The organism is Desulfobotulus pelophilus, from assembly GCF_026155325.1.
Lineage (GTDB): Bacteria > Desulfobacterota > Desulfobacteria > Desulfobacterales > ASO4-4 > Desulfobotulus > Desulfobotulus pelophilus.
The window spans coordinates 57,672-115,342 of record NZ_JAPFPW010000012.1 but is presented as its reverse complement, the minus strand read 5'-3'; the positions used below and the strand labels follow the sequence as shown (position 1 = coordinate 115,342).

The 57,671-nt window shown below is 51.5% G+C and carries 51 protein-coding genes and 1 pseudogene (2 of these 52 cut by a window edge); 12 read left to right on the top strand and 40 right to left on the bottom strand.

Annotated elements, in window-relative coordinates:
- The 5 genes from OOT00_RS11150 to OOT00_RS11130 form a co-directional block, all read right to left on the bottom strand.
- Window positions 1-83, bottom strand: partial view of a 4-(cytidine 5'-diphospho)-2-C-methyl-D-erythritol kinase gene (locus OOT00_RS11150; protein WP_265425457.1) — the 5' end (the start) only. Its footprint begins 814 nt before the window's first position; only the first 83 of its 897 coding nucleotides appear in the window; the start codon lies at window positions 81-83; the stop codon falls past the left edge of the window.
- Window positions 61-1,512, bottom strand: a complete 1,452-nt coding sequence (locus tag OOT00_RS11145) for a DegQ family serine endoprotease (RefSeq protein WP_265425456.1) — start codon at window positions 1,510-1,512, stop codon at window positions 61-63. The genes OOT00_RS11150 and OOT00_RS11145 overlap by 23 nt, the downstream gene beginning before the upstream one ends.
- Before the next feature lie 65 nt (window positions 1,513-1,577).
- Entirely contained in the window at window positions 1,578-1,859 is a 282-nt protein-coding gene (locus tag OOT00_RS11140; RefSeq protein WP_265425455.1) for a DUF1844 domain-containing protein, read from the bottom strand.
- Between the two features lie 297 nt (window positions 1,860-2,156).
- On the bottom strand, window positions 2,157-3,053 hold the full coding sequence (locus OOT00_RS11135) for a CoB--CoM heterodisulfide reductase iron-sulfur subunit B family protein (protein WP_265425454.1): 897 nt from the start codon (window positions 3,051-3,053) through the stop codon (window positions 2,157-2,159).
- Window positions 3,040-3,576, bottom strand: a complete 537-nt coding sequence (locus OOT00_RS11130) for a 4Fe-4S dicluster domain-containing protein (protein ID WP_265425453.1) — start codon at window positions 3,574-3,576, stop codon at window positions 3,040-3,042. The genes OOT00_RS11135 and OOT00_RS11130 overlap by 14 nt, the downstream gene beginning before the upstream one ends.
- Window positions 3,577-4,622: 1,046 nt before the next feature.
- On the opposite strand from OOT00_RS11130, the gene pta reads away from it, so the two are divergent.
- Together pta and OOT00_RS11120 are read left to right on the top strand one after the other, a co-directional pair.
- Window positions 4,623-5,615, top strand: coding sequence for a phosphate acetyltransferase (gene pta, locus OOT00_RS11125; RefSeq protein ID WP_265425452.1), 993 nt, complete (start codon window positions 4,623-4,625; stop codon window positions 5,613-5,615).
- 28 nt (window positions 5,616-5,643) lie between these two features.
- Window positions 5,644-6,894 (top strand): acetate kinase, encoded by a 1,251-nt coding sequence (locus OOT00_RS11120; protein WP_265425451.1) that lies wholly within the window; start codon window positions 5,644-5,646, stop codon window positions 6,892-6,894.
- Between the two features lie 190 nt (window positions 6,895-7,084).
- Here the strand turns inward: OOT00_RS11120 and rsmI are convergent, their stop codons facing one another.
- The 10 genes from rsmI to ffh form a co-directional block, all read right to left on the bottom strand.
- Window positions 7,085-8,002 (bottom strand): 16S rRNA (cytidine(1402)-2'-O)-methyltransferase, encoded by a 918-nt coding sequence (gene rsmI, locus OOT00_RS11115; RefSeq protein ID WP_265425450.1) that lies wholly within the window; start codon window positions 8,000-8,002, stop codon window positions 7,085-7,087.
- Window positions 7,947-8,318, bottom strand: a complete 372-nt coding sequence (locus OOT00_RS11110) for a YraN family protein (protein WP_265425449.1) — start codon at window positions 8,316-8,318, stop codon at window positions 7,947-7,949. Before OOT00_RS11110 ends, rsmI begins: the two co-directional genes overlap by 56 nt.
- Window positions 8,315-8,914: a ribonuclease HII gene (rnhB, locus tag OOT00_RS11105; RefSeq protein ID WP_265425448.1), complete on the bottom strand. Its 600-nt coding sequence runs from the start codon at window positions 8,912-8,914 to the stop codon at window positions 8,315-8,317. The genes OOT00_RS11110 and rnhB overlap by 4 nt, the downstream gene beginning before the upstream one ends.
- Window positions 8,915-8,975: 61 nt before the next feature.
- Window positions 8,976-9,326, bottom strand: coding sequence for a 50S ribosomal protein L19 (rplS, locus tag OOT00_RS11100; protein WP_265425447.1), 351 nt, complete (start codon window positions 9,324-9,326; stop codon window positions 8,976-8,978).
- A gap of 46 nt (window positions 9,327-9,372) precedes the next feature.
- On the bottom strand, window positions 9,373-9,957 hold the full coding sequence (locus tag OOT00_RS11095) for an RNA methyltransferase (protein ID WP_265425446.1): 585 nt from the start codon (window positions 9,955-9,957) through the stop codon (window positions 9,373-9,375).
- A complete protein-coding gene (trmD, locus tag OOT00_RS11090) occupies window positions 9,935-10,702 on the bottom strand; it encodes a tRNA (guanosine(37)-N1)-methyltransferase TrmD (RefSeq protein ID WP_265425445.1) in 768 nt (255 codons plus the stop codon). The genes OOT00_RS11095 and trmD overlap by 23 nt, the downstream gene beginning before the upstream one ends.
- Window positions 10,699-11,217, bottom strand: coding sequence for a ribosome maturation factor RimM (gene rimM, locus OOT00_RS11085; protein WP_265425444.1), 519 nt, complete (start codon window positions 11,215-11,217; stop codon window positions 10,699-10,701). Before rimM ends, trmD begins: the two co-directional genes overlap by 4 nt.
- Before the next feature lie 59 nt (window positions 11,218-11,276).
- Window positions 11,277-11,507, bottom strand: coding sequence for a KH domain-containing protein (locus OOT00_RS11080; RefSeq protein WP_265425443.1), 231 nt, complete (start codon window positions 11,505-11,507; stop codon window positions 11,277-11,279).
- A gap of 61 nt (window positions 11,508-11,568) precedes the next feature.
- Window positions 11,569-11,826, bottom strand: a complete 258-nt coding sequence (gene rpsP / locus OOT00_RS11075) for a 30S ribosomal protein S16 (RefSeq protein ID WP_265425442.1) — start codon at window positions 11,824-11,826, stop codon at window positions 11,569-11,571.
- Between the two features lie 28 nt (window positions 11,827-11,854).
- Window positions 11,855-13,189 carry a signal recognition particle protein gene (gene ffh / locus OOT00_RS11070; protein WP_265425441.1) on the bottom strand — a complete coding sequence of 445 codons (1,335 nt, stop codon included), beginning with the start codon at window positions 13,187-13,189 and terminating at the stop codon, window positions 11,855-11,857.
- A 118-nt stretch (window positions 13,190-13,307) separates the two neighbouring features.
- Between ffh and rlmN (OOT00_RS11065) the strand changes: the two genes are divergently transcribed.
- Entirely contained in the window at window positions 13,308-14,420 is a 1,113-nt protein-coding gene (gene rlmN / locus OOT00_RS11065; RefSeq protein ID WP_265425440.1) for a dual-specificity RNA methyltransferase RlmN, read from the top strand.
- Here rlmN (OOT00_RS11065) and OOT00_RS11060 read toward each other — a convergent pair.
- Window positions 14,379-15,362 carry a tRNA 4-thiouridine(8) synthase ThiI gene (locus OOT00_RS11060; protein WP_265425439.1) on the bottom strand — a complete coding sequence of 328 codons (984 nt, stop codon included), beginning with the start codon at window positions 15,360-15,362 and terminating at the stop codon, window positions 14,379-14,381. The two genes, rlmN (OOT00_RS11065) and OOT00_RS11060, sit on opposite strands and share 42 nt — an antisense overlap.
- 384 nt (window positions 15,363-15,746) lie before the next feature.
- Between OOT00_RS11060 and OOT00_RS11055 the strand changes: the two genes are divergently transcribed.
- The 3 genes from OOT00_RS11055 to OOT00_RS11045 all read left to right on the top strand — a co-directional run bounded on the left by OOT00_RS11055 (window position 15,747) and on the right by OOT00_RS11045 (window position 19,352).
- Window positions 15,747-16,586, top strand: coding sequence for an MBL fold metallo-hydrolase (locus tag OOT00_RS11055; RefSeq protein ID WP_265425438.1), 840 nt, complete (start codon window positions 15,747-15,749; stop codon window positions 16,584-16,586).
- 38 nt (window positions 16,587-16,624) lie between these two features.
- The gene (locus tag OOT00_RS11050) at window positions 16,625-17,359 is read left to right on the top strand and encodes an SIR2 family NAD-dependent protein deacylase (RefSeq protein WP_265425437.1); all 735 of its coding nucleotides are present in this window, start codon (window positions 16,625-16,627) and stop codon (window positions 17,357-17,359) included.
- A gap of 109 nt (window positions 17,360-17,468) precedes the next feature.
- Window positions 17,469-19,352: a response regulator gene (locus tag OOT00_RS11045; protein ID WP_265425436.1), complete on the top strand. Its 1,884-nt coding sequence runs from the start codon at window positions 17,469-17,471 to the stop codon at window positions 19,350-19,352.
- Between the two features lie 34 nt (window positions 19,353-19,386).
- On the opposite strand, the gene OOT00_RS11040 is transcribed toward OOT00_RS11045, so the two are convergent.
- Genes OOT00_RS11040 through OOT00_RS11025 form a run of 4 tightly spaced genes read right to left on the bottom strand, consistent with a single transcriptional unit; the run spans window position 19,387 to window position 23,781 of the window.
- Window positions 19,387-21,120, bottom strand: a complete 1,734-nt coding sequence (locus OOT00_RS11040) for a DUF6178 family protein (protein ID WP_265425435.1) — start codon at window positions 21,118-21,120, stop codon at window positions 19,387-19,389.
- Between the two features lie 30 nt (window positions 21,121-21,150).
- Complete coding sequence (locus OOT00_RS11035) at window positions 21,151-22,521, bottom strand: AmpG family muropeptide MFS transporter (protein WP_265425434.1); 1,371 nt, start codon at window positions 22,519-22,521, stop codon at window positions 21,151-21,153.
- Between the two features lie 25 nt (window positions 22,522-22,546).
- A complete protein-coding gene (locus OOT00_RS11030) occupies window positions 22,547-23,116 on the bottom strand; it encodes a nitroreductase family protein (protein ID WP_265425433.1) in 570 nt (189 codons plus the stop codon).
- Window positions 23,110-23,781 carry an XTP/dITP diphosphatase gene (locus OOT00_RS11025; protein WP_265425432.1) on the bottom strand — a complete coding sequence of 224 codons (672 nt, stop codon included), beginning with the start codon at window positions 23,779-23,781 and terminating at the stop codon, window positions 23,110-23,112. Before OOT00_RS11025 ends, OOT00_RS11030 begins: the two co-directional genes overlap by 7 nt.
- A gap of 307 nt (window positions 23,782-24,088) precedes the next feature.
- On the opposite strand from OOT00_RS11025, the gene iorA reads away from it, so the two are divergent.
- The 5 genes from iorA to OOT00_RS11000 all read left to right on the top strand — a co-directional run bounded on the left by iorA (window position 24,089) and on the right by OOT00_RS11000 (window position 29,208).
- Window positions 24,089-25,945 (top strand): indolepyruvate ferredoxin oxidoreductase subunit alpha, encoded by a 1,857-nt coding sequence (iorA, locus tag OOT00_RS11020; protein ID WP_265425431.1) that lies wholly within the window; start codon window positions 24,089-24,091, stop codon window positions 25,943-25,945.
- A gap of 54 nt (window positions 25,946-25,999) precedes the next feature.
- Window positions 26,000-26,587 (top strand): indolepyruvate oxidoreductase subunit beta, encoded by a 588-nt coding sequence (locus OOT00_RS11015; RefSeq protein WP_265425430.1) that lies wholly within the window; start codon window positions 26,000-26,002, stop codon window positions 26,585-26,587.
- A 323-nt stretch (window positions 26,588-26,910) separates the two neighbouring features.
- Window positions 26,911-27,873 (top strand): GGDEF domain-containing response regulator, encoded by a 963-nt coding sequence (locus OOT00_RS11010; protein ID WP_265425429.1) that lies wholly within the window; start codon window positions 26,911-26,913, stop codon window positions 27,871-27,873.
- A complete protein-coding gene (locus OOT00_RS11005) occupies window positions 27,837-28,271 on the top strand; it encodes a GNAT family N-acetyltransferase (RefSeq protein ID WP_265425428.1) in 435 nt (144 codons plus the stop codon). The genes OOT00_RS11010 and OOT00_RS11005 overlap by 37 nt, the downstream gene beginning before the upstream one ends.
- Window positions 28,272-28,290: 19 nt before the next feature.
- The gene (locus OOT00_RS11000; RefSeq protein ID WP_265425427.1) at window positions 28,291-29,208 is read left to right on the top strand and encodes a DUF2156 domain-containing protein; all 918 of its coding nucleotides are present in this window, start codon (window positions 28,291-28,293) and stop codon (window positions 29,206-29,208) included.
- Window positions 29,209-29,318: 110 nt separating this feature from the next.
- Here the strand turns inward: OOT00_RS11000 and OOT00_RS10995 are convergent, their stop codons facing one another.
- From OOT00_RS10995 to OOT00_RS10935, 13 genes are all read right to left on the bottom strand, one after another.
- Window positions 29,319-32,210, bottom strand: a complete 2,892-nt coding sequence (locus tag OOT00_RS10995) for a sensor domain-containing protein (protein WP_265425426.1) — start codon at window positions 32,208-32,210, stop codon at window positions 29,319-29,321.
- Window positions 32,211-32,765: 555 nt separating this feature from the next.
- Window positions 32,766-33,884, bottom strand: coding sequence for a lipocalin-like domain-containing protein (locus tag OOT00_RS10990; protein ID WP_265425425.1), 1,119 nt, complete (start codon window positions 33,882-33,884; stop codon window positions 32,766-32,768).
- Window positions 33,881-36,475: an FtsX-like permease family protein gene (locus OOT00_RS10985; RefSeq protein ID WP_265425424.1), complete on the bottom strand. Its 2,595-nt coding sequence runs from the start codon at window positions 36,473-36,475 to the stop codon at window positions 33,881-33,883. Before OOT00_RS10985 ends, OOT00_RS10990 begins: the two co-directional genes overlap by 4 nt.
- Window positions 36,472-37,287, bottom strand: coding sequence for an ABC transporter ATP-binding protein (locus tag OOT00_RS10980; protein ID WP_265425423.1), 816 nt, complete (start codon window positions 37,285-37,287; stop codon window positions 36,472-36,474). The genes OOT00_RS10985 and OOT00_RS10980 overlap by 4 nt, the downstream gene beginning before the upstream one ends.
- A 559-nt stretch (window positions 37,288-37,846) precedes the next feature.
- Entirely contained in the window at window positions 37,847-39,388 is a 1,542-nt protein-coding gene (locus OOT00_RS10975) for an SDR family oxidoreductase (RefSeq protein ID WP_265425422.1), read from the bottom strand.
- 104 nt (window positions 39,389-39,492) lie between these two features.
- Window positions 39,493-39,804, bottom strand: coding sequence for a hypothetical protein (locus OOT00_RS10970; RefSeq protein WP_265425419.1), 312 nt, complete (start codon window positions 39,802-39,804; stop codon window positions 39,493-39,495).
- 214 nt (window positions 39,805-40,018) lie between these two features.
- A complete protein-coding gene (locus tag OOT00_RS10965; RefSeq protein ID WP_265425421.1) occupies window positions 40,019-42,385 on the bottom strand; it encodes a hypothetical protein in 2,367 nt (788 codons plus the stop codon).
- 12 nt (window positions 42,386-42,397) lie between these two features.
- On the bottom strand, window positions 42,398-43,258 hold the full coding sequence (locus OOT00_RS10960) for a hypothetical protein (protein WP_265425420.1): 861 nt from the start codon (window positions 43,256-43,258) through the stop codon (window positions 42,398-42,400).
- A 532-nt stretch (window positions 43,259-43,790) separates the two neighbouring features.
- On the bottom strand, window positions 43,791-44,102 hold the full coding sequence (locus OOT00_RS10955; RefSeq protein WP_265425419.1) for a hypothetical protein: 312 nt from the start codon (window positions 44,100-44,102) through the stop codon (window positions 43,791-43,793).
- A 226-nt stretch (window positions 44,103-44,328) separates the two neighbouring features.
- Window positions 44,329-46,260 carry a hypothetical protein gene (locus tag OOT00_RS10950; RefSeq protein ID WP_265425418.1) on the bottom strand — a complete coding sequence of 644 codons (1,932 nt, stop codon included), beginning with the start codon at window positions 46,258-46,260 and terminating at the stop codon, window positions 44,329-44,331.
- 666 nt (window positions 46,261-46,926) lie between these two features.
- Window positions 46,927-47,598 (bottom strand): arylesterase, encoded by a 672-nt coding sequence (locus OOT00_RS10945; RefSeq protein ID WP_265425417.1) that lies wholly within the window; start codon window positions 47,596-47,598, stop codon window positions 46,927-46,929.
- 31 nt (window positions 47,599-47,629) lie between these two features.
- Window positions 47,630-50,128 (bottom strand): ABC transporter permease, encoded by a 2,499-nt coding sequence (locus OOT00_RS10940; RefSeq protein ID WP_265425416.1) that lies wholly within the window; start codon window positions 50,126-50,128, stop codon window positions 47,630-47,632.
- Window positions 50,112-50,783, bottom strand: coding sequence for an ABC transporter ATP-binding protein (locus OOT00_RS10935; protein ID WP_265425415.1), 672 nt, complete (start codon window positions 50,781-50,783; stop codon window positions 50,112-50,114). Before OOT00_RS10935 ends, OOT00_RS10940 begins: the two co-directional genes overlap by 17 nt.
- 114 nt (window positions 50,784-50,897) lie before the next feature.
- Between OOT00_RS10935 and OOT00_RS10930 the strand changes: the two genes are divergently transcribed.
- On the top strand, window positions 50,898-51,350 hold the full coding sequence (locus tag OOT00_RS10930) for an NUDIX hydrolase (protein ID WP_265425414.1): 453 nt from the start codon (window positions 50,898-50,900) through the stop codon (window positions 51,348-51,350).
- Window positions 51,351-51,418: 68 nt separating this feature from the next.
- Here OOT00_RS10930 and OOT00_RS10925 read toward each other — a convergent pair whose 3' ends face one another.
- From OOT00_RS10925 to OOT00_RS10895, 7 genes and pseudogenes are all read right to left on the bottom strand, one after another.
- Complete coding sequence (locus OOT00_RS10925; protein ID WP_265425413.1) at window positions 51,419-52,936, bottom strand: alanine/glycine:cation symporter family protein; 1,518 nt, start codon at window positions 52,934-52,936, stop codon at window positions 51,419-51,421.
- 124 nt (window positions 52,937-53,060) lie between these two features.
- On the bottom strand, window positions 53,061-53,912 hold the full coding sequence (locus tag OOT00_RS10920) for a rhomboid family intramembrane serine protease (RefSeq protein ID WP_265425412.1): 852 nt from the start codon (window positions 53,910-53,912) through the stop codon (window positions 53,061-53,063).
- A 29-nt stretch (window positions 53,913-53,941) separates the two neighbouring features.
- Window positions 53,942-54,253: pseudogene (locus OOT00_RS10915) on the bottom strand (HepT-like ribonuclease domain-containing protein).
- 37 nt (window positions 54,254-54,290) lie between these two features.
- Entirely contained in the window at window positions 54,291-54,590 is a 300-nt protein-coding gene (locus tag OOT00_RS10910) for a nucleotidyltransferase family protein (protein WP_265425411.1), read from the bottom strand.
- Window positions 54,587-55,687 (bottom strand): 23S rRNA (adenine(2503)-C(2))-methyltransferase RlmN, encoded by a 1,101-nt coding sequence (gene rlmN, locus OOT00_RS10905; RefSeq protein WP_265425410.1) that lies wholly within the window; start codon window positions 55,685-55,687, stop codon window positions 54,587-54,589. The genes OOT00_RS10910 and rlmN (OOT00_RS10905) overlap by 4 nt, the downstream gene beginning before the upstream one ends.
- Before the next feature lie 450 nt (window positions 55,688-56,137).
- The gene (locus OOT00_RS10900; protein WP_144685411.1) at window positions 56,138-56,464 is read right to left on the bottom strand and encodes a hypothetical protein; all 327 of its coding nucleotides are present in this window, start codon (window positions 56,462-56,464) and stop codon (window positions 56,138-56,140) included.
- 556 nt (window positions 56,465-57,020) lie between these two features.
- A protein-coding gene (locus tag OOT00_RS10895) for a UbiD family decarboxylase (protein ID WP_265425409.1) crosses the window boundary here: on the bottom strand, window positions 57,021-57,671 show its 3' end. Its footprint extends 1,173 nt past the window's final position; only the last 651 of its 1,824 coding nucleotides appear in the window; its start codon lies off the right edge, out of view; its stop codon occupies window positions 57,021-57,023.

Sequence of the window (57,671 nt, the reverse complement as noted above, 5' to 3'; positions counted from 1 at the left end):
AAAAGATTCACTTTTGCCGGTGCTTTCAGATAAAGAGGAAAGAAAGCATCCGGCAGGGACCTAGCGATCGATGACAATGACAAGAAACTGCCCCCTTCTCTGCACCAGAAACTGTAAGGACTCCCCTTTTTTCGAGCGTTTCAGCATGGACTCATAGCTTTTGATGGAATCCATCCGGCGGTGATTGATCTCCCTTATGAGATCCCCCCGCCGGAACCCTGCTTTGTGGGCCGGGCTGTCCGCAGCCACATCAGCGACAAGCAGACCGGCATCCCTCTCAACCCCCATGCGCGCCGCCAGGGTATCGTCCAGCTCCTGGAGGGAAAGCCCCAGCCCATCCGGCAACCGTTCGTCACCCTGAACAGGTTCCGACTGACTAACCTGATCGTCCTTCCTCTGCGCCACAGTCACCCGGAAGTCTTTCTTTTTACCGGAACGCATCACAGTTACTTTCAGTATATCCCCCACTGCAGCATCGGCAACACGGACAATCAGATCCTTTGTATCTTCGACTTCTCTGTCATTAATATGGGTGATGACATCCCCTCCCCGCATGCCCGCCGCATGGGCTGGGTCCCCCTCCATGACCCTCGCCACAAAAACCCCCCTTGCATTCTTTAATCCATGATAGGCTGCCATGGATGGCTCCAGAGGCTGTATCTCGACACCGAGCCACCCGCGGGTGACAGAACCACTGGCCTTGAGCTGAGTAACTATCCCCTTGGCAAGATTAGCCGGAATGGCAAATCCGATTCCCTGACCGGACGATACAATCGCGGTGTTAATCCCCACCACGTCTCCATCCAGATTGATAAGAGGACCTCCCGAATTACCAGGGTTGATGGAAGCATCGGTCTGTATAAAATCTTCAAAGGGGCCAGGACCGATCACCCTTCCCTTTGCTGAAACAATGCCTGCGGTCACCGTCTGCTCCAGCCCAAAGGGGCTACCAATGGCGAGTACCCATTCCCCGACCTTGAGGGCATCAGAATCCCCCATGCTTATAAAAGGAAAGGTCCTTTCAGCATGGATGCGAATCAGCGCAAGATCGGTTTTAGGATCCCTGCCAATAATTTCCGCATCATATTCCTCACCATCCTTAAGCTTAACCTGTACCTTGTCTGCACCTTCAATCACATGGTTATTAGTCACAATATAGCCGTCTTCACTGATCAGAAAACCTGAACCGAGGCTTTGTCTCCGATGCTCCCGCTGGGCCCCGTCATCACCGTGAAACCGACGGAAAAATTCTTCAAAAGGGTCCTGATCAGCAAACGGACTTTGAAAAAAATGACGAAAAACCCGATCCTGAGACTGGGTAATTTTTTCCGTTCGTATATTCACAACGGCCCCACCCGCCTTTTCCGCAAGCAGGGAGAAACTGTCCGGTCGCAGTAAGGCATGGGCATCCGTAATAAAAAACAAACAAATTACCGCCAGCATCCATTTCGGAAAGATCTTCTTCCGCACGCCCCCTGCAATCATCGCAACGCTGTTACCATCAGGATACATATGACCTCCTCCTTGTTTCCGCACCAATGTCTTACGACACAAGCCATACCGCCAGCACACAAAGGCTATTCACTGCGAACATAACGCAAGCGCAGATCCTGCAGAAGGTGCAGAAACAGACGTTCCTCATCTTCCTTCAGATTCCCCTTGGTTTTTTCCTCAAGGACCCCAAGAATGTCTATGGTTTGCTTTGCAAGAGCAAGATTCCGGCAACGCTGACCCGTGCCCGGATCCTCCACCACCCCCAGATGCACCAGAGCCGACGCATTCAGGGAAAGAATAAAGGTTGTAAAATCAATTTTAGGGAAGACGTCTTCCCGAACCGTTTCCCCGCCACCTTTTGTCATGAAAACTCTCCTTCGCTATAAAAAAACCGGACATGCAGCATTTGTCAGACTTAATTTTTATAGCAAAATCCAGCAAACAACTCAACGAACACCTCATCACAGAGGCAGGGGACCATTCACAAAAAAATCACAGCCCCCCAACGCACGAAGGGCTCACAAAACCATCCGAACACTACCAGCGGCTTATCATTATCCGGACGGAGAAAAAACCAACAAAAAAACCCTTTCTGAACCCGCAGGGAATCAAAAAGGGCCGGGTTGTTTAGGCAACCCAAAGGGATAACTCAAAACCATCCGCTACAACAGGTTGTGCTCTGCAAGAAGCTTTCTTGGATCCACAAGGTGCTTACGAATCCACTTTTCCGTCCGTGGAAGGCGGCAGGCCATTCCAATCAGCTCTGAAACATAAAAAACGGGAAGAGGCTCGGAATTTTTTCCTCTCAACTCCATATTGACCTGACAAAGGGGACAAAACGAAATCATGCAGTTTGCCCCAACCCTGCGGGCATGATCCCGGATACGATCCACCAGGGAGTCAACATGATCCGGCTTGGTTAAAGCAAGATGAGCCCCACAGCACTGTTTACCATACCCCCAGTCCAGGGTTTCAACCCCCATAGACTCCACAAAGCTTCGCAGCTCATCCTCGTAAGGCAAAACATCAAAGCCCGTAATCCACTCCGGACGTGTCAGAAGACAGCCAAAATACAGAACCCCCTTTAAGCCCTTCAGAGGATTCACCACTGCCTGACGAAAAACATTCATCTGGCTGGCACTGCCAACTTCAAGAAAAAACCGCAGGCGTACGGAGCCCTGATACCTCTTACCCACAGCTTCTTCCAGCAGAGCATTCTTATCTTCGTCTGCCATCAGAGTTTTAGCCGCTGTCCGCAAACGGACAAAGCAGCTGGGGCATATCACAAAAAGATCTTTTATGCCCTGCCGTTCAGCCAGCACAAGATTCCGTCCGGCCAGCAGAATCGCATAGTTCTGGTTCACGCTGTGGGCCGGTGATGCTCCACAGCAATTCCAGTCTTTGAGTTCTTCAAGCCACGAGCCGACCAGTCGTGCCATCTGGAACAAGGACTCTCCCAGGTCCCTGGCCGTGGACATCAGGGAACAACCCGGATAATAATAAACCCTCGGGTGCGGGACATAACCTTCCGGCACCGGAGCGTTCTCATTTTTTTCCATAGCACACCTCCCTGATTTTCCGGATTTCCTGAAGCTTTTTCACCCGATGGGGCAGAAGTTCCAGTCGGCCGTTAAAAAGCATTTTCATACCCGACCCCATATCGTTGAAAAGGCTTAGGGTGGCAAGCTTATAACGTGCCATAAACTCCAGCTCGTATACACGCCCCCTCTTATCCACCTGTTTGAGAAATTCTCTGTGAAAAGTCCAGATATCCGGCTCACCGATTTTCACACCTTCCTCCAGAGCCAGTTCACGGAGGGCATCCATCATATAAGGAATATGTACCCGGTTGGGGCACTGGGATACACAACTGTAGCACCCCACACAGACCCATATGGCACGACTCTCGAGAACCTCCCTGCGCATACCCAGCTGCATCATTCGGACAATCTGATTGGGCAGATAATCCATTATATCGGATACGGGACAGCCACCGGAACAGGCCATGCAATGAAAACAGGCTCCAAACCGCTGGCCGCTCCGCTCTTCCACTTCCCGGATGAATGAGCGGTCAACTTGCATAATACTCACCATTGTATAAGGATTCCTACGGGAGTATGAATCCGGATTGGCACAACCCCCAACGTATATACCCCTGTTCAAACAAGGGTAAAACACCAGACAATCATGCTGTGTTAGCCTGCCAAAAACAATGGCCGACCAGACGGTACAGGCATCAGCCTGTCTCTCCCTGACACGATACAGGGCCACACCCTAAACGAAAGCCCCTTTACTGTCAATGAAAACTGTATCAGACTTCTTCGATACACCCACACCAAACATACAAACTTTCCTTTAAAAAAACCATATCCTGATAGCTTTTAGTTATAGAAATATGGTTTTACCCAAGCTTGTTACGAACAACAGACCCGCTTAATATGCAATATTTTTTATGCACTCCGAGTCCACAGCAGAACGTCCATCATTATTTTAAGAGAAAATTGCCAGCAAGGGCAATCTGGCTCCTGTCAAAAAACTTCGCACACAAAAAACAACATCCCTCTTCCGCGTACCGTTATTGGCATCTTTGACAGGGACTCCCAACGGTCCTGCATCTCAAAAATTATCAAATCCTGTAAAAGAAGGCTTGACGGACCGGTCATCTTTTGAAAGAGAGAATTCCTGTATTGATTCATACTGACAGGCCACATTCGCTTCAGAAAATTTTCCTGTTGCGCTCTGCCGTGAATCCTTTTATATTTTTGCCCTTGATTTTGGATGCACTGCAACATAATGTCTACATATAAAATGCCAGACAATAAAATGACAGTTTTTTATGTAAGGGCATCAAGAAAAACAGAAATCATCGGTTTCCGTTTCACATAAAAGCCTGGGTGCTTTTACTCCAGATGATTCAGAACCCGGAAGGTAAAAAGGAGCAGGTCCAACGGTTTATACGTATTCCTGAAAAAGGACATACGCAAAAATAATGTCAACTCAACGCCATATTCTTACAATGAGTTGTTTAGAAAACTCACAGCGCGGGGGGCGAAGCTGGCCAGGCAAAGAACAGCAGCCCAACGTCAGAGTTTCCACCGCTCCCAGACTCAGCACGAAGGAGACGAATTATGTCACTGATGGAAAAATTCTGGACCATTGCCAGGGAAAAACAAAAGACCATTGTTCTTCCCGAAGGAGACGATGAACGCACCATTGATGCCGCCCATGCCATCATGGAAAATGGTCTTGTAAAAGAACTCGTCATTCTCGGGGACGAAAAGGTCCTTGAAAAGGCCTTTGCAGCAAAAGGGTATCCCCTGCGCTCCCGTTTCATCGATCCTGCATCCAGCGAACTCAGGGGCAAATTTGCGGCTGAATTTTTTGAAATGCGCAAAGCCAAGGGAATGACACTGGAAAAAGCCGACGAAATCATGAAGGATCCACTCTTTTTCGCTGCCATGATGGTGCGGCTCAGCCTTGCGGATGGTGCTGTAGCAGGAGCGAAAAATACGACAGGAGACGTACTCCGGGCGGCCATCCAGGTAATCGGTACCAAGCCGGGTATGAAAACCGTTTCCAGCTGTTTCATAATGGTAACTCCCCACAAAAACTTCGGCGTGGACGGCACCCTGATCTTTGCAGACTGTGCCGTGAATATTGACCCCGATGCCACCAAGCTTGCCGAGATTGCCAGCGCATCCGCTGACTCCTGCCAGGCTTTCCTTGAGACCGAACCCAAAGTAGCCATGCTGTCCTTTTCTACCAAGGGAAGTGCCAAGCACGACTATGTGGATAAGGTAACCCAGGCTGTTGAAATTCTGAAAAACCAGCGGCCAGACCTCAAAGCCGACGGAGAGCTGCAGGCTGATGCGGCCCTTCTGGCATCCGTAGGAGCCAAAAAAGCACCGGAAAGCCCCATCCCAGGCGAAGCCAACGTACTCATTTTCCCTGATATTCAGTCCGGAAACATTGGCTACAAACTCGTTGAACGTCTCGGCGGAGCCGAAGCCATCGGCCCCATCATCCAGGGGCTGGCAAAACCCGTCAACGACCTCTCAAGGGGTTGCAAATATATGGATATTGTCAACGTAACGGCCATCACAGCTGTTCAGGCCAGCTAACCCAAAACGGAAGAAAGAGATTGTTCCCATGAAAATTCTTGCATTAAACTGCGGAAGCTCCTCGCTTAAATATCAACTTTTTGACTGGACCAATAAAGATGTCATTGCCAATGGTGTTGTTGAACGCATTGGCATTGGAGATTCTTTTATTGATCACAAAGTTCCTGCAAAGGACTTCAAGAAAAAAATTAAATATGCCATCGATAATCACGAAACAGCCATTCAATGGATTATCAATGCCCTGACAACCGGAGAAGGCAAAGTCATTGAAAACATGGAGGAAATATCTGCAGTTGGCCACCGGGTCGTTCACGGTGGCGAACACTTCAAGCAGAGCGTTCTCATTACCGATGACGTAATCAATCACATTGCTGCCGTCACACACCTTGCCCCTCTGCACAATCCCGCCAACCTTGTAGGTATCCGTGCAGGCCGTGCAGCCATGCCAAAAATTCCCCATGTGGCTATCTTTGACACAGCATTCCATCAGAGCATGCCGGAGCATGCCTATCTCTATCCCCTTCCTTATGAATGGTATAAAGATTTTGCCGTACGCCGGTATGGTTTTCATGGTACCAGCCACCTTTATGTATCCAAAAGGGCTGCGTCACTTCTTGGAAAAAGCGCCGCTGAATGCAACATTATCACCCTGCACATCGGAAATGGTGTTTCCTGTGCCGCCATAAAAAAAGGCCTCTCCATTGACACCACCATGGGCTTTACCCCCCTTGCAGGCGCCGTCATGGGAACCCGTTGTGGCGACATCGATCCTGCCATTCCCATGTTCATGATGCAACGGCTTGATGTTGGCCCCCGCTACATGGACAATCTGCTCAACAAAAAATCCGGCATTCTTGGCATTACCGGAAAATTTACGGACCGCAGAGATGTTGAGGATGCCGCCAATGAAGGCGATGCCCGGTGTAAGCTGGCCATTGAAATGGAAGCTTACAAACTGCGCAAGTGCGCTGGCGAATATGCTTTTGCCCTTGGCCAGGTTGATGCCATTGTCTTTACCGCAGGTGTGGGAGAAAACTCAGGACTCATCCGCCAGAAAACCCTTGAAGGCCTTGAATTCTTCGGCATCAAAATTGACAAAGAAAAGAACATGGGCACCTTCAGCAAGCATGGTGAGACAGAAATCTCCACACCTGACTCCAAGGTCAAAGTATTCATGATCCCCACCAATGAAGAACTTGTGTTTGTTGAAGACGTGGTGGCCATCATCCAGGATAAATATGAAGACCACACAAAATATCCCTACTCCTTTTTAAAATAAATCTTTACAGATAAAAAATGACCGGCATCCCTTCATACTACCGGGATGCCGGTCTTCTCTTCCAAAGAAAAAAACACCAATAAGATCGAAATGCTCTCAAGAAACCTATTATTTTTTCAGGCCTGCCCTAAAAAACAAAGCTCATGAACTGACTCCTGGCTGCATTACGCTGACAGACAAACACAAGAGATCAGCCATCCTCCCCTTTGACAGACAGAATTCTCGCATAAAGATACTGCCGGTCCATTCCCAGTTCACGGGAAAGCCTTTTGGCAAGTGCGGAAGGTTTGACCTGGCTTTCAGCCAGATTTTTGGTAATCGCCCTATCCACATCCTCTGCTTTGATTTCCCCAGAAATTTCGCCTGACAAGCAACCTTCTTCTGCACCTGCCACCATCAAAGAACATTCCCCACGGATGCGGTCCCTTTCAGAAAGACGGTCTTCCAGCTCTGACAGGGACCCCCGCAAAAACTCTTCAAACATCTTCGTCATTTCCCGGCCCAGAACGGCCTGGCGGTCTCCGAGAACATCCCGCAGCTCGCCAAGAAAACCCGTAATGCTGTGAGGGGAAACATAAAAAATCAAAGGAGAAACAGAACCGGCAAAACCCTCAATCCATCTGCGTCTGCGCCCAGCTTTCTTTGGAGGAAATCCGCAGAAGGTAAAGGTATCCGTTGGAAGACCTGCAACGGACATCAGAGCCATGGCAGCCGATGCGCCGGGAATGGGCACAAGGGGAAGACCCTCGGATATCACCCTGCGAGCCAGAACAAACCCAGGATCCGAAAGTGTTGGCGTTCCCGCATCGGAAACAAGAGCCAGAGACTCTCCCTGCCTCAGGGCCTGCACAATGCTTTCCAGCCTGCGACTTTCATTATGTTCATGAAGTGAAATCAGAGGTTTATGAATACCAAAATGGGCAAGGAGCCTTGCCGTAGTCCGGGTATCCTCCGCTGCCACCCGATCCACACTTCCGAGGATCTGAAGGGCCCTCAAAGTAATATCACCAAGGTTACCGATGGGTGTGGCCACCACATACAGATAACCGGGTTTAACAATCTCCGTCATCGGGACCGAAGGCATCACATAAACGGGAACATTTTCCATTGGCATCCACGGCAATCACGTCAAAACGAATATAAAGATCATCCAGATCGCTTCGGCTGAGAAATAAAAGGGCAGTGCGGATAATTTTTTGCTGTTTGCTCCGGTTAACCGCCTCAAAAGCCGAGCCCATACAGAATACGCCACGGGTCTTCACCTCTGTAAAGACAAGGGTATCTCCTTCCTGAGCAATGATATCAATTTCACCGAAACGACTCCGGAAGTTTCTGGCAAGAATACGCAGCCCAAGCTGTTCAAGGAAAACACAGGCACAGGATTCTGCAGAACGCCCCCTAAAAAGGGAAAGACGACCGCTCATGAAACAAACTCCTTCACACCCCTGAACGAACGCCGGTGGATGGACAGGACACCCAGACGTTCAATAGCTTCCTTGTGATACGGGGTAGGGTACCCCTTATGGAACTCAAACCCATAGCCGGGATACTGCTGACCGAGCTTCTCCATCATGGCATCCCTTGTAACTTTAGCAATGACAGACGCAGCAGCTATGCTTGCAGATTTCCCATCACCACCTACAACAGCCTGCTGATCCACAGGCAGGAGCAGGGTGAATTTTCCGTCAATCAGCAAAAAATCAGGCTCAAAAGCCAGCTTTTTCACCGCCAGCACCATGGACTCAAGGGAAGCCTGATGAATATTAATCTCATCAATCCGATCCGGCCCAACAATCCCCACCCCAATGCCCAGACTCTGGTTCCGGATACATGCATACAGTTTTCTCCGCCGTGATTCACTGAGCTTTTTCGAGTCATTCAGCCCTGGGAGAACAAAGTCCGGTTTCAGGACAACAGCTGCTGAAACAACGGGGCCGGCCAGGGGACCCCTGCCGGCCTCATCCACGCCTGCGATGCATGAATAACCTTTTTGTCTGTATAAGGTTTCAAAAGTAACCATATGTCTTTCTATCCCCCCCTGCCGATTTTTGCGGGAACGAACCGGCAGGGGAAGGGGAAGATCAGTACGCCCCTTTTTCCTTGATACGGGCAGCTTTACCCCGAAGATTCCGCAGATAGTAAATCTTTGCGCGGCGAACACGACCACGTGTCACGACTTCGATTTTATCTATGATGGGCGAGTGCAGGGGAAAAACGCGTTCCACTCCAACACCACCGGAAATTTTGCGGACAGTAAAAGAGGCCTGAGGCAGATCGCCTCTCTTGCGACAGATCACCACACCCTTAAAAATCTGAATGCGCTGCTTGTCACCTTCCTTGATTTTAACATGAACATTCACCGTATCACCCGCACCGAAGGCAGGCAGATCAAGGCGCATGCTTTCCTGTTCCATTTTTTCAATAATATTCATTTGATTCTCCCAGCTTTGCGGCTCTGTTCCGCATCCGTTAATTGTCTTATCTTCCTTCCAGCCCATGTCCAACCAAGCGATCCAGAAGAATGGCTGCGGCGGAACGTACCGAAAGGTGATTATATGATGCCGTCCCCCGGACTGGTTCAAGAACCTTATCCGCAGACAGCAAAAGGGACTCTGCAAGTCCCCATGCAGTCCCGAACACCAGAAGACAGGGTTGCCCCCCGGCAAGTATTTCCCTCAGAGCTTCATGAGATATGGCATTTTCACTGAATTTTGCCGTTGTCACAACCACAATGGGTTGCTGTCCATGGATTTTTTCAACTGCCAGAACAGCCTCTTCCAGATCATGACTAAGCCGGATCAACGAAAAAGCCTCTTTTCTGTCCGGGTTATGCCGCGCTCCCAAACCGGCAGTCCAGTGGCCCGATATACGCTCCACGAGGCGTTTCTGATCCTCCAGAGGTGTTACCACAAACAGACCTCTTACACCATAGGTACGGCAGGAACGGGCCATATCATGAAGATCCAGATTGGTTACCGCTGATGCAATGGTCTCCCCGTTCTTATTAATTACGGGAAAATGCACAAGGGCCATATACAGTTCAGGATTCGGCAAAACGTGCAAGCTCCCGGCTCCATTTATGGAGAAGAACACGCTCCTCCCTGGTAAAGTTTCTGTCAACCATCAGGTCAGGGCGCTTCAGAAAGGTCCGCTTCAGGGAAGATTCCAAACGCCAGGATTCGATGGCCTTATGATGGCCCGAAAGAAGCACTTCAGGCACCTGTTCCCCCTCGTACTCAGGCGGGCGGGTGTAGTGAGCACATTCAATCAATCCTTCTGAAAAAGACTCTTTTTCAGCAGACTCATCTCCTCCCAGCACACCGGGTATAAGACGGGTCACCGCATCCATAACTACCATGGCTGGCAGCTCTCCACCGGTCAGGACATAGTCGCCGATGGAAACCTCCATGTCTGCCTGCATACAAACACGCTCATCCATCCCCTCATAACGCCCGCAAACCAGTATCATGCCCCTTTCCCGGGAAAGGGATTCCGCCACAGCCTGTGTGAATGGTTTGCCCTGAGGGCTCATGATGACGACTGGCGCTCCGGGAATTTCTTCCCTCAGGTGCCGGATGCCCCGCATCAGCGGTTCAGGCTTCATCACCATGCCACACCCGCCACCGTAGGGCTTATCATCGGTGGTTTTGTGGACCCCTTCAGCAAACATCCTGAGATCCACAGCCTTTCCCTCGATGTAAGTTCCCTGTATTGCCCGTCTGACCATTCCCGTTGCCCAGAATGCATCGAACATTTCCGGAAAAATAGTCAGGGCAGCAAAACTCCGGCACAGCCTGTCCGTATTCACAGATCCAAAAATCCTTCCGGAAGCCTCACTACCAGATAACCATCTTCAGGCAGCACAGAACAAATCCAATCCGGATTGGCCGGAACTAAATATTCACGACCCTTGCCCGCCACATCCAGAAGATCATAGGAGCCGGTTTCCATAATTCCCCGGATATGACCCAGCACTTCGCCTTCATGAGTTCGGACTTCAAGGCCGATAAGATCACTCCAGTAATATGATCCCTCTTCGGGTTCCGGAAAACGATCCCTGTCCGCACAAATCACACCGCCTACCAGAGACTGCGCCGCCTCATGACTTTCAATACCCTCAAAACGCAACAAAAGCACAGGCCCCTTATGGACATGCACCTGCTTTGCCCGAAAGGGCCTGTTCGGCTCCACACCTTGTTTTTCCCGAATATGGAGAGGCCCACAATCCGTGTATACAGAAAGGGATGCGGCGTCAGAATACACCTTCAGATTTCCCGCCAGACCATGGGTACCCACAATCTTTCCTATCCGTACAAGCTTCATGGAATCCTTTTATCCGAAAAAGGATTCCCGATTTCCCGGTAACCCTTCTCGCCCGCCACCTATTCAATAATCTCAAGGACAGTTCGCTTTTTGACCTTAGCCGATGCCGCACTCAGAATAGTCCGCATGGCACGCGCCGTCCGCCCCTGTTTTCCAATGACCTTCCCCAGGTCTTCTTTGGCCACCTTAAGTTCCAGTACGGATGTCTGATTTCCCTCAACTTCAGAAACCACGACCTGGTCCGGATGATCTACCAAAGCTTTGGCGATATAATCGATCAGCTCTTTCATCGCGCATCTCCTTGCAGTACCAAAGTTGGAACAGAGGAAGGCCAGAACAAATCACAAGCCGTCATGCAGAAGCAGGCTCCGTGACACCATTTTTTTTCAGGATGCTCCGCACCGTATCGGAAGGGACGGCACCTTCTCCAAGCCAATAACGCACCCGCTCATCCTTTACTGTAATTTCAGCAGGGTCCCGCAGGGGATTATAAGTACCCACGATTTCGATAAAGCGACCATCACGGCGGGCTTCGGAATCCGCAACCACAATGCGGTAGAAAGGTTTTTTCTTGGTGCCCATCCGGGTCAGTCTGATTTTTACAGCCATCTTTTTCAGTCTCCTTGCAACGATCTTTTTAGAAGGGAAGCATGCCACGCATGCCGCGCATGCCCTTTAAACCACCCTTGTTCAGTTTTTTAACCATTTTCATGGTCTGGGTGTAGTTTTTCAAAAGCTGATTCACGTCCTGAACCCGGGTGCCACTGCCCCGGGCAATACGTTTTCTTCGGGAACCGTTAATGATGGCATGACGCCTGCGTTCTTCCGGCGTCATGGAGTTGATAATCGCCTCAACCCTCACCAGCTCCCTCTCATCGATGTTCATTTTGCCCAGAGCCTTTTCATTCACACCAGGCAACATTTTCAGAAGATCTCCTATGGGACCCATTTTGCGAACCTGTCGCAGCTGATCCCGGAAATCTTCAAGGGTAAACTCGTTTTTTCTTAGCTTACGCTCCAGATCAGCAGCCTGTTTTTCATCCACCATCTCCTGGGCTTTTTCGATAAGAGACAGAGTGTCTCCCATGCCCAGAATACGGGAAGCCATACGGTCAGGATGAAAAAGGTCCAGAGCAGAAATTTTTTCTCCCGTCCCCACAAACTTTACGGGCCGTCCGGTTACGGAACGAATGGAAAGAGCCGCACCACCTCGGGCATCACCATCGGTCTTGGTGAGAACAATCCCGCCGATACCCAGATCATGGTCAAAGGCCGAAGCCATCTTTACGGCATCCTGACCTGTCATGGCATCGGCCACCAGAAGAATATCCGATGGCGTCATTATATCCCGTATACGGACCAGTTCTGCCATCAGGGTTTCATCAACGTGAAGACGACCCGCCGTATCCACAAGCAACACATCACAGCTCTGCCGACGCGCCTCCTCACGGGCTGCCAGACATATATCCACCGGATCGCTGCCAGGATCGGAAGGATAAACAGGAAAGCCTGTTTCTCCGGCCAGCTTCTGAAGCTGTTCAATGGCTGCCGGACGATAAATATCCGCAGGTACAAGATAGGGTTTCTTTCCCTCTTTGCGCAGATACATTGCAAGCTTGCCAGCCGTAGTGGTTTTACCGGCACCCTGCAACCCCACCAGCATGATAACGGCAGGCTTTGGCCCGGAAAGATCCAGAGGAACGCTCGCATCACCCATGAGCCGGGTAAGCTCTTCATAGACAATCTTGACAACCTGTTGCCCCGGAGTCAGGCTCGCCATTACTTCCTGCCCCAGAGAGCGGGCCTTCACATCAGCCACAAACTGCTTGACCACACGGTAGTGGACATCGGCTTCCAGAAGTGCCATGCGCACCTCTTTCATGCCTTCTTCAATGTGGGCTTCAGTCAGCTTTCCCCTGCCCTTGAGGGCCTTGAAAACGCTGCCGAGTCTTTCGTTTAAACTGTCAAACATGAAAAGCCATCCAAAGGGTTCAATCAAAAGCTTGAATTTAACGGGCAAAAGGTGATAAGTCAACCGAAATTAGGCAAAGCTCGTGCCAGCGCCCAAAAGAAAACCAAAGATTCGGGACATGACAAAAAAAGAAACTATCCATCCAGACATTCTTGACTTCACCCTTCCCGAACTCCGGGAATACTTCATGTCAAAGGGGATGCAGGCCTTCAGGGCCAATCAAATCCACAAATGGCTTTACCTTCATCAGGCAGACACCTTTGCATCCATGACCGATGTGGGCAAACTGCTAAGGGAAGAACTCAACCATATCTTCCGCCTCAAACGCCTCCATATTCATCAGACGGCTCTCTCCAGAGACGGTTCCAGAAAATTTGTTTTCCGCCTGGAAGACGACAACCTGATTGAGTCCGTTCTCATTCCTGAAAAAGACCACCAGACCCTGTGCATCTCCTCTCAGGTCGGCTGCGCCCAGAACTGTCGGTTCTGCATGACAGCCAGAGGAGGTTTCACCCGAAACCTCACCACAGGAGAAATTGTAGCTCAGGTTCGGGATATCCGCCATATCATTCAGCAGGAAGCCCTGAAAAACAATAGCGACAAAGATACCAGACTATCCAATGTGGTTTTTATGGGCATGGGAGAACCCTTAGCCAACTACAATAATGTGATTAAAGCCATCCGTATCCTTACGGACGGCGACTGCGGGCTCAAACTTTCCCGCCGAAGGGTTACGGTCTCCACCTCCGGCATTCTCCCCAGACTCCAGGATCTGGGCCGTGACGCACAGATTAATCTGGCTATATCACTGAATGCCACAGAGAACAAGACGCGGGAAATGCTCATGCCCGTCAGCAGAACCTACTCTCTGGAAGACCTGATCGAAGCCTGCCGCCGCTACCCTCTGGCACCACGACAGAAAATCACCTTTGAATATATTCTTATCAAAGGTATCAACGATTCCCTTCAGGATGCCCGCAGACTTGCCAGGATTCTCAACGGTATCAAGGCAAAAATCAATCTCATTCCCTTTAATGAACATCCGGGCTCCACCTTTGAACGGCCGCCGGAAATCCATATTCATGCCTTTCTGAAAATTCTTCTCGATAAGGGATATACCGCCATTATCCGCTGGAGCAAAGGAGAAGATATAGGAGCCGCCTGCGGGCAACTGGCCGGAAAAAGAGAATCAGATCATGAGCTCCCGGATCCGGGAGCTCCGCAGGGGTAAAGCTTCAAGCTGTTCCCTCTGCCCCCCCCCATCAAAACGCAGGGTCACCGTCTCCAGATCGGTGGCCTTCGTGTACCCCGCCACAATGCCTGCTGCAAGGTGACGCGTATGGCTGTCAGCAGGGCCGCAAATAACACCAAGAGGCCCGGGAACATTCACCGTCCGGATACGGCAGTGACGGTCTTTATCTATATATCTCTGCAACAGTTCGTTGTCCTTTGCCGTCCTTCCAACAATCAGCTTACTTTGGGGATCAAGCCGAAAATGACGCCCTCCCTTCAGCAGGTGGCAGTCCAGAGCATCCACATCACGGTGATGTTCCAGAAGATCTTTCAGTTTTCTGCCAAAATTCAGATCCGTCAGAAGGCAACCACCTGCAGGTGCCGGAAAATCCCTTACCCCCAGCTCCTTTGCAAGAGCCAGCTGCTGTTTCCGACCCCGTCCCTGAAAACCAAACAGGCGGTCTCGATCCACAAGTTTCTGTTGCTCCACAGGTGTTTCCGGAAGAATCCGTGCGGAAAGGGGCCTGAGAATCCGGCCCTCATAACCGGATCGTTTTTCCACATAGCGCAGAGCCGATGAAGTCTGGGACATGGGTCGCTGCCCGGAGACTTCACCGCTGAAAAGAAAATCAAAACCTTCCTTTTCCATAAGAACCCCCGCTTCCCGAAACATCAGAGAGTGGCAGTCCTTACAGGGGTTCATAGCCCTGCCATACCCTCCTTCAGGCTGCTTCAACATAGGGAGGTAGTGCTGTGTAATCTCTTTAACCAACAGAGGGATCTCGTACTTATCGGAAGCTTTACGTGCATTAGTTGCATCAAAAAAGGGGGTTTCAAATGCTGCCCAGACCACTTCTATGCCCTGCTGCCGTAAAACAAGGGCAGCAAGAATACTGTCAAGTCCACCAGAAGAGAGGCCCAGAGCCCGTATTTTTTTCATTTCATTCCTGTTCCCTGTAATGTGGCTTCAAAAAAGAACCCTCTTGCAAGATTATTGCAAAAAAACAGAACGGGTTTTTACATGAAAACATCTTCCCTTGCAACAGAGAGTGCCGGAACCAGCTCCTTCCATGCAAATCCCATTGACACCATGGCCTATTTCAGACAAGTATAGCCCATGTAGTGGCCCATATCTGCTTCACTGCAGTTAAAAAAGTAAAAGGATTCCGAATGGCTGAAGCCCTTCCTTCTTTTTTCGTTCGCGCCTTCGGAAAACAATCGTAAATACGGCCACAGATCCACACGACAGATCTATCAGTTCCAGAGATATTCCGGCCCCTTCGGCCATCCGTCAACTTCCACCGTAACCCCAGAAGAGGCGCATATGTATGTGAAGTGCTGGGGAGCACGCGGTTCCATTCCTGTTTCCGGGCCTCCGTACAACCGCTATGGCGGGGACACGGCCTGTATGGAAATCCGCACTTCGGATGATCACATCCTGATCGTGGATGCCGGGACAGGCATCCGCCGCCTGGGCAACCAGCTCCTGAAAGAAGGCCGGCTCCATTACCATCTTCTTTTCACCCACGCCCACTGGGATCATCTGATGGGTTTTCCCTTTTTCAGACCCATATTTACAGAGGGCACCACCATCCGGGTTTTTCGCTGTCCATCTTCAGAAGGGTATGCGGAATCCATGATCACCAGAGTCATGACACCTCCCAACTTTCCCATCAACTATTCGGATCTTAAGGCAAAAATTAGCTTCAAAAACGGGTGCCCGGACCCATTCTTTCTCGGAAGCATGCGCATTACCCCCATCAGACTCAATCATCCCAATGGCGGATGCGGATATCGTTTTACGGAAAACGAGAAAAGCTTTGTTTTTCTGACAGACAATGAGCTAGGCCATCGCCATGCAGAAGGTCTTACCTTTGAAGACTACAGGGATTTCTGTAGGGGGGCGGATCTTCTGATCCATGATGCGGAATATACACCCGATGAATATGGAACCAAAATCCTATGGGGTCATTCCTCGTATATGGATGTTGTACGTCTGGCTATGGAAAGCGGAGTCCGGCGACTGGGTTTTTTCCATCATAATCAGGACCGGTCAGATACGGATGTTGACAGAATGGTCAGAAATGCGTGCGACCATATCCGTCGACACAACTCAAGCCTTGAATGCTTTGCCGTTGCGGCAGATATGCACTTTTATCTCTGAATCCAACGAAATTTTTCACATAACAGCAAGGAAGCACCATGAACCTTTCCATGGAAGAGGTTTTTGCCATTACAAACCGGAGCCATCGCATTGTGGCCCTGACCGGAGCGGGTATTTCCGTTGAAAGTGGCATTCCTCCCTTTCGTGGGAAAGGAGGGCTATGGGAAACCATGAACCCCATGGAATTCGCTCATATCCGGTCCTTTCGGAAAGACCCTGCCAGGGTCTGGGATATTCTGCTCCGCACCATGAAAGACACGCTGGATAAGGCCAGACCTAACCCAGCCCACGAAGCACTTTTTCAGCTGGAACAAACGGGAAGGCTGCAAGGTATCATCACCCAAAATATCGATGGCCTTCATCAGGCTGCCGGTAACCGCTGCGTTGTGGAGTTCCACGGAAGTTTTGCAAAGATTCGCTGCACGAAATGCGACCGGACCCTTGGCATTCAGCAACTCTCCCTTACGCAGCTGCCGCCCCTCTGTGCATGCGGAGGTGTACTTCGCCCCGACTGCGTCTTTTTTGGAGAAAATATTCCTGAAGAAACCATGATCAAAGCCAGAGAGCTTACCCTGTCATGCGATCTGATGCTTGTGGTGGGAACATCCGCCGAAGTCTGGCCGGCAGCGGAACTACCCCATATGGCCAAAGCAGCCGGGGCCCGTATCATTGAAATCAACCCGGAACCAACATCCCTTACCCTTCATTCCGATGGACTTCTTCAGGGACAGGCGGGCAGACTCCTTCCAAAGCTCCTGGCAATGATGACATAGCCCTGATAATATTTGATTTTTCCAGCAGAAACAGACATATCCGTTATGGCACCATATATCTTTCATATACAGGAACAAACCATTCGGAAATCAATCCACCGGAGCCTTCATGCAGGAGCCTAAGGTCCATATATTCTGGGAAAGCCCTCTCGGAAGAGAACACCTCAGCCTCTGGCTGAAAAAACTGGGCTATTCACCGGCCCCTTTTTCACCGTCCGCATACCGGAACCAGACTACTGCCGATGCCCCTATTATCTTTTCAGGCCCTGGCCATGAGCTACCCGCAGCTCTTCCCGGCAATACCCAAAACATTCATATAGGCAGAGAGCCGGGCAAAGCGACCCGTCTTTTTCTCAAAACACCCGTTGCTCCCCGTGCCCTTGCCCATCTGCTAGCCCATCTTGACCACCCGGAAAAGATACATGCCTACTCTCCGGGTATTCCCACGGATTTCATGGATATGATTCCATGGCTCGACACCCTCACACCCCGGAATGCCCCCATCCTCCTCCCGGAGCTTTTTCAGTACCTGGATGATAGAAAAGCCGATACAGCCATATTGCCTCTTCTTACGGAAAAAGTGCAGGTTCTCCTCAACTCTTCTCCAGAACTGATTCTTCTGGGACTGGAACAGGGAGGATACCGTACCCGACGCATCTGCGCCCGGACTGCCGGAAGTATCCGTCTGAACAAAGCCCTTCCGATTCTTATGCATCTTCTTACTGACACAGACAATTCGGAAGAGGGCGAAATACTGATCCGCGCTCTGGGCCATTTCCCCGATGCTATGGTCAGAAGGGTGCTCCACAAAGAAGCCCTGGGAGAGGATACGCTCCGTGCCCTTGCGGCCATTGAATGCCTCGGGGCTATCCATAGAGACAACGACAGCATTGCACTGCTGTCAGATCTCATTGAGCACCCGGAAGGTATACGGGCAGTGAACGCGGCCAATGCCCTGGCCGCAGCAGGAACACCTGAAGGTTATACAGCGCTGGCAGCGCATCTGCACCCGGACGATGCCGTTGTACGCAAAGAGGTGGCAACCCTGCTGGTCCGGGGGGGTGAGAAGGCCATTCAGCCCATTATTCAAGCCATGAAAACAGCCAGCACCCCCGGCCGGGTGATTGGCTGCCTTATTCTGGGGTATACGGGACTCACGGAAGCCATTGACAGCCTGTGCATCCAGCTACGACACAAAGATGCCAATGTCCGCTTTTCCGCCTGCGAGGCCCTTGGCAGAATTCCCTCGGAAAAAACCTTTCTCCCCTTAAGTGCGGCACTGGAAGACACCAATGCGGATGTGGTCTGCGCTGCCATCACCGGTCTCAACCTCCAGCACCCGAAAACAGGTGCAAGGGCCGTCCGTCAGGCTCTGCTCGCCCACCCCCATCGCAGTTCCACCCTGATTGCCGCCATGGCAGCCATGCAGGCTACAGCCCTTTTCATCGGGCTTTCGGAAGACCGCAAACTCACCCTGTCCATCATCAAAACCGCGGCAGAGAGTCGCAATACCCGTCTGCTCCACCGCTTTCTTGAAGCCTGTTCCAGCATTCCCCATTCCGCCACACGCCAGGGCTGCGAGCATATACTCCGCAAAGCCATCGACGAAATTCCGGCAGAACGCCCCCGCATTCTCGTTACAGACGACTCCCCTACCATGAGACGATTTTATGAGACCCTGCTGCCCCAGTATGGATATACCGTTGAAACAGCAAGGGACGGTCTCAATGCCCTGGCAAGAATTCAGCCAGACCCCTCACGGTTCGCGCTTCTGTTAACCGATCTGAATATGCCCAACAAAAACGGCATCGAATTGACGCGTCTGGTCAGGGAAGAGCTGGGACAAGAATTCCCCATTCTCATGGTTTCCACAGAAACCCTGGAAAGCCAGAAAAAAGCCGCTTTTGAGGCAGGGGTTACGGCCTTTCTGAGCAAACCCTTCACCACCGCAGACCTTGTCTGGCATATCCGCAAACTGCTCAGATCAGAATGAAGTCTTCTCCCGCCCTGCAATGACAGCCCTGTTTTCATGCAGGACGGAGAAGGAAAAGCTCAATGTAACGACAATCCAGATCGGCAGGATTCATCTGCCCCATTTCCCCTTCCAGCTCCCCGAAAAGAGTTTCCAGAGCAGGACCGATGCGATCCGCCAGAGCAGCAGCATCCAATCCGGTCCGGCCCGCAAGCCAGGCGAGAAAATTATTCTTGCGGTCCATGCCCGGAGACCCTCCTCCCCCTTTCCCCATAGAAATACCTTTCAGAAACAAGCGGAACCTTTCCTCGTGCAGGGGAATCAACTTCCCTTGTTCCCGGTCGTCCCCCAGGCTATCGTTTGCCCACAGGGTCAACAGAAGATTTTTCCATGTCAGAAGACGCCCCATGCTATCCACCTCCCTGAGGCCAAGAAGGGCCAGCACATCGTCCAGAGCCATGATGTCGTCCACTGCCTCTTCCCCCTCTGCAATCTCTGTGTCGGAAGCAAAGGGCAGATAATAGCTACCCGTGCTAAGAGAGGCATCAAAACGAAGGGGCAAATCGAGGAGAAGTCCCCCCAAAAGCCCCATGCCTTCCTCTTCCCAGAAAGAAAGGGACAGGCCACTTCTGCGGAACCATGCCTTTTCCCACCAGCCTTCGATTTTCCACTTCAGCCGCATCACAGGTCCGAAGCCCGCCCGGAAAACCGCATCCATCCGGTATTGTTTCAATACAGTTGAAACAGTTCCCGCATCAGGCTCATGCTGCCCCGTAATCCGGCCAATCCCTACCCGTACATAGCCCATCACCATCCGTCCTGCAGCGTCGATCTCTTCACGGGAACGGAGAACTTTTCCCTTTGCTGCAATAAAACGATTGCAAAGATCCGCCAGTTCAAGCTGCAGCTCCGTGAGTCCCTCCTCACTGTCCATGAGTGCTACAGCCTCGGAAAAACGAACATCCGACGATGCCATGCGTAAGCCCTGTTCAGGAACGGCAAATTTCCAATCAGATGATGAACGGGTACGGCCCTTTCTGCCAAGGGTTTCCAGTTCCCCATCCCCAAGGGGTTGAAACAGGGCCACCGCCTCTTCTTTGGGAATAAAACCCTTCTCCGCCATACGCACTCTTCGCCAGCGCAGGGAGCTTTCCTCCAGTTCTGCCGGAATGGACCAGGCCATTTCCTGAAGAACACGGAAAAAAAGAGGATGGGAAATGTCCGCCAGATGCCGGAAAAAAACCCCCAGCGCCTCTTCCCTCGCATCCTTTTCTTCCGGCCTGTAATCCGTGTCTACTGCCAGAGGACGCATACGAAAATACAAAACATCGTCCATGGTGGAAAAGCCATCCCCGAAGTCAGACGGATCCTCATCGTGCTCCCGGAGACGCACCTCCACATTCCGGAAAAGCCAGGCATCCATGAGGTCCCCTTCCTCCTCCAGAAGGAATTGGACAAAACGCCGGGGAGCCGCCAGAAAAAAACGCATAAACCAGATACCCATGGCACCATAGGCGGGAAGATCCCTTACCCAGCATTCCTGATCCAATATAAAATGCCATTGTTTATCCGATGCCATGGCCAGAACGGGGGCAAAATCATCCGGCCCGATACGATGCATGAGAAGAAAAAAATCCTCTTCAGGAAAAGAATGCACCAGAGGCAAAGACTCGGGATCTGAGAGAAGCATTTCAAGAGCTTCTTCCCCGGAAAGATTTTCCAGGTGCTGTCGTTTGATCCTAAGGGCCATAAGACGCTGTTCATGGGTGGATAGGTATGATGATGTCATTCCTTGGTACCTCTTTGGAGTAGATACGGTTCAGACGGTTTTCTGATGCCCCGGCTGCTGCAGGGTATCCGGATTGGCATAGCGGGCCACCAGAATGGCCAGCAGCACAGCAGGGAGGCCGATGAGGGCTGATGAGATAAAAAACAAAAACCAGCTGGTTTGCTCCACAAGAATCCCCGTAAATCCGGCAAGAAACTGTCCGGGAAGGGTCATGATGGAACTGAAAAGGGCATATTGTGTGGCCGTATAGGCCGTATTGGTAAGGCTGGAAAGGTAGGCAATAAAAACGGCAACTGCCATACCCGCGCTGATATTATCTGCCATAATGGCCACCACAAGACCGTACAGCTCCGGTCCCAGAAGGGCCAGCCAGGAAAACGTCAGGTTGGTCAGCGGTGCCAGCACGGTGGTGGCTATCAGCATGCGCATGATACCGAATCGAACCACCAGTACGCCCCCCACAGCCGCACCCGTAAGGGTCATGGCCAGACCAAAGGCAGCGGCGACATTACCGATCTGAGTTTTGGTGAATCCCAGATCCAGATAAAAGGGGTTGGCCATAACCCCCATGAAAATATCACTGATACGGAACAAGCCAATAAAAAGAAGAATCAGAAACCCTGTCATACGAAAACGTTGCCAAAAATCCGCAAAAGGGCCGATAATGGCTCCAACAAACCAGAGCCGGAAGGTATGAAGCCGGGATCGCCCCTCTCCGTTCCGAAAGGCAGCAACCTCCTTTTCCAGACGCAAAGTCTCTTCATCCACAAAGACATCGGGTTCCTCAATCATCAGTGTAGTGAGAATTCCCACCCCCATCAGAACGGCCATACCTCCATAGGCCACAGACCAGTTGAAACTGGCAGCAAGATGAAGAGCTCCGGCCCCGGCGGCCAGAAGGGCCACACGGTATCCCAACACATAGCTGGCTGCCATGGCACCCTGCAACTCCTTTGCCGCCGCCTCAATCCGATAGGCATCAATGGCAATATCCTGAGTCGCCGAAGCAAACCCGGCTGCTACCGCCCAGAGTGCCACCAGTGCCAGGTGGGTCCTGGGATCCGTAAAGGCCATACCGGCCAGGGACAGACACAAAAGCAGCTGTCCGAAAAACATCCAGGAACGTCGCCTTCCCATAAGACGGGTCAGAAAGGGGAGCGGAATCCGGTCCACCACAGGGGCCCATAAAATCTTCAGACTATGGGCCATGCCAACCCAACTTAAAAAGCCTATGGCAGCCAGGCTGATCCCCAGATCCCTGAGCCAGGCAGTAAACGTACCCCCTACCAGAAGGAGAGGAAGCCCTGCGGCAAAACCCAAAAACAGCATTCCCATCACCCGAGGATGACGATACACACGGAAAGCGGCACCCCAGGAATCTGTTTTCCGTTTCTCAATCATGAAGGCCCCTTTCCTGCAGCGAATGTCAGGATATCAGGATATCGGAAAGAAGTCGTTTTGGAACATGGTGCACGCCCTTTTCATCCCGCCAGTATTGCACGGAGCTGTCCTGCTTCATGGCCTCCATCACCACCTTTTCTCCGGGCTCGCCAAGAGCCAGAACCAGCAGGATATCCAGACTCTCAGGGATGGCAAGAACCCTGCGCAGAACCTCCTTATCCATATTGGCCAGCATGCAGGCACCCAGCCCTTTTTCAGCCGCACCAAGGGCCATGGTCTGCGCAGCAATGCCGATATCACAGAAAAGATGCTCTCCGCCCTTTTCAGGGCCACAGATCACAATGTAGGCGGCAGGCCTTTCACCGGGTTTCGGTCCTTGCCAGTCTTTCAGGTAAGCCGCCCAACCCAGGGCCTGAAAAACCCCATCCCTTTCCCCTGCTTCCCTGACCGGTCGGAAACGAAGCCTCTGCAGGTTGCCTGCGGAAGGAGACTGGCGGGCAAGATCAATCAGTTCTGCCAGAACCTGACTGCCAACCGCCTCTTTTTCCACAAAACGGCGCACGGAACGACTTTGCGCCACAAGATTTTTCAGCACGGCCCTCCCTCCTTTGATCTGACGCAGGCAAAACGCTGAGAACGGGGCAGATTCTGCTCCAGCCAGAGAAGAATCTTTTCAAATTCGGAACGAACCTCTCCCAGAGCCCGGCCACGATGACTAACCCGGCTTTTTTCCTCCATATCCGCCTCACCAAAACTTTTCCCCAGTTCCGGACAGAAAAAAAGAGGATCATAACCGAAGCCCTTCTGACCCACAGGCGCATGCAGAATTTCGCCCTCACAGCGGCCTTCATAGGTCAGGGCCTGGCCTGTGGGCACAGCGATGGAGATCACGCACTCAAAAGCAGCTTTTCTACTGATTTTCCCTTCCATGGCCGCCAGAAGCTTTGCATTGTTTTCCCCATCATTGGCCCCCTCTCCTGCATAACGGGCCGAATGGACACCGGGCTTGCCACCAAGGGCCTCCACCACGAGGCCCGAATCATCGGCCAGGGTTGCCAGCCCCAGATAGCGGGCCGTCAGGGCAGCCTTTTTATACGCATTAGCATCAAACGACTCACCATCTTCCACTATTTCCGGGATGGGGCCGAAATCTGAAAGATTTTTAATATCAACGGGAAAACCCTCCAGCATGGACATAATCTCACGGGTTTTGCCGGGATTACCTGTGGCCAGCACAAGAGTCACTTTCTGATCTGCCATCCTACTCCCCTCCTTTCAAAAACAGCATGCAATCATCATCATAACGGAACAGTCATCCTTATAATCAAGGCCCCCGGTATTGTAAAGCCTGCTCATCCAGCACCGAAGAAAGAAGACTTCAGCAAGGATGCGTTATCATAAAAAGTGTTTACACCCTGAACTGCCTTGGTATAAGAATTTGCAGCACTGGAAACGATCTTACAGAAATCCGGAACCCGGCGGACACGCTCTGAAACGCCTGCTGCCGAACCTACCTTATGTTCAGACCCATGGGGACCTGAACACCATCTTCATCAAGGAATTGACCATGCACAAACTTCTGACTGACAAACCCGGCGAATCCATGTTCCTTCTTGGAAATGAAGCCATTGCCCGGGGAGCCATGGAAGCCGGTGTGGCCTTTACATCCACCTATCCCGGCACGCCCTCTTCGGAGCTTTCCCTCAACTTTTTTCAGATGTCACGGGAAAGCGACCTCTATTTTGAATACAGTACCAACGAAAAAGTCTCCCTTGAAGTAGCCGCCGCAGCTGCCAACAGCGGTGTACGCAGCATGTGCATGATGAAACATGTAGGGCTCAATGTGGCTGCCGACGTACTCATGAGCCTTGCCTATGTGGGAGTTACCGCTGGCCTTGTTATCCTGACGGCCGATGACCCGTTCATGTTCTCCAGCCAAAATGAACAGGATAACCGTTATTATGCCAAATTCGGCGGGCTACCCATGATGGAACCTTCTTCCGTGGAAGAAGCCAAGGAAATGGTCAAAGAAGCCTTTGCCCTTTCCGAAAAACTAAAAAGACCCGTACTGTTCCGCACCACGACCCGCATCAACCACTCCACAGCCGTTGTCACTCTGGGTGAACTGCCTCCCCGCACAACCAGAGGAGAATTCATCAAAGAACCCATGCGCTGCGTCACCGTTCCTGCCGTTTCCAGAGGTCTTCATGTCAAACTGCTGGCCGATCTGGACAGGGCTCAGGAAATGGCAGAAAATTCTCCCTTCAACTTTGTGGAAGGCAGCGGCAACCTCGGCATTATCGCCAACGGTGTCAGCTACACCTATGCGGTGGATGCCGTAAGAGATCTGAAAGCGAAAGACCGGATCCGCATCCTTCGCCTTGGTTTCTCCAATCCGATGCCTGCAAAACTGATCAAAAACTTTCTGGCTTCATGCGATCAGGTTCTTGTCATTGAAGAGGGAGAACCTTTTATGGAAGAGGCGGTCAAAGCCTTTGCCCAGGAAGGGGGGCTCACCCTCCCCATTGCAGGAAAAACTCCCTCCCTTTTCTCAAGACTCTATGAGTTTGATCCGGCCATGGTACGCAACTGCATGGCCTCCTTCTTCGGTATTGCCCATGAACCGGCCCCGGCTACGGATCTTTCCGGAACACCCGCGCTTCCCATGCGGCCGCCCACCCTTTGCGCCGGGTGCTCTCACAGGTCCGTCTTTTATGCCGTCAAAAAAGCCTGTGAAGGCCAGGACGTTATCTTCCCCTCGGATATCGGCTGCTATACCTTAGGCTTTATGCCGCCTCTGGGTATGGGTGACTTTGTTATCTGCATGGGTGCCTCAGCGGGTACAGCATGTGGCTTCTCCACCGTAACGGATAAAAAAGTTGTGGCTTTTGTAGGAGACTCCACCTTCTTTCACTCCGGCCTTTCCGGATTGATCAATGGGGTTTTCAACAATCACAACTTCACCCTTGTGATCCTCGACAACCGCACAACCGCCATGACCGGTCATCAGCCGAATCCCGGCGTCGATATGACAGAACTTGCCATGGAAAATTATAATACGGTGGACATTGAGGCCGTTGTGCGGGCCGTGGGCGTCAAGCATGTTTCCGTTGTACGGGCCTTCAATGTCAGAAAAACCATGGATGCCGTACGGGAATCCCTTGCATTTGAAGGGGTATCGGTCATTATCGCAAAGGAAAAATGTGCGCTGTACGCCAAAAGTCTCAAACAGCTTAAAGGCAAACCCTTTCAGGTAAACCCGGAAAAATGCAAAAATCACAGAGAATGCATTGATGCTCTGGGATGCCCGGCCTTCTACCTGGAAAACGGAATGCCCCGCATCCATACCCATCTCTGCGTAGGATGTGCGCTCTGTGCCCAAGCCTGTCCGGAAAACGCCATTGTTCCGGCCAAGAGCCTTTAAAACCAACGTTTACGGGCCGGGAAGTCCCGGTCCTCTTCCATATAAGGGGAACCCATGGAACCCAAACGTCTTATTATTGTTGCAGTTGGTGGTCAGGGCAACCTGCTGGCCTCCCATGTTCTTGGCGAAGCCGCTCTCATGTCCGGCATACCTGTCCGCATGAGTGAAATTCACGGTATGGCCCAGAGAGGTGGCGTGGTGGAATCCGCCCTTGTTTTCGGTGAAGCCAGATCCACCATCATTTCCGACGGCGAAGCCGATCTTTTTGTGAGCTTTGAACCCTGCGAAGCCCTTCGGGCTCTGAAAAAGTGCAATCCCCGAACCGTTGCCATCACCAATACCCGGCCCCTCCCTCCCTTTACGGCTGTTATCGGCCGGGGGACCTATCCCGATATCAGCGAGGTCACTACGATTCTCCGGGACAAAACAGGCCGCCTCATTGCATTTGATGCGACAGCTCTTGCAGAAGAAGCCGGTAATTCCATGTGTCTGAACATGGTTCTACTGGGTACCCTTATAGCCACAGGAGTTCTCCCCATCACAGCCGAAGCTGTTCGCGAAGCCATCCGTACGCGAACCAAAGCCAGCTTTGTGGATATGAATATTCTTGCCTTTGAAAAAGGGTTCGCCCAAGCAACCTGAGTATGACAGTATCTCTATGCTCCCGGGCCATTATCCGGCTCCGGGAGACAGCACCCGCCCTTTCCCTGCATCCCCATCCCCATGGATGCCCTCCACATAAAAATCCCATATAAAAAAAAGATATCTGATTCATGCTTCCATCGTTCCATGCTGTTGTGTTAGAATGGGTCTTTATCTTGTAAACAGAGTCTTTCTTTTCCTTTACATAGAAAAAGAAATATCCGGACAGCCCTCCTGCAGCTGTCAGCCATAAGGTAACTCTGCCATTCACCGGTATCCTCCCGGTAACCTGTTTCCGATCCACTGGTTAAAGGAAGCCTCCCATGACCCGAATTCTTGTTGTGGACGACGACAATGCCATCCGATCCGCCATGGAAGCTTATATCAATATGGATGGTTTCCAGACCGCCTCCGTAGCCAGTGCAGAGGAGGCCATCGAACACCTTCAGACCTTCGGGCCTGTGGATGTGGTGATTACAGACATCATGATGGAAGGCATGTCCGGCCTTGAACTGACGGACTATATCCGCAACAATTACGATACGGATGTAATCATCATGACAGGCTACAGCGCAGAGTACTCCTACGAGGAAGCCATACGCCGCGGCGCCAGTGACATTCTTTTCAAACCCGCCCGTTTTGAAGAAATTCTTTTACGTCTTAAACGGGTACTGCGGGAGCGAAAACTGACCCATGAAAGGGAAGTCATGCTGGCAAAGCTCCAGGAGCTTTCCATTACCGATGAGCTGACAGGTCTTTATAATTCCAGACATTTTCATGCCCGCATTGCAAAAGAGGCGGAACGGTTCCGGAGAAATCATCACCCATTATCCCTTCTGCTCCTCGACATCGACCACTTCAAGACTTATAATGATACCTATGGTCATCTGGAAGGAGACCAGGTTCTGATGCGCATGGGAGATATTATCCGCAACAGTCTTCGCTCCATGGATTCCGCCTACAGATACGGAGGTGAAGAGTTCACCATACTCCTTCCGGAAACAGACGCTGAAGAAGCCCTTGTGGTGGCACACCGCATACAAGAAAGCCTTCTTTCTGCACAGTTTTTTCCAGCGGGAACTTCTGAACCTGTTCCCATAACTGTGAGCGTGGGCATAACCGAGTATATGGAAGAGGAAGCCGTTGTCACCTTTATTCAACGTGCAGATATGGCCATGTACTGCTCCAAGAACAACGGGCGTAATCAGATCACAAGCCTCTTGAGCAATGATCAAAGGAAATGTATACAATGCCTGAACTCCTGGTCCTCCGGGAACCCGAGCTGAAAGACTGCCGGGAAATTCTTGCCCTCTACCATGCTGAAAACTGGTGGCAGGGCCCTGATAACCTCGAACTGGTTGCCCGCATCATTGCAGGCAGCCATCTTTTTTTAACTGTCCGTGAGCAGGGCAATATTATCGGTATGGGCAGGGCTATCAGCGATGGTGTCTGCGATGCCTATATTCAGGATGTAACCATTCATGGGGATTACCGGTCAAAAGGCCTTGGCAGAAACATGGTCAACGAACTCTGCCGCCTTCTTTCCCAGCAAGGAATCGAATGGATAGGCCTGATTGCCGAGAGGGGTTCCCACCCATTTTATGAAAAACTGGGTTTCGGTATCATGCCCCGCGCCCTTCCCATGCTCCATGGAAAAACCCTTCAACTTATGGGACTACAGTAAAGGTCCACTCAGGAAGACAATGAAGTTTCAGACAATATCCTTACAAGACTATGACAGACTCTCACCTTACTTCACAAACCAAACCTACCCGCTTTGCAGCTACTCCCTGCCCTCCCTGCTTTCATGGCAGACAAAGGCCTATCATCCCGTTGCCGCTTTCAGCCGGGACAGCCTGATCATTGGAGCTGACTATGCCCATCAGCCAGAGCTCCGACACTTGATTCTACCCTTGGGCAAGGGGAAAAAATGGCAGCCGGAAGAACTCCGTGATCTCTGCAGAGAATCCCGTTTCCCCGCCTTCTGGTTTGCTCCGGAAAGCTGGATAAAGGAAACAGGCAAAGAAGCCCTTGAAACCTTTTTTCTTGTTGAAGAACAAAGTGCCTATGCGGACTATATCTACCTCAAAGAAGACCTTGCCACACTGAAGGGAAGAAAATACGCTAAAAAAAGAAATCTCATTTCACAGTTTCAGCGCACCTACAGCGAAGACCGAATTGAGATTCGGCCCATCACCACGGGAGACATACCGGAATGCCTTACTTTTCTTGAGGAATGGTGCAGGGAAAGAAAGTGCGACAGGGATCCGGAAACCGATATGGCCTGTGAGAAAATAGCCGCAGCCAATGCCATAGAAATGATTGACCATACCGACTACAAAGGACTCAAGCTTTCTCTGGACGGAAATCTGGTTGCTTTTGGCATTGCCAATCGTCTTACTTCCGACATGGGCGTACTGCATTTTGAAAAAGCTCTGGGCTCGATCAAGGGATTGTATCAGTATTTTGACAAAGAATGCTGCGCACGCCTGTTTTCTCCGGATATTCATTTTATCAACAAGGAATCCGATATGGATGAGCCGGGCCTTGCCCATGCAAAAAGCTCCTACCATCCTGTCCGCCGAGAAAGATCCTTTGTACTGACTCCGAAAGCAGCATAAAGCGCCCGAAACCAGCTGGCTGCCGGATACATGATGCCGATGACAGGAAGCCGCACGGTTTCCCTGTCACCGGGTATATGCCCCGACAAACCTTGCCCCTGGAAAACCAGCTACCCTAACTCCTGCCTGCCAATGGTAATGGACGAAGCCGAACCGAAGGGTGCGGGCTTTCCAATGAGAAAGCCCTGTCCATAATCCACACCAAAGTCCGTGAGCAATTTCATGGTTTCTGCCTGCTCCACAAACTCAGCTACGGTTTGAATGCCCATTTCCCGTGCCATCTGCACGATGGCACGGACCACACTACGGTCTTCCTGCCGTTCATGGAGCTTTCGGATAAAGGAACCATCAATCTTGATAAAATCAACACCCAGCTCCCGCAGGTAAACAAAGCTTGTAAAACCAACTCCAAAATCATCCAGAGAAAAACGGCAACCAAGGGCTTTCATCTGACGAATAAAGTCCAGCGCCCTGTCCATATCCTGAATGGCGGCCGTTTCCGTAATCTCAAAAATCAGCTGACCGGGATCCGCACCACTTTCCAGGATGCTTCTTTTCATAAAGGATGCCATTCCCGCATCGGCGAGATCCCTGCCGGAAAGATTCATGGAAAAGGAAACAATTCGTCCCCTTTTTTTCAGACCGGCCTGACAGACAAAGGTTTTTCCCGCCACCACACGATCAATGGAGCCCACCAGTCCATGGCGCTCCGCTGCCTGGATAAAGGCTCCGGGCAGCACCATTCTTCCGTCTGGCTCCCGAAGCCGTACCAGTGCCTCATAGTGTGCGATGCTGCGGTCGGACAACCGCATGATGGGCTGATACCAGACATCGAAACGATCAGAGGCCAGTGCATCCAGAATTCTCTGCTTCTGATAGAAAGTGGCCCGCTTGAGTTCGCCTTCCCGATCTTCCGGGACAAAAATACGGCATCGGTTCTTACCAAATTCCTTGGCTTTTCCAAGGGCTGCATCCAGAACCGCCAGAAAGGTAACCCCATCACCCGCATGCTCCGGAATCAGAGCCAGTCCTGCCGACACGGTGACGCGCACACCCCCTTCTTCAAACCGGCCACTTTCCACCCGGCTACGGATCTCCTCACCCAGAGCAAGAGCTTCGGCTCCCCCCATGTTCCGGACAAAAAGTGCCATCTGATCCCCGCCGAAACGACCCATGAACCAGCTTTCGGGTACCAGCCGGGCCTCAAGGGTCTGTCGGACCATGCGGATCAGCCTCCGTAAAACCCCATCGCCCCTTGCATAGCCAATCTGGTCATTGATCAGCTTGAAACCGTCAATATCAATAAGCATCCCAACGCCCCTGCCGGAAAACTCCTCGCTCAACCTGCGGATAAAGCTGTCTCTGTTCAGAAGCCCGGTCTGCACATCATAGGTTTCCAGATAAAGAGCCCGCTCTTCTGCCTGTTTTTTTTCCGTAGTGTCTTCCTGAATGGCCAGAAAATTGACTATTTCACCCGTATGACCCCGCACCGGCGAAATCAACCCTTTGCCCCAGTAAAAGGACCCGTTTTTGGTCTTGTTTTTAAAATCTCCACGCCATGTGTGACCGGACAGAATGGTTTCCCAGAGAGAGGCATAGGTTTCCGGTCTTGTTTCTCCGGATGCCAGAATTCTCGGGTTCTGCCCTATCACTTCCTCCCGCACATAACCCGTAACCCTCTCAAAAACCTTATTCACATACTCAATGGTTCCATGACGGTCCGTGATAAAAACCACATTGGTACTTTGTTCAATGGCCATGGTGAGCTTATGCAGCTCTGCTTGCACCTTTTTATTTTCCGTAATGTCCTGAGATGTTCCCACAAGGCGCATCACCTGGCCCTGACCATCCGTCACCGCCCGGCCGTTCACGGAAAAAATACGGAGCTCTCCCCCAACCCGTACACCATGCTCCAGATGAAAAGCCCTGCCTTCATTCCATGCCGCATCCACCGCTGCCTGAATACGGGGGTGATCCGTTTCCGGAACCTGCTTCAGAAAAACACCAAAATCAGGATCGGCATCATCATCCGGCATTTTCATATTTCGGAACATCTGGCGGCTCCAGCGGAGCACGCCCGTTCCCCTTTCCATTTTCCAACTGCCGATACCCGCCACCTGCTGGGCTTCCGAAAGGGTTTCCTCGCTCTCCTGAAGTGCCCGAAGGGTCTGCATGGATAAGGTGATATCTCTGACCATCATGGCATAAACAGAGGTATCCTCCGCCTGGATGTACTGCAACCGAAGTTCCGCTTCATAGCAGGTTTTATCTTTCCTGCAGATATGGGCTGTCACAACACGACCGCACTCTCTGCCCTCGCTCAAATCTCCGATGACATCCCGGAAATCGCCCTCTGCCATACCCATAAACAGATCCCAGGCATGCATGCTCCGCAGAGCGCCCAAATCATATCCGCAATTCTGAAGGGCACTGGCATTAGCATCCTGAAAAAGGAAGGTTGCCGGATCCAGAAGAAAAATCTCTTCCTGAAGACTTTCAAAAATACGGCCTAGACGAAGCTGCAAATCCCTGTTTCTGCGTGCCTCGGTTACATCCATAACACTGGTAATTTTATAGCGCTTTCCAGCCTCATCTTTCAAAAGACCTGCCGTTGCCAAAATTCGCAGGGGTCGCCCGTCTTTATGCCGCACCTCCCACTCCATGGGTGGCTCCTCCCCCATGTCAAAAAAGCGGGCCAGAGCCCGACGGGCGGTCTCTTTTTTCTCTTCGGGAAGAACAAGGGTAAAGTGCCGGGCAAGCAGCTCGTCCCGATCATATCCATAGATACGGGTATAGGCAGGGTTTACGTCCACAAAATGCCCGGCTTCATCCACAACACAGAGACCCGTATCGGCCACATCCCAGGCTTGCAGGCGCAGAAGATCTTCCTTGTCCAGATCTTTTTGACCCTTTTCCAAAACTTGGGAAATATCAGCTATACGCCTTTCAAGGCCCTTCAAAAGAGACTCCAGATCCTGGGGCAGATAGGATGGATGAGACATGCAAACCTTCCTTACGGACAAGGTGGATTCTAGAAAAATGTACTATAATACTATTTTCACTTATTAACGGGCATGCCTGCCAGGCGGTTGCAGGGCCACACAATTTTTTTGTTGATAGTGCATTATTATGAAATCCCAGTAACGTAGCCCCGGCGCAAGACACCCCGGCTGTTTGCAAGTGACATGGCAATCCTTTCGGAGCAGAGTTTCGCAGGCCTGTGCGGAAGCGGCAAACTGCCTGAGCCGCCACAAAGGCAGCATGCTTACGCCTGCTATGCTAATCAAAAAGCTCATCCTGCCGTGACGGGAAGTTTTGGCCGCTTCCGCACAGGGCAAAGGACTCTCAGAATCCGGCACTCAAGATCCATAGGCATTTTTGTTCCCGTAAAGGGCTTGGGTTTTTCAGCTTCCGTACCGGATTGGGTCACGGACAAACGGCCGGGGTGTCTGTGCATCTGCCTGACAATTGTGACCATTCCCAGACAAATAGCACTGAAAACAACATATACAAGGGAGTCTTAGCGCAGAATAACTTACAGTGGCTCAAAAGTTACCCTACAGCCTTCCGGCCATGGATCCCGCATACCCCGTCAGTTCGGCATAGCCTTTTCCCGTCAGGGCTTTTCCCTTGCGGGTTCCGGAAACAAGGATGCTGCCCTCCCAGTAAATGACACTGCCGGGGCTGTCCTGCGGACGCATTTCCTGATCCTTAAGGGGCGTCTCAAAGTAAAGATCCAGATCCACAGAGGGCAGCTGCAATCGCCAGGCCACCGGATAAACAGCCCCGGATTCCGGGCTGCGCCAGGTACTTTGAACAGATAATGCCACATCTTCCATGGGGATTGAAACACTTTTTCCTTCAGGGTCCACAAGGGTTCCTGAGTAAATCAGAGCAGAACCGTCCTTTGCACGCACCTGAAAAAACATGAGATCATAAGCGTCGGAAAGCTGAATGGAAAACCAGTCCCAGCCCACGGCATCGGGGTCCAGAGGTTCCGATGAAAACTCATGATCCATCCAGGACAAACCTTCAAGCCCATACTTTTCTTCCCCCAGTATTATGCTGCCACGGGTTTTCAGACGGGTGAAGGAATAATAACAACTGGCCCTCTCCGGAGCATTTCCCTTAAGGGAATAACCCCCATCGCCATGCAGTATAAGGGGTTTTTCAGGCTCAAGCTCAAAGGAAAAGGCAAAATCATGCTCCACAAGTGCAAGGTGCTGCTTTTTTTCCCCAAGGTTCATTGTCCACTCGCCCATATGGATAAAAAAGGCGGCATCCTCCATGCCCCATAAAACCATCCCCGGTTCTGGCCGCATCAGACGGCTGGCATGGAAATGTCTTCTGCCCTCCATATCGGAAACAGCCCCATGGGCCATCCATATTTCTTCTGTCCGCCAAAAAGAAGGCTTTTCAGGCTGTGCAAAACGATCCGGTGGCCCAAGGCGGGAACGGAAAAAGGTGAGCTGATAACCAAAGTGCCGCCCCGTATCCGTCGTGAGGTTACCGGTATAATACCACCATTCCGTACGAAAATCCGGATGGGGACCATGATCTTTGGGAAAAACCAGCCCGCAGGGTCCGTCCACCCGGGGAAAATCCCCGGCGGAGACAAAGAAGGGAAAAATACAGAGCGAAAAAAAAACAAGAAGAAAAACCTTAAACTTTTTCATGAAGCTCCCTCCCGGAGGGCTTCCGCCGGAGACCCCCGCAGGGCAAGGGCCATGGCAGGGCCTGCCGCCAGCATTCCCGCAAGAAAAATCATCAGAATCCCTGCCAAAAGATTCATACCATCCAGAGCAAATAAAAAGGTCCAGCCAAAGGACTGTTTATTGATGCCATGGATAAGGAGATAAGAAAGCACAAAGCCGCAGGCAAGCCCGGCCACAAGGGAGAAGGCCAGAAGCAGCCCTGCCTCCCAGCGTACCATGGACCGCACCTGAAAAGCAGAAGCCCCAAGGCTTCTCAGAGTCAGAAGCTCCACCCTTTCCACCATCACCCGCAGGGTCATGGTGGTGGCTATGCCAAGCCCTGCTATGCCAAGGGCCATGGCCAGAAGAACAAAGGTCACGGCAAAGGTTTCATCGAAAATATCCAAAACGGCATTTCTCAAAGAAAGACCTGCCACCACATCCACGCTGTCTCCGTAATCTTTTAGAAGCTGATTTCTTAAAAGTTCAAGGGCAAGGTCCTTTTCCTGCCCTCCGTCACCGGAACTCTTATTATAGAAAAGGCGCATCCCTGAAATTTCCTGATTTCCCGTTTGATTCTCAAGGGCCTCCATGTCACAGGAAAGGGCAAGTGTCCGGGTACGAAAATCCCGGACAATGGCTTTTACCTCAAACGGCAGGAAAACTCCGTCCACATAAAAATCGAGTATCTGCCCCTTATCCAGCCCGTGGAGATGCAGAGCCGGTTCCGATACCAGAAGGGGAATGGGTCCATGGCCGGAATAAAAATATGCATCGGAAGAATTGCCGGTGACATCGAGAAAACCACCGTAGCGGGAAAGAATATCCATATCCATGGCTTCCAGATCAAAAACAAGGCCATCTTTTTCAAGTTTCACCCTGCGGTAACCCAAGGCATCCCATGAAGGCAGTTTTTCTATTTGAGCCACAAGCTCTGCGGAAAGGGGATAGCGGTAATCATTTAACTCTGCCATTTTACTTCGGATGAAAAGATCCCCGCTGATACTCTGGTCTACCCAGAGACGCACGGTTTCACGGAAACTTGTAATCATCAGGGAAAGGGCCACAAAAAGGGCAACGGCCGTTGTCAGGGCACCTGCTGCCAGAGCAATACGGCCACCACTTTCCCGAAACTGCCTTGCCGCCAGAAAGGCAGAAACACCGAAACGGCGTCCCAGAAAAAGGGCCATGCCCGGCCCCAGACGGGCCAATACCCAGGGCAGAATCAAAGCCGTTCCGCCGAAAAGGGAAAAGGCTGCCAGATATCCGCCCATGGGCAGGCCATCCAGTGCAGGCAGTCCTGCAAAAAGGGGAACTGCGGCCAGAAGCCCAAGACCCGCCAGAACAGCAGGCTTTCCTGCACCGGGTTTTCTGACGGAAAAATCCCTTGCCGCCATGGCCCTTTTCGCTGATACGGACGTGGCCTGAAGTGCGGGATACAGAGCCGCGATGGCGGCCACAAAAAGGGTCAGCGCAAGGGTCAGCCAGAGATCCTGAAATCTAAAGGCATGGGCTGCCACACCCTTTCCAAAGAAAAGGGTCTCAAGGGTTTTTCCAACTCCATCCTGCAAAAAGGGATACGCCAAGAGGGTAAGGGGCAGAGAAAAAAGCCAGCCCATGATCCCCAACAGCAGACCTTCTGTAATAAAAAGCAAAAATATGGATGCCTTTGCAGCGCCCATGGCCCGGAGCATGGCCACCTCCCGGCTTCGGGATGCGGCATTGAGGGCCACCACGCTGTAAACAAGAAACATACCCACAAAAAGAGAGACAAAACCCATCACCAGAAGATTCATGCGATAGGCCTTTACCATGGAAAGGCCCGTATCCCTGAAAGCTGTGGCAGGCTGCATCTGTACCCCTGAAGGCAGCATGGCTTCCAGAGCCATTATATCCGCCCCTGCATGCAGCCTCAGATCCATGCGATCCACAAGGCCATAGCGGCCCGTACTTTCCTGAAAGGTGGCCATATCGCAAAGAGCCAGCCCTCCGCCCTCGGCCAGAGCCAGCCCCTTTTCCTCCAGAATCCCTGCCACAAACATATCGGCGGGTTTTCCTCCGTGGAGAATCCGCAGACTGTCTCCACGGCCAAGATCCAGCCTTCGGGCAAGACTACGGGTCACAAGCATGGCACCGGGCCTTGTCACCAGTTCGGAAATTCCGCCAGAATCTTCTTCGGAAGACACAGGCTCCCACTGCCGAAAGGAGGTATCCAGAAAAGGATCCAGCCCCATGAGCAGAAAAGGGCGTTCTCCTTGCTTGTCTTGTCTGTCCGGCAGCACATAAACAGAAGAAAAGGGAGCCGCCGCAAGCACATCCGGATGATGCAGGAAATCCGCCATCAGCTCTTCCGGTATGCCTTCCGGTCCGGCGGTCAGGTGATAATCCGCCCGGCCCGTTACCTGTGTGACGGATGAGGAGAAACTCTCCCCTGCTCCGTCAATGGCCATGCGCACACTGGAAAAGACGGAGGCTCCCAGAGCAATGGCCAGAAGGGCCGCAAAGGTTCTCAGTTTCTGCCGCAGCAGATGACGCAGAGAAATACGGAAAAGAAGAAAGAAAAAAAACTTCATGGCTTCATGCCCTGAATGGAGGTGGTGAGGGTATCCGTATAAGGGGCGGCTCCTTTTACAAAAGAGGCCGCCGACGCCAAAGGATCAGGCCTTGCGTCAGAAACCCTGCCATCCATCAGGTGAATTATATGGCTGGCAAAGGGATCTGCCATGTCACTGTGGGTAGCCATGACAAGGGTGGCCCCTTTTTTCACCAGATCCGACAGAAGAGTGATAACAGCCATGGCATTGCTTTCATCCAGATTGCCAGTAGGTTCGTCGGCCAGCAGCAGATCCGGTTCGTTCACAAGGGCCCTTGCTATGGCCACCCGCTGCATCTCACCGCCTGAAAGTTCCGCAGGCAGATGATGCATGCGCGGCCCCATGCCGAGGGATTTGAGAAGATCCCCTGCCCTTTTCTGTGCAGCCCCTTGTTTGCAGCCTGCCAGAAGCGAAGGAAGCATGACATTCTCCACGGCCCTCAAGGTGGGCAGAAGATTAAAGGACTGAAAAATCACCCCCACACCGTGACGGCGAAAGGTATCCAGATCCGGATTTTTTCCCGGAGACAGGTCATAATCCCCTACCCTCAGGCTGCCCGCATCCGGCCTGTCCAGACCGGCAAGCAGAGACAAAAGCGTGGTTTTCCCTGAACCGCTGCGTCCCTTCAGCAGTACAAAATTTCCCCGGTTCACCGTAAGATCCACATGGTCCAGTGCCTTCAGCTCCGCACCCTTTCTGCCGTAAAAACGGCAGAGACCTGAAGCCAAAACCAGCGGCACCGGGTTTTCGTCCATGTCTTCCATGCTTCTGCTTTCAATGGCAGCATCCATATTCTCTCCTTGTCCGGCAGCAAAGAATTGTTCAGCAATATCTTTGCTGGCTAAGGACCATAGCTGTCAGGCAAGTTCACAGGCACCCGGACTATTTGCCCGTGACGCAAAGCTGCTGAGATTACAATATCTGAATTGTAGAATAAAATGTGCTGTATACGTAGACAAATAGTAACTGTTCAGCACAGTTTTCCAAGTACCTTACCTGCAAGACAAGATGCACAGGCCCCAGACTATTTGCCTGTGACGCAATCTTATTCGTAGAGCTTCTTGCCCTGCGCGGAAGCGGCAAAAACTCACCGCCACAGGCAGGATAAGCTTTTTGATTACCATAGCAGGCGTAAGCACGCTGCCTTTGTGGCGGCTCAGACAGTTTGCCGCTTCTTTCGCACAGGCCTTCAAAGCTCTGATCCGAAACGATTGCAATGTCACTTGCAAATAGCCACGGAGCCTTGCAACAGTACGAAGCGGCTGCAATGACAGCATTGGCAGTTCGGAATAAACTGTTCTGAATAATTACGACAAATATTTATCTTGTAAAAGCCCAACAGAGCAGCCCTCACTCATCATAAGTACACACAAGGGCTTTCCAGTCATAGGAAAAGGCCTGAACACTGCCAGCGGGTTTTCCGGCAGCTTCTGCCATACGGCTCAGCATGCCTTTAAAAATCAGATGATGAAAAGGAAGCAGGGCATACCAGTAGACAATGCCCAACAGCCCTTTGGGAAGAAAGCGGGACATCTGCTGCAGTTCACAATGACCATCCCCAAGATCTTTCATACGAAATTCCAGCAGGGCTTCGCCGGGAAGACGCATCTCCGCCAGAAGCAGCAGGCGATCATGGGATTTCACATCAAGAACCCGCCAGAAATCTAAGGCATCCCCCACCAGAAGCTCCTCCGGATGTCGGCGTCCCCGGCGCAGGCCCACGCCCCCTGTGATCTGATCCCAGCGCCCCCGGATACGCCAGAGAATATCCCCGTAATACCATCCATTTTTACCACCAATGGATGTCACCTTCTGCCAGATGTTTTCGGGATTTCCCCGGATTTTCACCTTGTAGCAGCAGTCCAGAATGGTGCCGCCGCTGTAGGAAGGGTCCGTACACTGCACCCATTCCGGTGGAAGGAGTTTTCCCGCATCGGACCAGCGGGTTTCCACCTCTTCCTGGGCCACCTTGCGGATGGCCTCACGGATGGCTTCCCTGCAGGACAGAAGCTTCTGGGGAATCAGCCCGGCAATGCGCATATCCCCGCAGACCACAGGATTTCGAAGACCTTCTGCAAGGGGCTTGGCAATGCCTGCGGGAAGGGGACAGACCAGATGCACCCAGAAGGCTGAAAGGCCCGGAGTCTGAAAAGGTACGGGGATAATGATCCGCCTTTTCAATCCGGCCTCGTCCGCATAGAGCTGCATCAAATCCTGATAACTTAAGACGTCCGGACCGCCGATATCAAAGCTTTGCCCGCCCATATCCGGATGCACCATGGCCCCCACCAGATACTCCAGGGTATTGCCTATGCCGATGGGCTGGCAGGCGGTCCGTATCCACTTTGGCGTCAGCATAAAGGGAAGACGATCCACCAGATAGCGCAGAATTTCAAAGGATGCACTTCCCGAACCCAGCACCATGGCTGCCCGGAGAACGGTGACCGGTGTTTTTCCGGAAGTAAGGATCCTTGCAACGGCATGCCTGCTTTTCAGGTGTGAACTGAGATGGGGGTCCTTTTCATCCCCAAGGCCACTCAAATAGACGATCCGTTCCAAGCAGGCCTTTTCCGCGGCCTGCACCATATTCTTTGCCGTTTTTTCTTCCCTTGCGGCAAAACCGGACGAATCTCCCTCCATGGAATGTACCAGATACCAGGCACCGGAGCAGCCTTCGACTGCCTTTTCCAGAGCCGGGCCATCCATGAGATCGCAGGCGAAAAGCTCCACATTGGGATGATTGCTCCAGGGCCGGGCATGCATTTTTCTCAAAGATCTGGAAAGGGCCCGGACTTTGAACCCTCTGGACAGCAAAAGGGGCACCAACCTCCCCCCTATATAACCCGTTGCCCCCGTAACCAGCAGAGGCTTTTCCGGAATGGCAAGATCCATGGGTGCTCCTTTCATGAAATCCATACGTGCTGCGCCATCAAAAAAGGCGGGAGGTTCTCATCACCTACCCGCCCACAGTCTGAACAAAAAAGCCATCCGGCAAATTATCCTGCTATGGAAACAGGAGCGTAACGGCCAATTTCTTCCATGGTCTTTTCATAGCGACCGCGCATATCCACATGGCCTTTTTCAATACTGTCCTTCACCGGTGCCCACTCCGCCGGGCACTCGAAACGCAGCTGATGGATACGGTCTTCCAGCTCCGCTACAATGATATGTAAATCTTCCACATTGGCCGTCACCTTTTCCTTATCCGCCGCAGACAGCCTGTCCAGCTTCCGGGTCAGATCATACAGTTTGGCTTTCCATGCGGTAAGTTCCATTTCTGTGCCTTTGCAATAGTCCTTTACATCCATGGCTGGCTCCTTTGGTACATGGGTGAAAGAAAGGGAAAACACCGTGCCACTGAAGGGAACGGAGAGAAGTGCCAATACAATAGGCTCTATTTGTCGCAACGTAAATAGTTAGGATGCAAAAAAACATCGTTTCCATCACCGCCCGGCATCCGGGAACCTTTCCCCTGCTCTCCGGCGCTGGAGGCAGGGAAAGATCCGGGAAAATCCCTATGAGCTATTCCACGGAAAAACCGACAATAGCCGGGTCATCCAGAATGGACTCTCCCCTGAAGTTCACCGCATCAATGATATCCCGGCCTTCCACTATCCTGCCGTTTCTGTCCACATCCACGATCACATAGTAGCGCCCTCTTTTCAGGGGAGCCCTCCATATGGTCATCATACCGGCTCCGTTATAACAGGAGGGCTGAATGGCAATGGTGGATTTACGGCCCCGGACATCCACCGTGTCATTGAGTTCACCGGCACGGCCAAAACGCGTGAGGTCAAAAGTATCCGCATCCACGATATAGACATCCACGAAAAGGCCATGGTAAATCCCTTCCAGCTCCCGCTCCGGACCGGGATTGGAAAACCACTTGAAGTAGGGATTGAATACGGCCTTTACCCCGTAACCACCACCTGTGGGATTGGTCCCTCCACCGTCCACACGGAACACATCCCTGTAATCACAGAATTCCGAGTACAGGGTCCAGTGCTGTTGCCGGGTGTTACCGAAGACACCGCCGGATGCAATGTTGGCATAGGCAACTCTGGGGTAGGTGTTGGCCTCTGTGTTCAGAATCACGATGCGGATCACAGCATCCCCTGCCGCATCAAAACGGCCATTGCGGTTTCTGTCGATGACCAGATCATAGGTATTGCTATCCGGTCCGGGATTGATCACCCTGTGGGCAGTGTCAAGATCCCAGATCTCAAAAACACCGTTGCCCTGAAGACCTTCCACCACAAAAAGCTCTCTGCCGGAAACCGTGTTCCCGTCTGCCCAGTCCCTGCGTGGCACCACATACACATCATAGGGGGCTGCCCCAGCAGGCATATCCGTCACCTTCATGTACACTCTGGTATTGCCGTTCAGGGTTCCGCTTTCATCAAAATAGATGGAAGGGGCCGTACCCGCCATATTCAGGTGGGTCTCATACTCCGGATTCGGCTCCACATAAACCATGGTCACAGCACCCCTAAGATGCAGGTCACCCGTGTTAAACACGTTATTCCCATCCAGATCCACAACGATGTCAAGAAGCCTGTCCGCTCCTAAAGGCAAAGTACCATAGGTATATACATCAGCAGCCACAGCCCTGGTATTCAGCAAAGGAATGTCTTCTGCATAGGGAAGCAGACGAAGTCCGGAAGCCGGCTCTACGGAAACAGCTGGCACCGGGCCAGCACGCGAATCAGCAGGAATAGGGTCTAAATTTTGAAGGTCATTATTCTCGGCCTCAATCAGATGGATACGGATGGTATCGGTGGCCAGGGTAAAACCAGCAGGCAGTGCGATATTATCCATATTGAAATAAAGGTGTTTCGGCTCCGCCTGTTTGTCCGGAATGGCATTTACAGCCCTGCCCTCTTCATCCCGAATGGTAATGAAGGTATCATTGGCCGGGGTATTCTGAATGATAAAACCCGGAACCCCCATGCCATCAATGCCGTCAATGTAATCATCCACCAGTCCATCCCGGGTGGTGTCCACCCCCAGATCAAAACGGCCGTTCTGATCCACATCCATCACGATCATATAGGCCATATTATCCTGCCCCGGATTGATGACCTGTGGATTGGACGGGGGGTCATCCAGATTCCAGAGAAGGGTTGGCCCGATTTCTCCATCCTGCCCTACGGCCACATTTTCTTTTTTCACAATGTAGTCCCTGAGCACGGCCCGATCCTCCAGAAAGGCACCACTGAAGGGAAGTACATAAAAATCCACATGGGTAATATCCCTGGGGCCGACCCTCTGGGGGATACGCCGGGCTTCCACATAAATTTTCGTTTTATCACTGGCACTGATACCATCTTCCTTACGGCTTCCCGATTCTTCAAAGGCATTCTCCGGATAGCAGCTGCCCTGGGGATCATTGTTTTCACAATAGGCTGCATACACTACGGGTCTGGGATTTCCTGTCTGAGCCGGATCCGCCTTGAACCGTATCCACATGGGTTGACGGAAATGGGTCTGCGTATCCGTCAGACTCTGCACCGTCACATAAAATGCTTCAATATCCACAGCATCCAGAGCACGCAGCACAGGGGGACTGCCTGCGGCTTCCTTATAAAGGCCCATGTCATACCAGAGGGGAACGGGACCCAGCACACCCCCTTCATCACTTTGCATTTCTATGCGGGAAATGGTTCTGCCGCTGGCATCCACCACACTGACAGCATAATATTTTTCCGGCCCCAAAGCGGCCACCCGTACATACATGGTGTCCATGGGAGCAAAGGTTTTTGTCTCCTGAAGATCCGCATTATAAAGGGTAATAATATGGTCACCCAGAATGGGCCGTGTATCACAGCCTGCCAGCAAGATCACCAGAACCATGAGGGCCAGAGACCCGGCATACCGATACGCTCTCATTCGCCACCTCCTTTAGCGGTCCTGTTTCCCACGCAACATTGTACCCAGAGGAATTTCAACGGCCGCATACCCCATCCAGTACCGGCTGTCTTCCTTTTCCTGACCCAGCTCTCCGGACTTATCCTCCAGCGCGTTAAAGAGACTGACCCCAAGGCTGAACCACCCTGCTTTCACCCTCGCTCCGATATTCACAATGGGATCTCCATCATCAAGGTTGATTCCCTGAATTTCTGCCACCAGATAAAGGGTCTCCCAGAATCCAAGATCGGCGCCGGCACTGAAAAAAGCCTGCCCCGTTTCACCCTCGTTATACAGCACTTCCGCCACGCCGGTGAGGGAAAGCATGGCCTTTTCCGTACCCAGAGGAATCTGTACCGTTGCCGCAAGGTAAGGATTAAAAAGAATTTCGTCATAGGAGTTGAATTCATTGTCTGACAGGGAAACCGCATGAATCCCCAGCGCCAACTGGGGAATGAAGGTGTCTGTCATGTGAAAAATCCTTGCCTTGAAATGGAAGGTGTCCATTTCAAGATCGGTTTTATCCAGATTATCCCAGATAAACTGGCGACGGGTATAGCCCAGCTCCACATCTTCAGAGGTTCCTGCCATAATGGTTGCTGCGGTCAGAAAAAGCCGGTCACCTTCAATCTTGCCCGCATCCTGTGCCGAACCGGCGAGATAGAAGTTCCCCTTGCCCAGAGTCACAGCCTTGGGCACGGTTATCAAACCGTTCTGCCCCCAGTGGTAAACAGGAGAAATGGAGCGTTTGAAAAGAGCAAAGGAAGCTTCCCGGCTTCCCGCCCATGCCCCCGTAGCGCTCCCCAGCACCAGAGATGCAAACAACATGATCACCCAGCCACTTTTTTTTGTCATACTGCCCTCCTTTGCCTCTAGGGTTCCCTCTTTTCATCCTACCAGTCCCAAGGACCAGAGACGACAAACGCAAAAAAACAACTCTCTTTATAGCGAACAACGCCACCTACTCAAAAATAAAATCCGATACGCAGTCTTTGTTCAAGCCCCTCTGAACCATCCCTGCACAAAACATCGTTCCGTGATGCAGAATGGAAAGGATTCCTGAAAGCAGGATTCCCGTCCGGATAAGGGTCTGCTCATCAATTTGTATTTGGTTTGGAATATGGTGACACGAAATCAGAGGCAGGGCAAGACAGGATTTCTTCTGATCCAAATAATTATCGGCAGATCATAAGGAACAAGCCGCAGGTCAAAAATCGGGTTGGCTAGAGAGATTGTCTTTGCAGGAGCCCTCTCGTACAAACTTACACACGGATCCTGTTCAATCTTCTTTCAAGTGGGCAGAGTGGCCAGTACCGGGCAAACAAAAAGGCGGGAGGTTCTCATCACCTACCCGCCCACAGTCTGAACAAAAAAGCCATCCGGCAAATTATCCTGCTATGGAAACAGGAGCGTAACGGCCAATTTCTTCCATGGTCTTTTCATAGCGACCGCGCATATCCACATGGCCTTTTTCAATACTGTCCTTCACCGGTGCCCACTCCGCCGGGCACTCGAAACGCAGCTGATGGATACGGTCTTCCAGCTCCGCTACAATGATATGTAAATCTTCCACATTGGCCGTCACCTTTTCCTTATCCGCCGCAGACAGCCTGTCCAGCTTCCGGGTCAGATCATACAGTTTGGCTTTCCATGCGGTAAGTTCCATTTCTGTGCCTTTGCAATAGTCCTTTACATCCATGGCTGGCTCCTTAACGGTAAGGATTGAAGAAAAGATCATCCGAGGGGAAAAGAATGGTTGCTCAACAGAACGGAACAACCTGCAGATGATTATACTCTAAGGCATAAAGTGCCTCAGGTAAAGATCAGGCAGCCAAAAAAACCACCGCACTTATTCCATTGATGCCTGGTGACAGCCAAATAATCTTTTCCACACAGGCCAAAAAAGCCTCCTGTTTTTGTTATAATCAAATTACCGCATCTACTCTGGAGCCAGCGTCTCCATTTTTGATCCCCAAAGCCAGTTCTTTGAATTCATCAATAAATAATGAAGGATTTTCATTTAAAATCTCACCTGCAATGTAAATCAGGTTTTCGAGATTCTTTGCACCGGCCCCGCCAGCAGCGGTTAAAAACAAAGTGAGCGACTTTTGTTTTTCTTCTTTTGCCCCAATGGCATTATTATCCCGGACTTCACGGACCCTATCAATCAGTTCGTTAACATCACCGGTTTTGGTAATGGTGGCCTGAATAAAATTATCCCGGTTTGTTCCCCTAAGCTCCGAAGACATTTGCAAAATATTTTTTTTATCTTCCGCGGAAGATCGGAGGTATTTTGAAATAAATTTATCGGCATTCTCACCCGCCGAACGGGTTGCCTGAAGAAAATCTGACCGGGATGCTCCCTTGTGGTCGCTGACGGTAGAAATAAAAGTGCCTGTTTCATGGGGCTTCAGGCTGGAAACCGTGGCATTAAAATTTTCATAATCCGTATAGGAAAGAAGTCCCTTCATATAGATGTTTTCATCCATTTTTGTGGAACCATCATTTGCCATTTTAAGCAGATATTCTGACCGCTCAGCCCCTTGCAAAAGGTTTATTTCCTGTAAAAGTTTTCTGGCATTGATTTCTGGGTTTGAGGCTGCATAAAAAAAATTACTTCTGTCTTGACCCAAAAGGCCTTCTCCCATTTTGGTCAGGTTAGCAATATCAGCATCCGGCATACTCGCTGCTTCCAGAAAATTAACCGTGTCCACCACAGATAAAGTGCTTGTGAAAGACAACTCAATTTCTCCTGCCACATCCAAAAATTTGCCAATATTTTTTTCTGCATGGGCGGCGATGGTCAAAAAATTCGATAGATCTGCTTTCGATTGACCGGATTGAAGGGTAAATACCTGCTCAACCAAACGCCCGATCTGCCCCTCTGCTTTGGGATGGGATACAGCCAGCAATAAACTGGATGTATCTTGGTAAGATAACGTTGCGGACAGATCCATGATTGCAACCATATCTTTTTCTTTGGCATGATTTGTAAAAGCAATGAAATTACCTATATTTTCTCCGTCACGGGAAGCGTTGATATAATCAGACATTTGATTTAGGGTTTCGGTTCCAACCCGGACGGCACTTTCCAGAAAAGTCAGGGCCTTGTCACCCGCTTTAATCACTGCGGATAAAACAGATGAAATATTACCGGATTTATTGATAACCTGATTCAATAATTTGGTTTCACCATCTGCCAGTACTACGGCATCAAAATACTTTCCAAGCTGATTTTCATCCATGCGTGATGCAAGCCCGATCACCTCACCTGCCGTACCCGTTACATCCACGGCATCCATAAACTTGCTTAAATCCTCTGGGGATAATGTTGCCGCAAATTTAACAAAATCCTTTTGATCTTGACCACTTAATTTATCTGTTAACAAAATGAAATCAGCAACCCGGCCTCCTGTTTTGACTGCTGCCGTCATGAACGCATCCCATTCTTCACTCCCATATCCTGAGACAGTATCGCTTCGAAATGCTCTTTGGATACCTACTAATGCACGATCCACTCTTGGATTTATAAAGTTACTAAAACCATTATATGTATCCCCCCTATCCAGTTTTACCAAAGTCTGCAAATCATGCATTCGGGGGGTATGGTCATATGAAGCAATATAACTCTTTCCGACAAGATCTTTCAGAAGGGCATCACCATCAACAATAATCTGAGAGGGCCTAATGTCTACGTCCATATTCCCAAGGGTTACGGTATAATCTTCTACCTGCTTATCAGCAGCGCTTATGTGCTTAATTTTTGTGTGCTGGTAATTTGGTAATTGTTTGATGGAGTTCAGATTTTCAGGTGCTTTAGCTGAAATTTTAAAATCTGCTGAATTAAAGGTAATCATCTCAAATGCCTCCTTTTTAAATCAAATCAGCACCGTACCAATCAATCCAGATTGGTTTTATTGATAATATGATTTTGGCCTTTACAGGCATTTTTTTCTGGCAGGTCAGATCAACTGGAAATCTCTTTACAGATATATCGGCATGGCAACAAAAATCTTATAGAAAAAATGAACTATTCGTTTCAATGCAATACAAAATGAAAAAAACAGGCAGGAAAAATACGGATTGATCGTGTGAGGTTAGCGGCGGAAGTTGCTGCTACTGGTGACAAATCCGACTTCATTCACGCCCCAAATACCGCTGCCAGAGCAATCGGCATGGGCGAGGTCGCTAAAAAAGCCTGAGTCACCCGTGCAAGCCTGTATAAAGCCCTTGGAGAAGACGGCAATCCAACATTGATAACCAGCAGCAAAACATAGACGCAGGAAAAAGGAGAGCCCCTTCCCGGTCATGCGTGCTGGATGGGCTGTATACCTTTGTATCAACAGGAGGATAGAATAGAGGATATCGGACCATAAGCGGGCTGTATCACCACAACAGATCTGGTTAAGCTTGAACAACACTTCGGTTTTATTGACATTTATACGACTATTCAGGATTATAATCGGGAAGAACTGCTCAGGCAGCTCACAAAAAAAGAAGAATGGTATACGGTTATCAGAATCTCAGGTTTCGGACTGGAGTTTTTCAAGTTCTCTTTCCACAAAGGGAAGAAGCTGATCCGTGATCCTTTCATAGCCCTTTGCATTGGGATGAATCCCGTCGGACTGGTTCATGGAGGGTTCACCAGCCACCCGTTCCAGAAAAAAAGGAATCAGCTCCACATCCCATTTTTTGGCAAGTCCCGGATACACCGCCTCAAACTCCTTCACATAGGCCGGACCCAGATTGAAAAACATCTGCATCCCCCCCAAAATAACTGGAATACCCGCCGCATCCATACGGCGCAGCACTTCATCCAGGTTTTTCTCCATGTCATCCACGGCAATACGACGCAGACCGTCATTGGCACCGCTGACAAGGATGACCAGATCCGGCCTCAGACGGCTGATAATCCAGTCCACCCGTGAAAGGGCACCCGCCGAGGTCTCACCGCTGACCCCTGCATTGATAACTTCAACGGGCCATCCCCTCTCCTGCAGAATCTGCTCCAGACGGGCAGGATAAGCCTCATTCGGCAGCACGCCAAGGCCTTCCGTCAGGCTGTCTCCCATGGCAACGATGGTATACTCCGTTTTCATGGCCACTTTTCCAGCAACTTCCGCCTCTGGTTTACGGTCACAGCCCAGATTGAGCAGAAGCACACCGCAGACCAGACAGAAACATACTTTTTTCATCAATTCTCTCCGCCTTTCATCCAATAATTTTCTACCTGCTCCGACCCCGTACGGCATCCGCAGGCCGTGTTCCCATGGAGGGCCATGCAACCCCTGTCCCGAGAAGAACAATCACCAGCAGGGCCAGCACGGAACATCCACCCAGAAGAAGAAACTCCGGGTTGAAATCCAGACCAAAGCCCTTCACCACCACAAAGCCAGCAAGGCCTTCTGCAATGAGAAAGCCCAGCCCCACGGCAAAAAGCCCCTGAATACCCGTTTCCAGTACCCCGGTCTCCAGAAGAAAGCGGTGGTCCGCTCCCACCACCCGAAGCAGGACAGCATCCCTTGCCCGATCCGCAGCCGTTGCCGCAAGGCCGCCGAGCCACACAAGAATTCCCGCACCAAAGGCGACCATGGAAAAAGCCCGCAAAAGCCCTGCCATCTGCCGTGCAAGATCCGCATGTCGATCTATCATCTCCCGAACATCAATAATACGGATATTACTGAACTGTTCCGCAAGGTTCCGCTCCAGTATCTCCTGATTTTTCCCGTCCGCAGACAGGGCCGCAAAAAGGGTATGGGGCGCATCCCCAAGATCCTTTTCCCTGAGGTTAAAAACAAAAAAGGGCCGCAGGCTTCCATCCTGCCTTTTTCGCACACTGGTGATCACAGCTGTCATGGAGACCCCCTGTATGCGGAAAGTGATACGGTCTCCCACACGCAGGGGATAAGTCTCCCGAATATAATCCAGAATGGAAACCTGAGCTTCGTCCAGATCATCTTGAAACAGGGTGTCTCCTTCCAGAAGGTCTTCATCCTCCATGGCACCGTGCCAGGTAAGGCTGAACTCCCTGCCAAGGTTATCCCCCCGTTTCTTCCTTTCCGCAGCAGCATCAATGGGCCTGTCATTCACAGCCATCACCCTCGCCCGCACCATGGGAAAGAACAGAGCTTTTGGCCCCAGAATTTCCTCCACAGCCTCCCTCTGGGATGGCTGAATGTCTATCACATAAAGATTGGGAGTATTTTCAGGAAAGGCATCGATAAACAACCTTGAGAGATTCCGCTCCATCAGCACCAGAGCCAGAACAAGTCCTGTGGCAATGGCCATGGAAACAACGGTGGCAACGGGCGTGGCCCCCGGCCGTTTCAACGCCTGCATAACCACCCTGTGCCTTGCGCCTCTGGCGGGAAACCGGGTGGCCAGCTGCACCAGAAACCAGGCCGCGGCGGCGGTGGCTCCCATGGAACCCATAAAAATCAGTACGGGTACACGGCTCCCCCCCGCCTCCTGTAACATACGGGCTGCCAGAACAAAAAGCCCTGCCACACCTGCCCAGAAAAGAATACGGGCAAGCCTTCCAGCTCTGCCGCTGTTTTCTCCCCGCTGCAGAATTCTCACGGGAGGTGTTGCCACCATACGGCTGAAGGGAAGAATGGAAAACAAAAGGGTGAATCCACCGCCCACCAGAAGGGTCAGCAGCAGGGTTTCAAAGGAAAACCCGAAAACAAGCCCCCTCGGCAGCATCTCCGCCATAAAGGAACCCATGGCAAGGGCCAGTGCCCAGCCTGCCAGCCAGCCCGCAAGAAGGGCAGGAATTACGATGGATGCAAGAAAAAGGGCCATGTGACAACCCACCTGAAAGGGCGTTGCCCCTAAGGTTTTCATCAGGGCCACACCCTTTTCCCTCTGCATCCACAAAGCCACAAGGCTGCCCCGTATGCCAAAGCCGGACAAAACAAGAATGCCAATACCGCAGAAGCGCAGATAATAAAACAGGGAGTCCATCCAGCGCAAAGCCCGGTTACCCGTGTCCTCATAGGTACGCAGTTCCTCTGTTCCGTCAAGAAGAGCTGCAGACAGCCGGGCTTTCACAGCCGCTCTGTCATCCTCTTCTCCTAAAGCCACCAGAAGACGATACCGGACACGGCTCCCTGTAACGGCAAGGCCCGTAGCATCAAGGTCTGTATGATGGATGAAAACCCGGGGTGCTAACCCTGCCGCATCAATGGGACGATCCGGCTCCGACAAAACCATATCCTTTACGGTGAAAAAAGCATCTCCCAACTGCAGGCTGTCCCCTTCCTCAACCCCGAGACGGCGCAGTGCCGTGGCCTCTGCAATGAGAATTCCCGGTTGCAGCACCTCCCTGAGACCTTGTTCCGATGCCAGCGACACCCTGCCATAAAAAGGGTAACCCTCTGAAACGGCCTTGACGGAAACAAGACCGGTACGGCCTTTATCGGGCAGGGCCATGGCAAGAAATTCCGTCACAAAGGCCGTGCGTATCCGCCCGCTTTCCTCCAGCTCCTTCACCGCAGCCATGGCACCATGGGAAAAGGAAAAGGCAGAGCGAATCTCCATATCCGATGCGATAAAGCTTCTGGCCTCCTGTTTCAGCATACGGTCTGCGGCCATGCGCAGATTCTCCACACCGGAAAAAGCGGCAACGGAAAGAAAAACACAGGCAAAAAACAAAAGGGCCGTTCCCGGAGCATGACGCCACTCCGAAGGAATACGGCCCAGCATCCTAAGCGCCGCTGTCATGGGCAACCTCCCCGTCGGCCAGGGTGATCACACGATCGGCCTGCTCCGCCACCTCCCGGCTGTGGGTCACCACCACAAGGGTAGCCCCTTCCTGCTCCTTCAGGTCCACCAGAAGCTGCATGACCCCATCCGCCGCCGCCGAATCCAGGTTGCCTGTGGGCTCATCGGCAAAGATGATTTTCGGCCGGTTCACCACGGCACGGCAGATGGCAACCCGCTGCTGCTCTCCGCCGGAAAGCTGACGGGGCAGGTGTTTCCTCCTTTCCCAGAGTCCCACCTGCCGCAGAAGACTTTCCGCCCGTTCACGGGCATGGGAGCTTCCGGACAGCTCGGCGGGAAACAGCACATTTTCCAGAGCCGTCATGCCGGGAATCAGATGGAAATCCTGAAACACAAAACCGATTTTGCGGTTTCTGAAGGCGGCCATGCGGGATTCAGGCCAGTCCGTGATATCGTCTTCATCCAGAATAAGACGCCCCCCCGTTGGCCTGTCCAGACCGGAAAGCAGGGTCAGAAGGGTAGTTTTGCCGGAACCGCTGCGCCCCTGAATGGCCGAAAATGAAGCGGCCCTTATATGAAGATCCATGGGATGGATCACAGCAAGGGTACGTCCGTTCACCTGATAGGATTTTTCAAGGGCTTGGGCCCGGATCATACAGCCTCCATGGTATTTTAAAAAAAGTAAATCCTTGCAGGGCAGGGATATTTCATGGAAAAGTATGCACATTTTCAAGGAGAAACAACAGCTATTCAGCAAAAAAGGTGTCCGATGACAGAAAAAACCGCTTACCCGATCCCTGCCGTGGGAGCTGTCGTCTTCCATGAAAACAAAGTGCTTCTGGTCAAACGGGGCAAGGCTCCGGCTGCGGGATACTGGGCCATCCCCGGTGGAAAAATGCGCCTTGGAGAAGGCTATGGCGAGGCTGCGGAAAGGGAAATTTTTGAAGAAACAGGTATCCGTATCCGGGCAGGAAAGGTGGTCTGGGTAATGGATCTTCTGGAGAAAGACGGGCAGGACCGTATTATCTGGCACTATCTCATTGTGGATGTGCTGGGCCACTATCTTGAAGGCCAGCCCAGAGCCGGAGACGACGCAAAGGAAGCCGCATGGATTTCCGAAGAAGAACTTGGAAGTCTCTGCGTATCACCGGATACCCTGAAAATGCTGGCCGAAACTTTCGGATTCGGGGAAAACACCCACCAGACTTTCTCCCACCAGTGAGTACCGGGTTGCATGAGGATTCAACGAACTGCCTGGGCAGGGATTTTTCCCTGCCAGGCAGCCCATCACTACCGTTTTGTCCACACTTCCGTATCGATTCTGTCTTCCAGTTCCGGATAATCCCCAAGGTCAAAACAGGGATCTCCACCTTCCTTTTTCTGGCGGAGATAATCCCGGGTAAGCTTTACCACCGTTCCGGAAAGCAGAACAATGGCCACAAGGTTGATGGTGGCCATCAATCCCATGGAGGCATCCGCCGCATCAAAAACACGCTGTACCGTCTGCTGGGCACCCCAGAAAACCATCAGAACCAGCCCTGCCCGAAGAAGCATCACGCCCGTGCGCCCAGCACAACCGATATAGGTGAGGGCATTTTCCGCATAGGTATAATTGCCAATGATGGAGGTGAAGGCAAAAAAGAGAATGGCCACAGCCACAAAATAATTCCCGATGGCTCCCACATGGGCAGCCAGCGCCATCTGGGTAATTTCAATGCCTTTAAGATCGGCTCCCGGTTCCAGAAAGATCCCGGAAAGAAGAATCATGACAGCCGTTGCCGTACAGATGACAATGGTATCGAGAAATACCCCCAGGGCCTGAACGAAACCCTGGGATGCCGGATGATGGGGACTGGGCGTTGCACAGGCTGCGATGTTGGGAACCGAACCCATGCCCGCTTCATTCGAAAACATGCCCCGTTTCACACCATTGAGCATGGCTGCTGTCAGCCCCCCCATGATACCTCCCGCAGCCTCCTGCAGACCGAACGCAGACAGCACAATCAGTTTCAGCATATCCGGCACCGCCGTGATATTCATCACAAGGATAACGAGAACGAGGAGCACATAAAAAAATGACATGACAGGAACCACAAGAGCCGCCACCTTGGCTACCTGACGGATACCGCCAAAAATCACCACACCGGCACAGGCCGCCACCACAAGACCCGTTGCCCACAGGGGAACATCAAAGGCGAAATTCATGGCCCCTGCTATGGCGTTGGCCTGCACCGCATTGAACACCAGGCCGAAGGAAAGAATCAGTGCAAGAGAAAAAAGAACGCCCGCCCAGGGTGCCTTCAGCCCACGGCCTATATAAAAAGCCGGCCCTCCCCGATACCTGCCGTCGTGATTGGTGGTTTTATACAGCTGGCCCAGAGTGCTTTCGGCATAGGCCGTAGCCATACCGAACAGTGCCATCAACCACATCCAGAAAATGGCTCCGGCTCCCCCCAGATGCAGGGCAACGGCCACACCAGCAAGATTTCCCACTCCCACGCGGGAGGCAAGGCTCACGGAAAGGGCCTGAAAGGGAGAAATACCCGCCCCATCCTTCCTGCGCGCAGCAAACACCACACGGAACATTTCCCCGAACTGGAAAAACTGAATAAAACCCAGCCGCAGTGTAAAAAAAACGCCCACGGCAAGCAGGCCGTAAACGAGAATATAACTCCAGAAAAGGGTATTTAAAAAACCAATTACAGCATCAATCATGATCATCTCCCCGCAACGGAACTCTTCTGTAACGATCCAGCCGAATCCGCATAGGGACAAAACCATGGAGAAAATACAAAGGCTTGCCATCATGCAACATCTTCTTTTCCACTGCCGGACGAAAGAATCCTTAGCCGTTACCATTTTATGGGTGTATGTTTTGCCATTCCCTGCCCCTGACCATCAGCAGCAGAAAAAACGGCACCGAATTCTTCACCTATATCAGACGTCCTATGCTTCCCCTGTAAATCAGAGCCGTAAAGGCCACCCACACCAGAAGGGCCAGCACGGCCAGAGCAATGACAAGGACTGTCATCCGAAGACCGGGTGTTTCCGGTCTTATTTCGGAATAGCCAAGAACAAAAGCCGCCAGGATTCCCGCCACAAGTCCGCCTCCATGACCCCAGTTGTTGATGCTGGGCATCAGAAAACCGATGATCACAAGACCGATAATCCAGCCTTGAGTATGCTGATACACCGCCTTTCCATGGAAGCCTCCCCTGCGTTTTCCATAGTAGAGAAGCGCTCCGATGAGACCGCATACCGCCGCCGAAGCCCCGATGGTCAGGTACACGCCACCCACAAGGGAAAGGGCAAACCCTGCCACACTGGTGAGAAGATAAATGAGAAGCATCCGGAAAGGACCAAATGCCCTCTCCGCCAGCTGCCCCACATGATAAAGGGCCGCCATGTTAAAAAGGATATGGAGCAGGCTGCCGTGGAGAAAACCCGCCGTAATAAGGGTCCACCAGTTTCCCATCTGATAAACGGGAAAGGTTCCCGTCGCACCCAGCATGAGAAGACTGCGGGTATCCGGAGAAAGGGCGGTAAAGGGATTCATGGTCCACTTGGTTTCCGCAGGATTAATGAGCAGAGAGGCAAGGTATAAAATGGCATTCACCCAGATCAGTATGCGGATGATCTCCCCCGGCCTTCCCATGCGTGCAACAAGATTGGCAGGAAGCAGGGGATTACCGGGATGTTTCTGACCACACCATGGACACTGATCCTGATCATGGCTCACCATTTTACCGCACTTCGGACACATCCGGGCCTTTGTATTTTTCATGAAGCCTCCTGAATGTCATATTCCGGGCTTTAATCTGAATTTATATGCCGCAGCTTCTGCAGGTCAGCCAGAAGAACCGGGACATCATCACGGATCACACTCCACAGGGTATCGCTATCTATGCCGAGATAGGCATGGATCAGCCTGTTACGCAGGGCAATAACAAGACACCATGGAATCTACTGGTTTGCTTCTCTGACTTCCGCAGGAATATGTTTGGCCGCTTCACCTATCAGCTCAAAGTTTCGTACTGTGGCATCATAATTTAAGCCGCTTGCTATAAAATCTGACTGCCCCATATTTTCCGTATAAAGCAGCACTTTCTCTGCAAACTCTATCATATCATCGATGTAAAATTTCCACTCCCTACGGACAGAATCAGACATTAACACGCTCCCGTTCAATGAATGGACGAAGTTCAGGGCGCAGGGCTTTTTCCGTGACAAGATCAACGGAGACCCCCAGCAAATCCTCAAGAAAAAACGGAACCCCGAAATAACGCTCCGAAGTTGCAGGGCCGTCAAAGGACACCATCACATCCACATCGCTTGTTGCAGATGATTCGTTCCTTGCCACAGAACCAAACAATGCCAGCCGGGTCACCCCGAAACGCTCTTCAAGGACGGGCTTGCTACGGACAAGAAGTGCAAGAATATGATCCTTTTCCATTCTTTTCATGTGGCCTCCTGTTTTTCTTTGCTGTCTTTTCCCGGCCTGCCCCCCAGCTGCCCGCAACCGGCCATCACCTCCCTGCCCCGGCTCCAGCGCTTTCTCACAAAAAGCCCCTTTTCATAAAGAAGGGCACCAAAGCGGTGAATGTCTTGATCCTCTGTGGCAGGCCACCTGCCGCCGGTTCCGGGATTATAGGGAATGAGATTGATGCGCACCGGCAAGTCTTCTGCAAAATCCGCCAGCGCCATGGCATCGTCTCTGCTGTCATTCACACCGGGAATCAGCACATAGGCAAGGAGAATGGCTCCACCCGATGGCAGGGGATATTCCGCCAGCGTTTTTTTAAGCAAAGCCAGAGGAAAGGCCCGGTTTACGGGCATCAGCTCACTGCGCAGCTCATCGGTGGCTGCAGTAAGGCTTAAGGAAAGGTGCAAAGGCCTCATGGCTTTCATGGAAGCCAGCCTTTGGAGGCCCGGCACAATGCCTACGGTGGAAAGGGTCTGCCGCCGCAAAGGAATGTTAAGCCCCCGCTGATCCGAGAGAATCTCCACGGCTTTCAGCACCGCATCCAGATTGTCCATGGGTTCTCCCATTCCCATGTATACCACATTGCGGACGGGCCGCTGCAACTGGTATCGGGCGGCCATCACCTGCAAAACTATCTCTTCGGGCTGTAAGTTGCGGATAAGCCCCATGGTTCCCGTTTCGCAGAAAGCACAGCCCATGCGGCAGCCCACCTGAGAGGAAAGGCAGAGGGTTTCATGGCTTTCCATGGTGAGAATCACGGATTCAATGCGCAGCCCGTCACCCAGAGCTGTGACAAACTTGAAGGAATCCCCGGTGCCTGCCGTTTCCACAATCCGGGCCTCGGGAACAGCAAGGGACCCCTCTACCGCCAGCGCCAGTTTTTGTGATTTTTCAAAGGCCGGATGCAGGGCGAAATCACTGTTTCCCCTTCCCATCACCTCATGGTAAAGAGCCTTTGCATGGAAGGCACCTTTGCCATGGCGGAGGCGCAGCCAGTTTTCCAGATCGGCACAGGTCATGGAAAAAAGATTATACATGGGCTGTCCCGTATCCCTGATCATTATAACATAAGACAAATTCGTAACTCTTCAGCACAATTTTCCTTTAACAAATCGAAAACTTTCAATCAGGTACATAGACAACCGAGCCATTTGTTCGTAACTCAATCTTATTCGTAGAGCTTCTTGGCCTGTGCGAAAGCGGCAAAAACTCCCCGCCACAGGCAGGATAAGCTTTTTGATTACCATAGCAGGCGTAAGCACGCTGCCTTTATGGCGGTTCAGACAGTTTGCCGCTTTTTTCGCACAGGCCTTCAAAGCTCTGATCCGAAACGATTGCAATATCACTGACAAACAGCCCGATTGTCTTTTGTTCGAACCAAGATGCTGACATGAAAGAACAGTTTTTCAGGATAAAACATACTAAATAATTACATAAATTCCTAGATTCATTACAGGATATGAAACCCTCACCCCGGTACTTTTCCCGGAGAAAAAGGCAGGCTCAAAGGGCCTGCCCCTACTGAATCAGGCCTTTTGCTCTTCCAGAAAATCCACGATCACACGGGTCAGAAACTCGGTGGCATCCATCTCCGTCCTTTCCGCCAGTTCCCTTGCCCCGTGCCAGAGACGTTTTTCAAGGGGAAAATGCACATAACGGAGAGCCTCTTCCTCGCTCATGCCTGCGGCAGCCCTTGCCCTGCAGGGGATGGCGGCGGTTTTTTTGGGATCGGTTTTCTTGGCATAAGCATTGAGCACAAAATCCACCATATCATCAAGGTCCAGCCCAAAATTAGCCGAACGCTTCTGATACCACTTCACAAGATCTTCATTCAGATTCAGGGTTACTTCCATAGGTGGCAATTCTCCATTTTTTTTCTGAGTGTTCAGGGTATCAGGGCCTGATACAGATCTCAGCATATCACAATATTTTATGCAATTGTTCCGCACAGTTTATTCTCAATCTCCAATGCTGCAACGGCAGCAGCTTCGCTGTTACTGCAAGGCACCCAGGCTATTTGCAAGTGACGTTGCAATCGTTTCGGATCAGAGCTTTGAAGGCCTGTGTAGCTGTCTGGCAGGTAGGGTACCTGGAAAATTATGCTGAACAGCAACCCATGCCCTGTTAGGGCGTCTTGTCGTAGAGTAACTTGTACCGGATTCAAACTCATTTCGATCAGTGCCGGACCACACCACTAAGCTACCGAATTAAAAGAAATAAACTCAATATACTCAAGAGTTCCTATTTAATTAACTCAAGTTTCGGACTTGCCACAATGCTTTGATTTTAAATGATAAAATCTTAAAGTCGTAGATTTTTCATATTTAAACGCCCCTTAATTTAGTGTCTCAAGTTTCTGACTTGAGTAATTAACTTATGAGACACAAAAAAACAATAAACCCACACCATTCAAATCAATCCATACAGAGGCCCGCCCTTTGCGGCCAGCGCATCCACCCTTTTTTCAACGGCAGGCTCCGTCTCCAGCCCCGGTGCATGATGCCCCTTGATGCGGGCATCAATGAGCAGGGGACCGGTGCAGCCCCAGTGCTTGTTGCGGATAAAGCTGCCTCCGCCATGAACATCCTTTGCCGGATCACTCCGGGTGAAGGTGACCCACAGCCAGTTTGCCTCCCGTTTCGCCACAAAATCCGCATCATCCACCAGAAGGATCAGGGGGAAGGCTTCCTTGAATTGCGGATCATTGCCCAAAAAAGCAGCCAGCTCTTCCGCATCCCATGCGGAAGAACCGCCGGAAGCCTCACCGGACACGGCCAGAATGCCCGGCATGACAAGGGCCGCCCGGTCAAGGCCCAAGGGCAGAGACAGACCATCGGGCAGCCTTCTTCCCAGCCGCCGACGGACAGGACCACAGGCCGCCACCACCAGCTTGGAACCCTGATTGACCCCGTCTCCGGAATAATCAAGGGTATCCATGGTGGTCCGGGTATGAAAATGCAGATCCCTTGACCAGTCCACCCTTTCCAGAACATGGGTAAAAAAAGATGGAATATCATGGACATCCAGCTTGGGCGCATCTTCCTTTGCCACAATGAAGAG

What these genes read in the sequence shown, in the direction of transcription:
- ffh (WP_265425441.1), bottom strand. Translation starts at nt 13,189, where the DNA reads ATGTTTGACAGTTTAAACGAAAGACTCGGCAGCGTTTTCAAGGCCCTC.
- OOT00_RS10990 (WP_265425425.1), bottom strand. Translation starts at nt 33,884, where the DNA reads ATGAAAAAGTTTAAGGTTTTTCTTCTTGTTTTTTTTTCGCTCTGTATT.
- OOT00_RS10955 (WP_265425419.1), bottom strand. Translation starts at nt 44,102, where the DNA reads ATGGATGTAAAGGACTATTGCAAAGGCACAGAAATGGAACTTACCGCA.
- OOT00_RS11110 (WP_265425449.1), bottom strand. Translation starts at nt 8,318, where the DNA reads ATGAGCGGTCGTCTTTCCCTTTTTAGGGGGCGTTCTGCAGAATCCTGT.
- OOT00_RS10970 (WP_265425419.1), bottom strand. Translation starts at nt 39,804, where the DNA reads ATGGATGTAAAGGACTATTGCAAAGGCACAGAAATGGAACTTACCGCA.
- OOT00_RS11120 (WP_265425451.1), top strand. Translation starts at nt 5,644, where the DNA reads ATGAAAATTCTTGCATTAAACTGCGGAAGCTCCTCGCTTAAATATCAA.
- OOT00_RS10930 (WP_265425414.1), top strand. Translation starts at nt 50,898, where the DNA reads ATGACAGAAAAAACCGCTTACCCGATCCCTGCCGTGGGAGCTGTCGTC.
- rlmN (WP_265425440.1), top strand. Translation starts at nt 13,308, where the DNA reads ATGACAAAAAAAGAAACTATCCATCCAGACATTCTTGACTTCACCCTT.
- OOT00_RS11145 (WP_265425456.1), bottom strand. Translation starts at nt 1,512, where the DNA reads ATGTATCCTGATGGTAACAGCGTTGCGATGATTGCAGGGGGCGTGCGG.
- OOT00_RS10910 (WP_265425411.1), bottom strand. Translation starts at nt 54,590, where the DNA reads ATGAAAAGAATGGAAAAGGATCATATTCTTGCACTTCTTGTCCGTAGC.
- OOT00_RS11140 (WP_265425455.1), bottom strand. Translation starts at nt 1,859, where the DNA reads ATGACAAAAGGTGGCGGGGAAACGGTTCGGGAAGACGTCTTCCCTAAA.
- OOT00_RS10950 (WP_265425418.1), bottom strand. Translation starts at nt 46,260, where the DNA reads ATGATTACCTTTAATTCAGCAGATTTTAAAATTTCAGCTAAAGCACCT.
- OOT00_RS11015 (WP_265425430.1), top strand. Translation starts at nt 26,000, where the DNA reads ATGGAACCCAAACGTCTTATTATTGTTGCAGTTGGTGGTCAGGGCAAC.
- OOT00_RS10995 (WP_265425426.1), bottom strand. Translation starts at nt 32,210, where the DNA reads ATGTCTCATCCATCCTATCTGCCCCAGGATCTGGAGTCTCTTTTGAAG.
- OOT00_RS11045 (WP_265425436.1), top strand. Translation starts at nt 17,469, where the DNA reads ATGCAGGAGCCTAAGGTCCATATATTCTGGGAAAGCCCTCTCGGAAGA.
- OOT00_RS10980 (WP_265425423.1), bottom strand. Translation starts at nt 37,287, where the DNA reads ATGGATGCTGCCATTGAAAGCAGAAGCATGGAAGACATGGACGAAAAC.
- OOT00_RS11000 (WP_265425427.1), top strand. Translation starts at nt 28,291, where the DNA reads ATGAAGTTTCAGACAATATCCTTACAAGACTATGACAGACTCTCACCT.
- rpsP (WP_265425442.1), bottom strand. Translation starts at nt 11,826, where the DNA reads ATGGCTGTAAAAATCAGACTGACCCGGATGGGCACCAAGAAAAAACCT.
- rsmI (WP_265425450.1), bottom strand. Translation starts at nt 8,002, where the DNA reads ATGGAAAATGTTCCCGTTTATGTGATGCCTTCGGTCCCGATGACGGAG.
- OOT00_RS11050 (WP_265425437.1), top strand. Translation starts at nt 16,625, where the DNA reads ATGAACCTTTCCATGGAAGAGGTTTTTGCCATTACAAACCGGAGCCAT.
- OOT00_RS10985 (WP_265425424.1), bottom strand. Translation starts at nt 36,475, where the DNA reads ATGAAGTTTTTTTTCTTTCTTCTTTTCCGTATTTCTCTGCGTCATCTG.
- OOT00_RS11135 (WP_265425454.1), bottom strand. Translation starts at nt 3,053, where the DNA reads ATGGAAAAAAATGAGAACGCTCCGGTGCCGGAAGGTTATGTCCCGCAC.
- iorA (WP_265425431.1), top strand. Translation starts at nt 24,089, where the DNA reads ATGCACAAACTTCTGACTGACAAACCCGGCGAATCCATGTTCCTTCTT.
- OOT00_RS11040 (WP_265425435.1), bottom strand. Translation starts at nt 21,120, where the DNA reads ATGACATCATCATACCTATCCACCCATGAACAGCGTCTTATGGCCCTT.
- OOT00_RS10945 (WP_265425417.1), bottom strand. Translation starts at nt 47,598, where the DNA reads ATGAAAAAAGTATGTTTCTGTCTGGTCTGCGGTGTGCTTCTGCTCAAT.
- OOT00_RS10920 (WP_265425412.1), bottom strand. Translation starts at nt 53,912, where the DNA reads ATGAAAAATACAAAGGCCCGGATGTGTCCGAAGTGCGGTAAAATGGTG.
- OOT00_RS11060 (WP_265425439.1), bottom strand. Translation starts at nt 15,362, where the DNA reads ATGAAAAAAATACGGGCTCTGGGCCTCTCTTCTGGTGGACTTGACAGT.
- OOT00_RS10900 (WP_144685411.1), bottom strand. Translation starts at nt 56,464, where the DNA reads ATGGAAGTAACCCTGAATCTGAATGAAGATCTTGTGAAGTGGTATCAG.
- pta (WP_265425452.1), top strand. Translation starts at nt 4,623, where the DNA reads ATGTCACTGATGGAAAAATTCTGGACCATTGCCAGGGAAAAACAAAAG.
- rplS (WP_265425447.1), bottom strand. Translation starts at nt 9,326, where the DNA reads ATGAATATTATTGAAAAAATGGAACAGGAAAGCATGCGCCTTGATCTG.
- rnhB (WP_265425448.1), bottom strand. Translation starts at nt 8,914, where the DNA reads ATGGTTACTTTTGAAACCTTATACAGACAAAAAGGTTATTCATGCATC.
- OOT00_RS10960 (WP_265425420.1), bottom strand. Translation starts at nt 43,258, where the DNA reads ATGACAAAAAAAAGTGGCTGGGTGATCATGTTGTTTGCATCTCTGGTG.
- OOT00_RS10925 (WP_265425413.1), bottom strand. Translation starts at nt 52,936, where the DNA reads ATGATGGCAAGCCTTTGTATTTTCTCCATGGTTTTGTCCCTATGCGGA.
- OOT00_RS10940 (WP_265425416.1), bottom strand. Translation starts at nt 50,128, where the DNA reads ATGACAGCGGCGCTTAGGATGCTGGGCCGTATTCCTTCGGAGTGGCGT.
- OOT00_RS10935 (WP_265425415.1), bottom strand. Translation starts at nt 50,783, where the DNA reads ATGATCCGGGCCCAAGCCCTTGAAAAATCCTATCAGGTGAACGGACGT.
- OOT00_RS11035 (WP_265425434.1), bottom strand. Translation starts at nt 22,521, where the DNA reads ATGATTGAGAAACGGAAAACAGATTCCTGGGGTGCCGCTTTCCGTGTG.
- rimM (WP_265425444.1), bottom strand. Translation starts at nt 11,217, where the DNA reads ATGAAGCTTGTACGGATAGGAAAGATTGTGGGTACCCATGGTCTGGCG.
- OOT00_RS10965 (WP_265425421.1), bottom strand. Translation starts at nt 42,385, where the DNA reads ATGAGAGCGTATCGGTATGCCGGGTCTCTGGCCCTCATGGTTCTGGTG.
- OOT00_RS11055 (WP_265425438.1), top strand. Translation starts at nt 15,747, where the DNA reads ATGTATGTGAAGTGCTGGGGAGCACGCGGTTCCATTCCTGTTTCCGGG.
- OOT00_RS11130 (WP_265425453.1), bottom strand. Translation starts at nt 3,576, where the DNA reads ATGCAAGTTGACCGCTCATTCATCCGGGAAGTGGAAGAGCGGAGCGGC.
- OOT00_RS11005 (WP_265425428.1), top strand. Translation starts at nt 27,837, where the DNA reads ATGCCTGAACTCCTGGTCCTCCGGGAACCCGAGCTGAAAGACTGCCGG.
- OOT00_RS11010 (WP_265425429.1), top strand. Translation starts at nt 26,911, where the DNA reads ATGACCCGAATTCTTGTTGTGGACGACGACAATGCCATCCGATCCGCC.
- OOT00_RS11025 (WP_265425432.1), bottom strand. Translation starts at nt 23,781, where the DNA reads ATGGCAGATCAGAAAGTGACTCTTGTGCTGGCCACAGGTAATCCCGGC.
- OOT00_RS11080 (WP_265425443.1), bottom strand. Translation starts at nt 11,507, where the DNA reads ATGAAAGAGCTGATCGATTATATCGCCAAAGCTTTGGTAGATCATCCG.
- OOT00_RS10975 (WP_265425422.1), bottom strand. Translation starts at nt 39,388, where the DNA reads ATGGATCTTGCCATTCCGGAAAAGCCTCTGCTGGTTACGGGGGCAACG.